Raw genomic sequence first — 56791 nt, forward strand, 5'->3', positions numbered from 1 at the left:
GGGCCCGTACTACATCGCCGGGCAGGACCTGCTGGTGAAGGCCGACAGCTCGATCAAGGGCCCGGACGACCTCAAGGGCAAGAAGGTCTGCTCGGTCACGGGCTCCACGCCGCTCCAGCGGATCAAGGAGGCCAAGTACGGGGTCGCCGAGGCCAAGGCGCAGCAGGGCTACCAGCTGTGCGTGCAGGACCTGGTCAACGGCACGGTGGACGCCGTCACCACGGACGACTCGATCCTCAAGGGCTACGCCGCCGAGAACAAGGGCGCGTTGAAGGTCGTCGGCAACACCTTCTCCGAGGAGCCGTACGGCGTGGGTCTGAAGAAGGACGACAAGGCGCTGCGGGAAGCGGTCAACAACGCCCTTGAGGCGCACATGAAGAACGGTGACTGGAAGAAGGCCTACGACGCCACCCTGGGCCTCTCGGGTGCCTCCGCTCCGACTCCGCCCGCGGTCGACCGGTACTGACGCCCGGACGGTTCCGCCCCTTCAGAACCTTGGGGATCCGAGTGCCCCGTGCCCGGCGGCCGATGATGCCCACCACGCGTTTCCCGGAGACTTGATGTGAACGTCCTGTCGGACAACTTCGCGATGTTCCGCGAAGGCTTCATCGGCACCGTCGAACTGACGGCGCTCAGTGCACTGCTCGCCCTGGTGCTGGGCACCCTCGTCGCGGGATTCCGCGTCTCTCCGGTGCCCGCGCTGCGCGTGTTCGGCACGGCGTGGGTGACGCTTCTGCGCAACACCCCGCTGGTGCTGCTCTTCCTCGCGGTCACCCTGGGGCTGCCGGCGCTAGGGCTCAAGGGGTGGGACTCCTTCTGGCTCGCCGTGCTGGCCCTGGGTTGCTACACCTCGGCATTCATCTGTGAGGCCGTCAGGTCCGGTATCAACGCCGTGCCGGTGGGCCAGGCGGAGGCCGCGCGTTCGCTCGGGATGACGTTCCGTCAGACACTGACGCAGATCGTGCTCCCCCAGGCTTCCCGGACCGCGATCCCGCCCGTCGGCAGCCTGCTGATCGCCCTCGCCAAGAACACCGCGATCGCCTCGGGCTTCAACGTCGTCGAGCTCGGTTCGGTGCAGAAGACCCTCAACGCCGCCGCGGGCTACGACATTTACGTGATCTTCCTGTGGATCGCGCTCTGCTACATCATCATCACATTCACCATCAGCGGCCTCTTCAGGCTGCTGGAGAACCGGCTGGCGGTGGCCCGATGAGCGGCAACGTCCTGTACGACGTCCCCGGGCCCAGGGCACGGACACGCAATCGCCTCTACGGCGTCATCGCCACTGCCGCGCTCCTCGGGCTCGTCGCCTTCACCGTCCACCGGCTGAACGCCACCGGGCAGTTCCAGGGCGGCCTTTGGAGCGTCTACGAGTACGCCGACACCCAGCAGCGGATCGTCGACGGACTGCTGACCACCCTCAAGACGTTCGCCATCGCCGCGGTCCTCTCGCTCGCGCTGGGAGCCGTACTGGCCACTGCCCGGCTGTCCGACCATGCGCCGGTGCGCTGGGCCGCCACCACTGTGGTGGAGTTCTTCCGGGCGATGCCGCTGCTCATCATGATCTTCCTGCTGTACGCGGCCGTCTTCACGTCCGCCCCGATGTGGGCGCTCGTCATCGGACTGACGCTCTACAACGGCTCGGTGCAGGCGGAGATCTTCCGGTCCGGTATCAACGCCGTCCCCAAGGGGCAGAGTGAGGCGGCCTACGCGCTCGGGCTGCGCAAGACCCAGGTGATGACGACCGTGCTCGTGCCGCAGGGCGTCCGTACGATGCTGCCGTCGATCATCAGTCAGCTCGTGGTGACCCTCAAGGACACCTCGCTCGGCTTCATCATCCTCTACGAGGAGCTGCTGTTCGTCGGCAAGGCCTTCGCCCAGCAGACCCCGCCCGTGAACGGCGTCTACGCCTTCATCCCGATGGTGATCGTCTTCGGCTCGATCTACGTCCTGTTGTGCATGGCCCTGTCCTCGGTCGCCACCTGGGTCCAGCGGCGCACGTAGGCCCTCGCTGCGGCGGGGGTCGACCGAAGTAGTACAGGCCGCCCGGCCGAAAGGCCGGGCGGCCTGTACTACTTCGGCTACCTCGGTACGGACAGCAGGGCATGAGGCCGGCTCCGACCGATCTCGGCGTCTCGCCGCACATATCGGCCGGGCTTGTAGGGTTCTGTATGCCTTTCTTCGCTCTTGCCCTGTCCCTTGGCACTGTCGGCGGCGCCATGACCTACGCAGCCACCCGGAACCATCACACCTCGCGGCGAGTGCTGCTGAGCCTGGTATGGCTGTGGGCCGGCGTCGTCGTCAGCCTCACCTTCGGCACACGGTCGGGTGGCGGCCAGGCGGTCAATTTCTCCCTGCTCGACGTCGGCAACCCCGCCGACGTCGTGGATTTCCTGTTGAACATGGCCCTGTTTCTCCCCGGCGGGATTCTCTTCGCCACGCTCGGCTGTCGTCCGTCCACGGCAGGGCTTTTCGGGCTGCTCGGGTCCTTGGCCATCGAGACGACGCAGTACCTCGTGCGTTCCGGGCGCACCTCGGACATCAACGACCTGTTGTCCAACACTCTCGGTTGCCTCGTCGGATTCGGCTGCGCGGCAGTTGTCATCAGTGCCCTCGGTCGGTCGATCCACGGTGGTCGGCATGCCCGCCACGGACATCCTCACGTTGACTGACCGGCATGGGATGCTCTCACGCTTGGCCATAAGGCTGTCACGTAGTGACGGCGCAGCAAGTCCCCTCAAGAAGGAGGAGCCGGGAAAGGCTCCTCCTTCTCGCGCGTTGCGGAGCAACGCATCAACGAACCGTCACGTAGTGACGGCGCGACGACTCTCCGGAGGCGAGCGCGCGCGTGGGGCCTGTTATTAAAAAGACATCGCGTGGCCATCGCGATACCCGGCACTCCTCGATAACAAGCGTGTCGCCTATCATCCCCGCAAGGAATTCGACAGCCAGGAGGCTCCGATTGCACGTCGATAACAGTGATCCATTCGAGAGCTGCCCCTCTCTGGCAGATCTCAGAAATCTGCCCATCCGGTCAGGAAGTTCACGGCAGCGCCAACTGGGGATGGTGTTCCAGGAAATTTCGGCCGCGCTGAAAGACGGCGTGTTGCCCACCGGAGCCCGCCGCAGTCTGAGGCGTCTGCTTGACGACGCGGTGCTGTGGGATTACGTCCGTGTCGCCGAGACCGGCGCACTGCGCAGCCGCCTGGTGAACGGGGAGAAGCCGCCGACCGCTCCGGCGACCAATAGCGCACGCCTGGACTGTCTGGACCTGATCCGGGAAGCAGCAGGGTTTCCACCGCTGCCCCGGGAAAGGCCGACGCCCGTCGAGCTGCGGCCGACTCCCGGAAAGAGGAGCCTGGTCGCGCTGCGGCATCGGCTTGACGACGATCTCCGGAGAATCCAGTCTCCCGGACACGCCCGGTTCGTCGCCATCCTGACCATGGTGCTCGACACCCGGGCACGCACCGGCGAACTGGTGGCCCAGCGGCTCACCGACCTCGCCGACGACCACAGCCGTATCCGCATCGTTCGCAGACCTCAGCACGGCACCGACTTCGAATCGGTCGACGAAACGGTCGCCTTGTCACCGTTGTGCAGGGAAGCCCTGGCCCATTGGTTGCCCGTACGGGCCGAACTGACCGAGCCTCTGCAAGGGAGCGCGACCGCGCTCTGGGTATCCCTGGCCCACAACCATGCGGGAACCGCCCATGACGACGGTCGGCATACGCTCAGAGTCCCGGGGCTGCCGCTGCAACAGAGCGGTCTCATCCGCAGTTACAACCGCGGACGTCACCAGTACGGCCTGGCTCATCTCCTGCCACCGAAACTTGAGCAACTCCGACGAGCCCTCGAAGAGACCCCCTGACACGACAACCGTCGCCAGCCACCCGGCAGAAGTGGAATGATCAACCACAACTTTACCAATCCTTGGTGGTTTTGACCGGACATTCGGACGAGTCTCGTCGCGACACACGGTGACGCTTCCGGAATCCCGGCTTCACCGTTCTCTCGTACTGCTCATGAGGAGGATCCGCCCATGACGGAACACGGAAGATCCCGGTACGGACGCCAGGCCCTGGCCCTGGCCGCGACGGCGATGGGCATAGTGGTGGCAGCATCGCTGCCCGCCTCGGCCGCCGACAGTCTCTCCCGCAAGGAAATCCTGGCCGACTGCGCGTCCGGCACAGGCAAGTGCACCTTCAACGATCCCGAGCTCGGCACCGCCTACCTCGGCACACCCCGGCGCGTCTCCGACGAACTGCACAACTGCAGCACCTCGGACGCGTCACAGTCGATGGCCTGGTCCGACACGGTGGGCTCCAGCGACACGGCCGGCGTGTCCATCACCGCCGGCGGCAAGCTCGCCGACCTCATCGATCTCAGCGTGACCGCGAACTACAGCCATACCTGGTCGAGTTCGCACACCGAATCCAGCACGCTGGCCATGACCGTCAAGCCGGGGGAGGTGGGCTGGATCGCCCGTTCCCAGGTGATGCGGACCGTCTCCGGCACCTGGCAGACCCACTACGACAGCCCCAAGGCGGGCCACTACTTCTGGTACGTCCCGGACACGGTCACCAGCCCCGCCCCCAACGGCACCGACGGCGTGCACAACGCGGTCGTCGTGAAGACCCGCCCCATGACGGCCTCGGAGAAGGCGTCCTGCTCCACCCGCTCGGTGAAGACGTTCCGGATCGCCCGCTGACCCGAGGCACACCCCGCCGGGCCGACAGACCCTCCCCACCGACCGGCCGTACGGCGCCCCCCTGAGCCGTACGGCCACCACGGCCCGGCCTGCCCCCGCCTCCTCGGGAGCGAGCCGGGCCACCCGCGGCCACCTCCGCATCACGCCCGACGTCATCGAGGGCTCGTTGTGGCGCGGACAGGGCCCAGGCGCTGCGGCGGTACAGCACCGCCGTGCATGTCGGCGACCACGCCGACGACATGCACGGCGCTCGCACGGCGGGAGCCCTGCCCGTCGGTGTCCTCACCGGCACCTGCCCCGCGGAGGCTCTGCGCCCGGCCGGAGCGCAGGTGAACTGTGTGATGGGCCACAGCCTTCCCGGGTTGCCGCGGATCAATGCGGAGCCATAGCTTCCACCTCAAGGGAAGGCAAAGTCCTACCGCCCCTGGGCTCAGTCGGCACTGCCCTCCGCCATCCCCCACCGCGCCCAGCCGACGGCCGTCGCCGTCGGCTCATCCCCTGGGAGTTCCTCCATGCGTCCGACCCCTCTCCTGAGAGCCGGCCTCGGCCTGACCACGGCCATAGCCATCCTGTCCGCGACAGCACTGCCGGCCTCTGCCGCGAGCGCACCGGCCTCCGCGCCTCAGACCGTGCAGACCGCACAGACGGTCCAGACCACGAAGGACTCCGCGAGCCTCGGCTGGCTGAGTGCCGCGGAACGCAAGGCCCTGGCCCCCTTCGTGAGTTACGGCGACGGAGGTTACCGGCTGGATGCCAAGGGTGCTGAGGCCGCGGGCGTGAGCCGGCGGGCGATCGACGCGGTCGGGACCGCCGTCGCCCGCATGGACACGCTCCTGGACAAGAAGCTCGTCGTCAGCAAGGACAGCGAGGGCGTGGTCGTCGGTCCCGCGGCAGCCGGCATCAGCCTGCGCAGCGCGTCGACCCAGCTCGCGGAGGGCATCACCGTCAAGGTCACCTGGTTCGGGCTGCTGATCCACCTGGACCCCTTCGTCACCGGCAAGGTCCAGGACGGGGCGGACATCACCAAAGACCTGATCCAGGTCGTGACGGGCGTCGTCACCATCGCTTCCCTGGGCAGCCTGCTTCCCGCCACCATGCTCGTGGCGGCGGTGACGGACCTGGGCTCCAAGGTGGTCTCCTTCTGCACCACGCGCAAGGGAGAGCTGTACGTCTACATCACGTGGGCCGGCATTCCGGTCTGCAACCCCTTCGCCTGAGCGAACCGGTCGGGGCGGTGACCGGTGCGAGGTCCGGTCACCGCCGGGGGCGATATCGCGACGTCCGCGGACGGCCGTCCCGCCGCCCCGGAGGCCCCTCCTCCGCACACCCCCGAAGCATCCGTTGCGGGGTGTGAAGGGCCCCCAACCACGCCCCTTATGCGCCTATTTGAGCATTGGTCGGATGCAATCGCCTCAGTTCGGATGTTGTCGGCATATGCATACGGGTCTTCCCGCACATACCATGATGCCGCCCGGTTCCATACCCAGACGATCGGGCAGAGCCAGACCGGCCGTGAGCCCGGCGGTGTCGTGATCTCCCCCGACGGCTTCCGCGTCCTGGCGACCGCCAAGGGGGCAGGCGGAGGCGAGGGAACTCTCGCCCTCCTCGACATCACGGCCGGATCCCTCCGGACGGTGGGAGCGGGTACGTGGCCGTACCGGGTGGCGGCCCTGCCCGACGGCTCCGCCGCCTATGTCACCAACCCGCTGGACGATGTCGCGCACGCGATCGACCTCGTCACCGGGGAGAAGCACCGCATCGACACCAGCTTCCGGCCCGACGGCGTCGTGGCCTCGCCGGAGGGCGACCACGTCTGCATCGGCCACGACGACGACCCCGCCGTGGCGGTCGTGGACACGGCGCAGCAGAAGGTCACCAGGGGGTTCGGCGGCTTCACGACCGCGACGTGCGTGGCGCTCACCCCCGACGGCACCACCCTGGCCTTCGGCGTCCCGCCCGTGAACATGGTGGCCGTCGCCGCCACCTCGGGCGGCGGTGAACCTCTCCTCGTCCCGGTCGGGCAGCCCCCGGAGCAGCTCGTGGCGTCAGAGGACGCGCCCGGCGACGACGCACCCACGCTCACGGTCTCGGCCGACGGTGCGGACCGCCTCGCCAGCGTCCAGGCACGGCACGCACCGCCGGACCCCGAGGACCCCCGGTTCCCGGGCTCCCGGCTGACGGCGGTCGTCCCTAGGGGTGCCAGGGTGACGATCAGCCGGTCGGGCACCGCTCCGAGCCGGCACCTCTTCTCCTGGCTGCCCTTCGGCACCGGCGAACTCAAACCTGTGGGCTCCTGACGGCCGGGGTGAACGGGATACGAACGGCCGGTGCGGGCGCCTCTTGTCCAGGGGCGTGCACCGGCCGTCGCGCGACGGGTCAGTCGTTCGCGGAGCCCTTGAGACGTCGTACGTCGAAGGACCGGATGCCGCGTCCGTGAGTGGCGGCGTACAGATTGCCGTCGGGGCCCAGCTTCAGCTGCAGGACGGCAGTGGTGGGCAGGTCATCGCCGAGTACCTGCCACTGGTGCGCGCCCGCGGGGCGGTAGAAGGTGGCCAGGTCGGTGCCGAGGGCCAGGCCGCCGTTCGGCAGGAGCCTGACCGTGTTGGCGGGGACGTCGGGCAGGTTCTCCGAGATGTCCGTCCAATGGGCCCCGCCGTCACGGGACTCGAAGAGGTGGCCGACGCCGGCGCCCGGCCCTTCGGTCCAGGCGCGGGAGAAGCCGTTGACGGCGACGTACACGTGCTGGGCGTCGGCCGGGTCGACCTCGAAGCCGGAGATGTACCGGTTCGGGATCGTGCCGTCGACGGGGAGGCCGAGCTGGTGCCAGCCGGTGCCGTCGGCGTTGCCGACCGCGATGCCGCGGCTGAAGCCCTGGTTGTTGCAGGGGCCGCACCAGCCGACGTAGACGGTGCCGCCCGAAGAGGCGACGGCGGTGGCCACATGGCCTGCGCCGAGGTCGTAGCTGTTCTTCCACTCCCCGCCGGAGCGGATCGCGAAGCCCTTGTTCTGCACCCAGACGTGACGGCCGCCGGCCACCCAGGTGTTGGTGTCCTTGGCGTCCGAGGTGATGGGTGCGATGAATCGTGCGCCCGCGCCTCCCAGATCCTTGTCCGGCGGCGCGACCTCGTACTCGGTGGCCTTGGACGGGTCCGTGGCCCAGGACCCCTTGTTCACACCGCAGTTCTGGGTGACCCACATGTCGAGGTAGACGTATTCCGCGGCGATGTTGCAGCCGTTGTCCGGGTCGGTGATGGTGTCGCCGCCGTCCCCGCCGAAGTTCGATCCCATGACCTTGTCGCGGCCGCGCAGGATCGACTGGCCGTTGTCCTGCAGTCCGCCGGTGACCGAGGTCCCGCCGTAGGTACGGTCCTTGCCGACACCCACCGAGTAGTACTGGAGCGTGTCGATGGTGCCGTCGTTCAGCGACTGCCAGTCCTTGGCGTGCCCGCCGGAGTCGACCGCGCCGTTCAGCGGGCGACGGTAGATGCCACCGTCGTTCCCCACATACGCCCAGGTCTTGCCTTTGTAGCTGCCGACGGCGACGGCGTGTTGGTCGGAGTGTGTGGTCGGCGAGCAGTCGCCGGTCTGCTTTGCGGGGTCGATGCTCCAGCAGGGGAAGGGGAAGTTCCAGTACGGGCCGGGGGTGATCCAGCTCGCACCGCCGTTCTTGGTCTCGAAGACCTCCTCCAGCCCCAGGTAGACATGGTCGGCATCGGCCGGGTCGACCTGGAGGAACTGGTTGTACCAGGACTGGATGCCCGGCATGTAGCCGGCGCTCTGGAGCGCCGAGCCCGAGGTCCGCAGCTTGGTGTAGTCGGCGATCTGCGTCCACGGCCCGAACGGCGACCCGCTCTTGGAGACGTATACACCCTTGAGTCCACTGTCCGGATTGGAAGCCGTCTGCGCCGGGGACTGGGCCACGGCATACAGCCGCGAACCGTCGGCGGCGGCCCCGAACGTCACGTTGCCGACGTCGTCGCTGCTGGTCGGCAGGTCACCGATCCCGGTCACGGGTTTCCAGCCGCCGCCCTGCTTGCCGTACAGGCCGTTGTAGCGGTCCCCGCCGCGCCAGCCGACGGCCAGCAGCACCTGGTTCGGGTCCTTCGGGTCCACCGCGATGTCGTTGGCGATGTTCTTGTACGGGGCGCTGGGATCGGACGCCTTCGAACCACCCGGCAGATAGTCGGGGTTGGGTGCGAACTCGAGCTTCCACGGCCCCGAGAGCGTGGTGACGGAGTGCGACCACACACCCCGGCTGGTGGCCGCCCACACCGTGGTGCCGGCGAAGCGCAGCGCGTGGATGACGGTGCTCTCCAGTTCGGCGCCGCCCACCCGCCCGCCGGGCTGGAACTGCCCGTGCCGCGGGTCGGCCAGAACGTAGACGCCCGTGCCGACAAAGGATGTCGCACCGGTGTTGGACTCGCCGGTGGCGTACCAGAGCCGACGGGAGCCGTCCAGCGCGAGGGTGCCCGTCGACAGCGAGGGCAGCTTGTCGGCGATGGGCTCCCAGTGCCCGCCGCCGGTGCGCGAGCGGAACACGCCGCCGTTGGCACCGCCCGCGTACACATAGCCCTGGTCGTCGGCGGCGATCCCGGTGATCCGGCCCGTCACGTTCCCGGAGCCGCCACTGGAGTTGGAGTTCACATCGCGGTAGCGCGGATCGTCGGAGTTGTAGGCCTTCCTGGTGACGTGGTACCAGTCTCCGTCCGTGTGCCGCATCGACTGCAACTGGGACCAGGCCGCCCCGTACGCACCGGGCGCGACCACGCCGGGGGCGGTACGGGCCTCGGTGTACTGGGCGGTGCCCTCGGCGGAGTTCTCCGCCTCGTCGGAACCGCTGTCGCCGCTTCCAGGTGCCGCGAGGGCGGACTTGCCGGACTTGAGGGTCTGGATGTGCTGGCGGCCGATGTCGGCCTGGTGGCGCGCGTTCCAGGGCCGGGGTCTGGTGTCACCGGACGCCGCGAACGACTGCGTGCCGGCCAGTCCGAACGCGGCGGCCACGACGGCGCAGGTCATGAACCGCCGCCGATGCCGTTGGGGCATCATGCGCTCTCCTCCCTACGATCGGGGTCGGGATCGAAATCGGGCGCGGGAAACGGCCCGACGCGGGGAGAGCTTGGCGTGCGCGTGACAGAACAGAAGATGAAGCCGGGAAAGATGGGATGGAGTTTGCCATTCCGGTCCGGTTCCGGCGCGGGCACGGCGGCCCGTGTGGTGTGAGCGCCACGGTGTGAGCGCCACAGCGTGAGGGCCACGGTGTGAGGGGCGGGCTGTGCCGACCGGACGTCGGCACAGTCACCGCTGCCGCCATCCGGCTACGAACGCGACAGCCCCGGACGGGCCTGGAGCATCAGCGTCGTGGCGGAGGCGACGGCCTTGGCCTTGCGAGGCTGCTCCGGGTTGCCATAGCGCACCTCGACCCGGGGGTGCGACCGGATGAAGTCGCTGTCGATCAGCCGGACCTGTTCCGGGTGATCGACGGTGCGCGCGGCTATGTCCGTGTCCAGGAAGAACCCGAAGTCGCCGGTCGCGGGCGCGTAGACGAAGAATTTCCCGCCCGTGTACTTCTTCGCGGCCACGTCCTCGGTGAGGACCAGGGACCAGTAGCCCACGCAGTGCCCCGCCGGACACATGAACCGGAACTCGGCCTTCAGCCCGTCCAGTTCCATCCACCGGAACGGGTTGTCGTCGTCCCGGACGCTCACCGGGGCTGCGTGCCGAGGCGGGGCGGCGGCGTACGCGCCCTGCGCGAGCGGCAGGCTCAGGGCCGCCACGGCGACAGTTGCGGCGAGGGCTCGGGACACGGTGCGGGATGCCACGTCTGGGTCTCCATTCGTCTGCGTGATCGACTCGACACGAGAGGTGATCATCCCGAGTGAACGGGCCCCCGGCAACGGCGGCGTGAGGGAACCGGCCAGCCTCGGGGCGGTGGGCCGGAGGCCGGATCTGATGCCTGCGAAGGGGTTGGGGAGAGTATCAGCGGGCCCACGCCGACCGTTCCGTAGGTGGCGATCCCGACGAGACCCGTGACATCGGCGCCGACGCCGGCCTGCGCCGGTGCCGCCGACCGGACCTACTCGTTCCGGCCATGCACACACGTCGCCCTGCACCACCACATGCCGGGGTCGCGCCCCCAAATGACCTGATCAGACCGAGCCGAGCCCGCCCAGGGCAGTCGTTATACGGCACCCTCGGCCCGCAATCGGTCGATGTCCGCCGTGGAGAGGCCTATTTCCTCCAGGATCTCGACGGTGTGCTCACCGAACCCGGGGGCGGGCCGTTCCCGGCTCGGCCCGTCGTGAACGAAATCGAAGGCAGCGACCGGCACTGCCGGGTCACCGTCCCGTGCCTGCTGCAGGAACTTCCTGTGCTTGAGCTGCTCTTCGTCCACCGCCTCCGCGAGGGTCCGGACCCTTTCGCCGGGAAGTCCGTGGCGATGGATCCACTCCTCCCACCAGGCCGCACTGCGCGTGAGGAAGATGTCGCGCAGCACTTCCCTCATCGCCGCACTGTTCAGCCGGAGCTCGTCCAAAGAGCTCAGTGCCTCGAAATGAGGATGTGGATGTCCCTCCGCGGCGAGCGCCGACCACAGGCGTCGGTTCTGGTCCGGCGTCGGTGTTCCCAGGACGAACACGCCGTCGGACGTCTCGTACGCGCCCAGACCGCTCTCCTGGACAGGCTGCTCCCGTTCCCCGGGATGGAGCTGTGCGGACACCGCCGGGGCCATCAGCATCAGGGCCGTGTCGAACATGGCGCAGTCGATCCGCTGCCCCCGGCCGTCGCGGGACCGGGCGTACAGGGCGGCGGCTATCGCGAACGCGGCGTTGTACCCGCTCCCGTAGTCGATGAAGGCCAGGTTGGGCTTGTGGCCATCGCATCGCGAGATAACGCCGGAAGCGGCCTGGACCACGTTGTCGTAGGCGTTCACCTCGGCCCGGGGGCCGCTCTGCCCATAGCCTGTCATCGAGCAGTAGACGAGCCCGGGATTCACCGCCGACAGCTCTTCGTACCTCACACCGAGCCGGGCCAGTGCGCCGGTACGGTAGTTCTCGATGACCACATCCGCCGTACCGGCCAGAGTCCTGAAGACCTCACGGCCCCCGGCGGTCCTGAGGTCGAGCGTCATCGCCCGCTTGTTCCCGCCCTGGACCTGGTAATTGACCCCGCGGAGCTGCCTGTTGAGCTCCGGGTCCGGCCCCCGGCCCCGTACGAAGTCGGGCCGGTCAGGCGGCTCGATCTTGATCACATCCGCACCGAGAACCGCCAGCTGGTAGGCGGCAAAAGGTCCGGCCAGGACATGCGTCAGGTCAAGGACCCGAACCCCCGAGAACGCACGCGCCACAAGAGACCTCCTTCAGGACGTCGGCGTCGGCGTCGGACCGCACAGGTGCCGAGCAGCGGTTCATGCCGCAGACCCCCACGTCGGATCGACGTCGACCGCCGACCTGCCCACATCGATGACCCCATCCCGCACAGGCTCCATGGCCCCTCGGTCCGGCGCAAGGGACACCTCCCGGCCGACGCCCCGACACGCCCCCGGAAAACTCACTCCGCCAACGAGCGCGAGTCGGTGAAGATGACCTCATGACCACCATCACCTTCGTGCAGGGCGACATCACCCGGCAGCACGTGGATGCCATCGTCAACGCGGCGAACTCCTCCCTCCTCGGCGGCGGGGGCGTCGACGGAGCCATCCACCGCGCGGGTGGACCCGAGATCCTCAGTGCGTGCCGTGACCTGCGCGCCTCCCATTACGGCAAGGGCCTCGCCACCGGCCGGGCCGTCGCCACGACCGCGGGCAACCTGCAGGCCCGATGGGTCATCCACACCGTGGGCCCGGTGTGGTCCGTTGCCCCACCCCGAGCCGACCTTCTGGCCTCCTGCTACCGCGAATCCCTGCGGGTGGCGGACGAACTGGGAGCCAGGACGGTCGCCTTCCCGGCGATCTCCACCGGCATCTACCGCTGGCCCCTGGAGGATGCGGCACGCATCGCCGTCGAGGCGGTCCGCACCGCGGACACGGCCGTGGAAGAGGTCCGCTTCGTCCTCTTCGACGAGCCCGCCTACGAGGCCTTCACCGCGCAGTCGCACTGATACCGAGCGGAAGGCCGGTGGAGGCATTCACCCATGGCTGTTGGCTACCGCTGTTCAGATGGGGACAACTGCATAGGAATGATGCCGATTTGACCCATAGGGGAATCCTTGGCTTGCTGGAGCGGTGCTGGACGGGCGAGCGGGTCACCCGCCGAGGCGGCCGCTTCCACACGGAGGACGTGGCGCTGCCGCCCCGGCCCGTGCAGCATCCGCGCCCGCCGGTGCGGGTCGCCGGTTTCCGGCAGAACCGCAGGTCCATGCGGCGTGCCGCCCATGAGGACGGCGCGGTGCCGCTCTTCGAGTCCGCGAAGCACGGCCGCACACCGCCGGTGGACGAGGTGCGCGACCTGGCGGCCTACGTCCGCCGGTGCCGTCCCGACGACCGCCGCGCCGAACTGGGCCCGCCCCGGCTCTGACCGGGGGCGCGTCACCACAGCCGCTTGCGCCGGTATCTCACACTCCCGGTCTCCCCCACCGCGTCGTAACCGTCGGCACGGCGCCAACGGGCGCTGTCGTAACCGATGGTGTCGGCCCAGGGTCCGGCGATTCCGCACAGTTGGTTCCACAGGCGGAACTTCGCGCGCAGCGCACTGCGTGAACCGTCGTCGCACTCGAATACGTCCCGGAGTTCCCGGCACAGGAGGAAGAGAGCGTGCTGGAAGGACACGACGGTGCAGTAGACACCATTGCCGAAGCCGTGGGCACGCCGCACGTCGTCGGTCTGCGACGTGAGGAACGCTTCCAGGGCGTCCACGTCGGCAAGTGTGAGGTCCGCGGCGTAGCGCAGTTCGCGGACCGCGGGCGAGGGCTGGGTGACAGCGCTCATGGGGCTCCCTTTCGGCGGAGTTGGGCTTGTCGGCTCCGCCACATCTAACGATGTCCTCTTATTTCGGACATGGGTTGCTTATTCGGAATCCGCGCTCGGAATCCGCGCGGCGACCGGCCGGTGGACATCTGGCCGAAATCACAGGCTGGCGGCGGCCACCTCGCGCTACGAAGACGCTCCCCTGCCGTATGGGGCCGGTCTGAGGGGTGGGAACCGGATGGCTTTGCGGCGAAGAAGGCTGCGGGGCGGACGGGTTGGGGCACTGCCGCATGGCGCGGTCGCGCCGGCGCTCGCCTGCGCCGGGGCCGTGGCCGCCCCCGCAGCGGCGAGCACGCCCGCACCGGCGACACCGTCCGGAGCGGTCTCCGGGACGGCGTGCTCCACGGACACCGGCGCCAAGGTCCTGGCCAGCAGTCCGGTTTCCGGCAGCCTGGTCTCCGTGGCCCGTACGGACGGCTGGATAGCCCGGTCCCAGCTCATCTACGACGCCAGGACGACCAGGGGCCTGCCCTTCGTCTGGCACCGTGAGCAGGACGCGCCGGGCGGCGTGTACGGGCCCTGGCAGCGGGTGGGCGTGACGACCGTGGGCCCGAAGAACCACTCGGTCGCCGCGATCGAGAATTCCGCGGGCGATCTGGAACTGCCGTTCCCCACCTTCGGCACGTTCTGCCACGTGGTGGAGGACGACAGTGAAGGAGGCTGGAGCACCCCCCGAGACGTTTGGACGTTCTCCCGCCAGCCGATCCCGTACCCGCGGAGTGAGCACCCCGCTTACTTCCGGCAGCTCGGTCTCCATGGCTTCGCGCGCAACGGGCTCGATCTGTTTCGACAGCTCAAACAGGGGCCGGTGGAGCGCGCCGAAGGCATAGAGATGATTCGGCTCATCGAGCACGGATACAGGGTGCGAATGCTTCCCGAGTCTCGGTTACAGCGTGAACACCGGCAAGGACTCCAGCCCTCGCATGAGTCGCGTATGCCGCCATCGAAGCTCTCCGGACAGCACCGAGAGGCGAAGTTCAGGGAACCGGGCCAGGAGCGCGCGGAGGGTGACCTCCGCCTCGGCGAAGGCCAGTGGCGCACCCAGGCAACGGTGGATGCCGTGGCCGAACGCCAGGTGGCCCCTGGCGTCGCGGTCTGCGTCAGGGTGGTCGGGGCCCGGGTACTGGGCGGGGTCTCGGTTGGCGGCTCCGGGCGAGATGAGTACCGGGGCTCCGGCGGGGATCTCGGTCTCGCCGAGGGTGAGTGCCTGGGTGCTGTACCGGAAGGTGGCGATGCCGACGGGCGAGTCGTAACGCAGCAGTTCGCCCAGCGTGCTGCCGATCTGGCCGGGGTTGGCGCGTAGGCGGTCGAGGAGCTCGGGGTGCTGGAGGAGCGCCAGGATGGCGTTGCCGATGAAGTTGGTGGTGGTTTCGTGACCGGCGATGAGCAGGAGGACGGCAAGGGAGACGAGTTCGTCTTCGCTGAGCTGCTCTCCTTTGTCGCGGACGGCGATGAGGTCGTGCAGGAGGCTGTCGTCCGGGGCGCGGCGCTTGGCCGCGATGAGGTCGGCCATGTAGTCGGCCACGGCGTGGGAGGCAGCGTCGATCCGTTGGGGCTGTCCGGCGGCGAAGAGGTCGTTCGACCAGGTGCGGACCTGCGCGCGGTCGGCCTCGGGCACTCCGAGCATCTGGCAGATCACCGTGACCGGCAGCGGTATGGCGAGGCCGGCGACGAGGTCGGCCTCGCTGGTCTTCGGGAGGTCGTCGAGGAGCTGGTCGACAGTGTGCTCGATGTACGGGCGCAGACGGTCGACGGCTCCGGTGGTGAACGCCTTGGTCACCAGGCGGCGCAGCCGGGTGTGCTGGGGTGGGTCGGTGGCGAGCATGGTGTGCGCGACCGCGGGGTGCAGGTTGCGGTTGGAAGGGCGGCCGGCGAAGAACCGGGCGGTGTCCTTGGACAGTCGCGGGTCCGTGAACGCCGCCTTGGCCTCGGCGTAGCCGGTCACCAGGTAACTGGGCCTGCCCGCGGAGCCGGTGGTCACCGGGGTGACGGTGGCTGTCGCCCGGAGTTCGTCGTAGATGGGGTAGGGGTTCTGGAGGAACTCGGGGCAGGACAGCGGGTCGCTCATGATGTGGGGACGGCTTCCTTTGCGTGTGGGGTCTCATGGGTGGTCGCGCGGACGACGTCGCTGTTGGCGTATGCCTGGGCGACGAGCAGCAGCCACTCGGTCTCGGCTTTAAGGTTGCCATCGCGTTCACCGGTGCCGGAGGCGGGCCGGGCGATGTCACCGTTGGGCTTCAGGCCGCGGTGCTTGGCTCTGACGGGAGCCCGCTGCTCCCGCAACAGCGCGGCGGCCCGCTCTGGAGTCCTTCGAGGTGCCGGCGGATCTGCGAGTGGCCCTCGCACGGACGTCGGAGTCGACGCCCAGCACCTGGAGAGCCGGGCTGTCCAGGGCGCCGGCCGCGATCCGCCGGACCACCGGAACGACATGACGGAGTCCCTCCGTCAGGCGAGCGCCGCACGGCCGGAGAAGGACGGAGCCGGTGAGGACGACGCGTCGGCTTCGGTGAGTCCGAGGAAATGACGAAAAGGTGGCCTCCCGGGTGGGCAGCCTCGGGGGCGAAGTCGCCGCTCCGAAGGAGGCGTTCGGCTCTCTTCGAGCCTCTTCGAGTCTCTTCGAGCCAATTGCAGGACAGTCCTTCTGCGGTCTCTTCCTTGTGCTGCGGCGCGTGAAATTGATTCGTCCTTGACGTCGGCCACGTCAACTGTCCGGCGGCGGGCGTCGGCCGCCCCTCGTGGAGGGCGGGCACCCGGTCGAGAGCGGGATCCGCCTCGCCCGGGTCCACGTCGGCGTCCAATGCGGCCGTCAGCGGCACTGCAGCCCGGGGGACGAACTCCGCACGGCCGGCTTCCCTCATCGGGAGGGATCCTGGTCGCCGGCGCTTTCCGCTCCGCGACCGTTTGAAACACATCAAAACCGCTGTCCCCCGCCGCTGGTCAGGAGCGCCGTTGGGAAGAGTGGGAGAGTGGTCAGGAAAGCTCGCGCGAGAAGACCAACGGGGAGGGCCGCATGGCCATCGACGGCATCATCGCATTTCCCGGAACCGTCACTTCCGAAAACCGGAAGGCCACCCGCCTCGACCACACCGAGGCCCTGCACCGCGCCGTCCACGCCGCACGCCGCGCCCTGCGCGAGGCCTCCGCGGACGTCTCCGAGATCGATGTCATCATCTACATCGCCTCGTTCCGCCAGTTCCCGCCGCGCTGGCAGTCGGCACGCGTCGCCCGTGCCTTGAACACCCGGGACGATGTCGTGGCCTTCGACGTCCCCGGGGCACGGGCGGCTCTCAGGATGGCCTCGGCGATGCAGGAGACCGGCGCGGCCATACGCCGTGTCCTCGTCATCGACGCCGAGGAGAAGGCCCGTCCCTCCGCGGTACTGCTACCGGCCTGATCCCACAGCTCCCACCAGGGTTTGGCCAGGGGCGGGGAAAGCCGCCCGGACCAGGTAACCGTCACCGGGGACGGGGCCCGCGGCCAGGTCGCCGCCCAGGAGCCGGGCCCGCTCGCGCAGGCCCGCCAGCCCATGGCCACCCGCTGGTTCGCCCGCGCCTGGCACACGTCCACTGCGTACCTCGACCACCAGACAGGTATCGTCGTCCACCGACTCGACCCGGACCTGCACAGGCCGGCCGGGATCACCGTGGCGTACGACGTTGGTCAGCGCCTCCTGAACGGTACGGTACGCGGCCAGTTCCACGGCGGCGGGCCAGCGGACGTCCGCCGCAGGCACGACGGCCGTCTGCGCTGTGAGTCCGCTGCGCTCCACCAGTGCCGCGATGTCGGCCAGCCGACGCCCCGAAGGGGCGTCTTCGCCACGCGGGCCCCTCAGTACTCCGACGGTATGCCGGACTTCGTCCAGGGCCCGCACGCTCAGCTCCCGGATGAGGTCGGCCTCCTCCTGCACAGCGGGGTCGGCGCTGCGCTGCGACAGTGCTGCCGCCCTTACCGCGATCAGACTCATTTCGTGTCCGACGACGTCGTGCATCTCGCGGGCCAGGGCTGCTCGTTCCGCCGACGCCACTGCCTCGCGCTCGGCCAGGCGCTCCCGGTCCCGGCTGCGCGACAGCTCCAGGACCTGCTCCGCGATCCGGCACCGGGAACGCAGCAACCGCCCCAGGACCACAGGGCCCGCCCCCACCAAGGCGCAGTACACCTCCACCCGCAGCCAATTGCCCGTGTCCGGGAACGGGCCGCCGGACACGGCCCAGTCCAGCAGGACGGCGATGGAGACACACAGGCCGCACAGTGCCGCCGTCACTTCCGAGGCCACCACGGCCACCCGGACCAGCGCGATCATGGAGGCGAGCCACATGCCATCGACTGTCAACGCCGGAAGGGTGAGAAGCAGGACGGGCAGGGGCCACCTGCGGCGCCAGGGCAAGGCGATCAGAGCCAGCGCCGAGAGACCGAAGGTGCCCGGGTGTTCGGCCCGAGAACCCAGCCTCATCGCCAGATCGCCGCCTGCCAGGGCCAGGAGAGCGCCTTCCACCGCCCAACCTGGCGGCCGGGAACGGGCCAGGGCCCGCTGCAGGATGCCGGTGGGTTCCGTCGCGCCGCTCACAGCGCGGGTCGTGCCAGGTCCGTCGTGGCGCCCGTGAGCCCCGACTGCCAGGCGATGACCGCGGCACGGACCCGGTTGTCGGTGCCGAGCTTGGCCAGCACCGTACTCACGTGTTCCTTGACCGTGCCGGGGCTGAGGTGCAGTTCCGCGGCGATCTCGCGGTTCGACAGTCCGGCGCCGAGAAGGGTCAGGACCTCGCGCTCCCGCGGGGTCAACTGCGCCACCCGGTCGTGCGGTTCCACTGCCGGTGACACCGGAGCGGTGTCGCCGCCAGCGCCGGTCAGCGAAGAGGCGTAGCCGTCGAAGACCGCGCGGGCGATCGACGGGGACAGGACACTGCCCCTGACAGCGGCCGCGCGTACCGCTCGTATCAGGTGGTCGGGGTCGCTGTCCTTGAGCAGGAATCCGTCCGCACCCGCCCGCAGGGCCCGGGCCACGTAGGCGTCGGTGTCGAAGGAGGTCAGCATCAGCACGGCGGGTGCGTCCTGACGGCTCTTCACGTCTTCGAGGACGGCCAGGCCGTCCCGGTCCGGCATCCGGATGTCGAGAAGGACGACATCCGGTGCGCTCTCGGCTACGGCCAGCGGCGCTTCGGTCGCTGTGCACTCCCCCACCACGACGATGTCGTCCCCGGTGTGCAGCACCATCCGCAGCCCTGCCCGGAACAATTCCTCGTCATCGATGATCAGCACGCGTATCAAAGCTGTTCCTCCCCCGTGATCTCCGTCCGAGGATATCCCTCGGGCGAGGGGGTCATTCGAGGACGCGGTCCGCCTTGAAGACGAGGGGAACGACTGTCAGCAGGACCGTCGCCAGGACCAGTGAGCCACCCGCGTACCAGGTGGTGACCACGGTGTACTTCCCCGGTGCCAGGCTGACCGCCAAGGTGGTGCCGAGGGCCGGGAGAAGCGCCGCTGCCCGGACGGGACCGCCGTTGAGACCGGCGGTGACGCGCAGGCCGGCCGGATAGAGAAAGCCGGTGAAGACCGTCACCGCTGCCGCCCAGAGCATGGAGCCGGCCGGGACCAGGACACCCAGCAGGACATAGCCGGTGGTGAGGTGGACGCGGCCGCCGCCGACGGTGAGCACGGCCCAGGCCGGGCCGGTGAAGGCCACGACGAGTGTGAGCCAGGCGAGCAGGGAAGCGGCCAAGGCGGTGGCGGTGTAGGCGAGGAAGACCCGACGGAGCCGTACGGGAGTGGCGAGCAGGGCTTCCATGACCCCGCTCGTGAGGTCTCCGGCGACGACGGCCCGGCTGATGGACAGAGTGATCAGGGCAGCGGCCACGCCGAGCAGGCTCGGGGCCGACAGCAGCGCGGTGCTGAGGGCCGCGCCGGTGGCGCTGTGCAGACCGGTCACCGCGGCGAGGTCGGTGGAGGCCGCGGTGGCGCTGCCGTGGATGCCCTCGGGACAGACCCGGGGAAGGGCCAGCAGCAGGAGCACCAGAGCCAGACCCGCGCCGAGCGGGATCAAGGTGATCTGTCGGCCCTGGTGCCGCCAGGTGCGGGACACCAGGGCTCGTGCGAGCGGTCCGACGGTCATGACGCACCGCCCAGCAGCCGGTGGATGGCCATCTCCGTTTCGGGCGCCACCGGACGGATGGCGGAGACCGAGACACCATCGCGGACAAGTTCGGCGACGAGGTCACCGATGGTCCCGCCGGGGGCGACGTCGACCGGAGTCCAGCCGTCCTCCCGGGTCGAGGCGGTGGCGGGGGTACGGCGTAGTTCGTATCCGTGCTGCTTGCCGGTGGTCGCGGCCAGGGAGGTGATGGTGCCGTCCTTGAGTACGAGGATGCTGGAGGCCAGGGTCAGCGCCTCGGGCACGCTGTGGGTGGAGTAGAGAACGATCCGGTCCGTGGCCCATCCCCGCACCAGGTCCCGGGTGGCGGCGGCGCTCACCGGGTCGAGGCCGGTGAGCGGCTCGTCGAGGAGCAGCACCTGAGGGTCGGACAGGAGCAGCCGTGCGAGGTCGGCCCGTTGGAGCTGGCCTCTGCTGAGCCGGGCGGTGCGGCGGTCGAGGAGCGCGGTGATGTCGAAGCGTTCGGCGGTGTCGGCGATACGCCGCGCGCGCCCGTCCGGGGGGAGGCCGAGGACGGTGGCCCAGAAGTCCAGGTTGTCCCGGACGGTGAGCTGGGGAGCGAGCGCGGCGCGGTGCGAGAGCAGGCCTGTGCGGCGTTTGGCTTCCGGGTCCTCGGCGATGTCCGTCCCGTCCACGCGGACGCGCCCGCTCAGGGGCGGCAGGATGCCGGCGAGTGTGCGCATCAGGGTGGTCTTGCCTGCCCCGTTGCGGCCCAGCAGGACATGGACGCCCCGCGCGAGGGTCAGGTCGAGGGGGGCGGTCACAGGCCGTCGCCGGTATCCGGCGACGGCCTGCTCCAGGCATATCTCGCTCATGCGGGGAAGAGCTCCCGGCGCTGCGCCGGAGTCAGCTGCGCTTCCTCGGTCCGGCGCAGGAGGGATACGTGCCGGCCGGCGGAGCACCAGCCCAGTCGGCGGGGGCCGAGCCTGACGGTCGTCAGAGAGGCGCCGTGGACCCAAGTGCCCCAGTGGACGTGGCCTTTGGCGCATTCGATGATCGTGTCTGCCACTTGCGGGGCTCCTTGCGTTGTGGGGGTGTACGCGGGGCAGCGGGAGGGGTCCGGTCGGGAGCGGCGGCGACCGCGGCGCATCCGATCATGATCAGGCTGAAGCTCCACAGCCCGATGGTCGCGATGATGCTCGCGTGCAGGACGACGTCGAGGACGAAGGCGGCCTTGCGCAGCCGCTCCGGCCCCAGCAGGAACGCGGCGATCACCAGCTCGATGACGATCCCTCCCCAGGTCAGCACACCGAGGGTAAGGCCGTGCCCGGACAGCCAGAGGGCCGGGCCCTTGAACGGCTCGGCGGCTCCGAAGGCGGGGTCGCGCAGAATGTAGTACTCGGCGGACCCGTTGAGCCAGTCCGGCACCCCGAACTTGCTGATGCCGCTCTGCGTGTAAAGGATCGCCAGCTGAATGCGCAGCGCCCAGAACGCCGCGAAGGCGGTGCCCCGTGCGGTCGGTCCGAGGGGTGTGCGGGGACGCTGCCAGTGCCAGCGCCGGTCGTCGGCCAGGCCGATGGGGATCAGCAGCAGGGCCGCGATGCGGGCGATGGCCTCGCCGCCGTCGGGCAGGGCGATACCGACGCCGATCGAGTAGGCCAGCCAGGCGTGGATCCACACCGTCCAGCGCGGGCGGTAGCCGCTCGCGACAAGAGCCAGCAGGGCGACCATGATCCAGCGGCGCCACTCCTGGCTCACCGCGTCACCCCCGACGCAGTACGCGGAGACCGCCAGGGCCTTCTGGCAGTGGGGGTACGGGGATTCGTCGAGGAGCGGGTGGAGCAGGGCGGCCGTGGGGGTGAGCGCCAGGGTGATCAGGTGGGCCGAGGCGATGAGGGTGCGGCCCCATCCGAACCAGGGGGTCCGGGGATCGAAGCGGCTCAGGGCCCTGTCCAGGGCCGAGGCGGGCCGGTCAGCCATGGCAGGTGATCCTCAGGTGCACGGTGCGGGTGATGTGCGCCGTATCGGTGGCGAGGTCGCGGTAGGCCCAGGGCACGGGGCGCTCGTTGGTCATGACGACGTCGCCGCACAGGCTGGGCAGCGGCGACGTGTTGGTCACGGCGAGGGCCGGGCGGGCCGCCGCGCCGTGCAGACACTCGTCGTCGGAGTCCTGGCAGGGCTCCCAGCCGTGTACTTGGGCGTTGAGGAGCGCCTCTTCGGGACCCTGGGCCCGCTGCCGGCGGGTGAGGCCGAAGAGGTTGGCCGCCCGTCCCTGCGGGGTCATCGAGAGGCTGTGGGGCTCGTCGTCGCCGTTCGGCCGGTAGGCGCCCATCTGTTCGCTCTCCGGCGACTTGGTGAAGAAGGCCCAGCCCTGCGGCACGAAGGCCGAGGAGTAGAACTTGGCCGTCGGCGCCCAGGACGGGGTCGTGACGTTGTTCGGCAGGGCGAAGTAGACGGAGGCCGCCATGACGGCCAGCAGGGCGGCGAAGGTCCTGATGAAGGCACCCCGCTGCCGGGCCGCGTCGTCCGCGGTCCGGCAGCCGGTGTCCTGTGAGGAGTCGTGCTGGAGCATGGTCAGAGAGCGCGTGCCACCGAGGCCGCCATGGCCTGCTTGGTGAACTGCGAGGTGTCGTCCGCGGCGCGGTAGGCGATCACCCAGACCACACCGACCTCCGCGACGGCCGCGACCGTGGTGGCGATGGTGCCGGTCTGGACGACGGCCTGCTGGGTCTTGAACCACCAGGAGCCGGCCATCATGGCGTCGGCGCGGTTGCCCTTGCCCTTGCTCACCGCCTGGACATCGGCGGTGAGGGTGGTGAGAGCCTTCTCGACCTTGTAGGGGTCACGGCTCTGTACGTTCTCCGTGACCGTCTTGTGGAAGGACGGGTCGGTCTTGCGCAGCGCGGAGGTCAGGCTCGCCACGTGCGCGGCGTCCACGTTCTGCTGGGGAATACCGAACTTCTTGAGCACCTCGGGGTGTTCGGCGGCGGCGCGCCCGGAGCCGAGTGCGAACAGGCCGACGATCTCCTCGTCGGTGTACTTGACCTTCTGCGCGGCGTGGGCCGTGCCCTTCTTCGCGGGCTCGGCGGCCTGGGCGGCCGGAGCGAGCGTGGCCAGCAGGGCGGCGGCGGTGGCGGCGCTGACGACAGCCGTCGTGGTGCGCCGGAGCGCCTTGCTCTTCATGTTGCGATCCATGACTTGATCTTGTCCGGCGGGAAATGCCCCCACAACTGCCATCCGGCAGGCTGCCGAGTGGGAGGTGCTACGGGCCGCGGCCCCTGCCGCACGGCGCCCGGATCGTGCTCCTGATGAGCGGGTTTTCGAGAACGACATAAATCCCGTTCCGACGAAATCCCGCACTCCGCTCCCATGAATCCGGTGCAGGAATTTCCACCGGAGACGGAACCCCCGCAAGGGCCGATTCTTTCCCCGTCGCCGGGCAATGCGTCCCTCTCGGCCCTGGACGGGACGAGCACATCACCCAAGGGCCAGGCGGCTTCGGAGCCGGCCCGTACGGAAGGGCCTGGCAGCACCGAGCCGACGACCCGGCCGGCGCGACCGCCGTCCCGGGCTCCCCCGCCGAGGGGAGTCGATGGCCACCCCCGAGACACCGGGCCGTCAAGCGCAGGATCGCCCGCCCTCCGCACCACCCGTGACCAGCGAAACCCACCCGCACCGCTCCGATAGCATGTTCGGGCCCATGGCGATCACCCTCATCGCCCGCCCCTCACCGGAAAGCCATGCCATCCGGCACGAAGAGTGACCTGTTCAGCCAACAACTAACAAATCGGCCAGATAATTGACACCTATAGCATCGCGAATATTTTCGCGAATGAACCGCAGAACACTGTGGGCCGCGGCGAGTGTGGTGGCCCTCGGATTCCTCATCGCGCTGGAGATCGCCGCGCGCCATTACGGCCTCCCGGGGCCGATCACCAACCAGGCGAAAGAGGTAATATTCGCCCCCAAATCGGGTCCGCTGTTGTACGCCAGCATGGCGTTGATGATGGTGGTGCTCACCTGGCGGCAACGGTTCGTCGCGGCCGGCGTCGCGATCGGCATCGATGTCGTCTTCTGGCTCGTGCGGTGGGCGCTCGACGCCAAGATGATGTTCGGCAACGGCGCGTTGTGGGTGCTCCTGGGCTGTGCGGTCATCGCGGTCACGCGCCGCACCGGCCGGGAACGTGTCCTGCTGCTGAAGGGCGTCGGGCTGGGCCTGCTGCTCGTGGCCGGCCGCAAGACCGGCGACACCTGGCTGCTCATCACGTCGAAGACCCGTCCCATGGTGCTCGACCAGTACGTGGCGACCGCCGATCACGCGCTGGGCAACCCGTCGTGGCTGGCAGGCCGGATCGTCGAGGCCACCGGCCCGATCGGCGACCACATTCTCGACTACGTCTACATTCAGCTCGCGGTGGCCGCGGTCGTCGTCGCGCTGTACCAGCTGCGCAACGTGGCGGCCGAGCGCCGCTTCCCGGGCCATCACCTGGTGCGCACCTTCCTGGTCATCGGCCTCCTCGGGCCGGGCATCTACATGATCTTCCCGGTGGTCGGGCCGATCTTCGCCTACGGCGCCGACGGCAGTCACTGGGCGGTGGCCGACCTGTGGCCGCACACGCCGCCGGCGGTCATGGCCCCGCACCACATGCCGTTCGACGAGACCACCCCGCGCAACTGCATGCCCAGCCTGCACACGGCGTGGGCCACCGCGATCTTCATTCATTCCCGCAAGGGCCCACGGATTCTGCGATTCGCGGGCGCGTTCTGGCTGATCGCCACGCTCGGCGCGACGCTGGGCTTCGGCTACCACTACGGCACGGACATCATTGCCGGCGTGGTGTTCACGCTCACGATCGAGGCGGCACTGCGCTCGCTCGACCGTGGCTGGGACCGGTCCGGAATCCAGCTGGTCGCCTACGGCGCGACGGTATTCGCCGCGCTCCTGGTGTCCTATCGCTATCTGCCGCTGGAGATGGCCGAACATCCGTGGGTGTTCGGACCCCTTCTCATCCTGGCGACGGGCTCCGTGGTCTACGGCTACGTACGGACCACCAAATCGTGGGAACCGAAGGCCGCACCGGTGCGGCAACCGGAACGGGAACCGCAACCCGAACTCGTCTGATTCATGCCGGAACGGTCCTCGGCCACCATGTGCCGAGGACCTTCCGAAGGAGCTGTCAGGCGACCACGAGGCCGCTCGGCGACGTCGCCAGCCCGAGGGGCGTGCTGCCGAGCAGGGTGAAGGACTTCGCGTCGACCGCGTCCACCGTGCTGGAGGCGTTCGTGGCCACCCAGACGGTGTCTCCGGCCACGGTGATGCCCGTCGGCACGTGGCCGACCCGTACCGTGCCGAGGACGCGGCGGCCGTCGGCGTCCACGGCGGTCACCGTGTCGTCGTTGGCGCCCGTGACGAAGACCCGGGTGCCGTCCGGGCTCGGCGTGACCTGCCAGGGGTTCCGGCCGACGCGCAGCTGCGCCCGGACCCGCCGGCTGCGGGCGTCGATCACCGTCAGGGTGTTCTCCCAGGTGTCGGCCACATAGACCCGGCTGCCGTCGGGGTGCACCGCGAGGCCGCCCGCGCGGGCCTGTCCGGGCAGTCGGCTCCTGACGGCGCCGTGGCCTGTGTCGACGACGAACAGGCCGTCGGCACAGGCCGCGTAGAGGGTCCGGCCGTCCGGGGAGACGGCGACGGCCCGCGGGTTGAGGCCCGTGCGCCAGGTCGCGGTCACCTTGTCCGTGCGGGTATCGATCACCGAGACGGTGTCCGAACCCCCGGGGCCGTCGGGGCCGGTGTCCGCCACGTACGCGTACGCACCGTCCGGTGAGACGGCGATGCCGTGCGGGTAGAGGCCGACGGTGACGGCGGTGGCGATCCGGCCCTTGGCGGTGTCCAGGACGGAGACATCGCTCGCCCCGGAGTTGGTGATGTAGAGCTTGCTCCCGTCGGGGGTCCGGGCGATGCCGTACGGGTTGGTCCCGGCGTCGACGGTGGCGACGAGCTTGCGGGTCGTCACGTCGACGACCGAGATGGTGTTGCTGACGATGCCGGCCGCGTACACATGGACGCCCTTGGCCGGCGCCTGTCCGGGCACGGACCGCTGGATGCCGGGGAAGACGGTGCCGGTGGTGCCGTGCGGGAAGTCTCCCCCGTGGTTGGTGTCGTTCTCGACGAGACGGCTCCTGGTGTACGGGTGGGAGCCCCGCAGCGCCCCCGCCTCGCCCGCGGTCGCCGGGGTGCGGGGGGCCGTGAGGCCCTCCTCCTGGTGCGGCGGCTCCTGGTCCCCGCCGGGGAAAGCCGTCGGCGGCAGCGTGGCGATGTCGTGCTCGGCGCGCCACAACGGGCCCCGGGTCTCCGGGAGCCGGGGGAAGGCACCGCCCGCCGAGTAGCCGAGGGCCGAGGTCAGGTCTCCGAAGGTGCGCCGCCGCCAGTCGCTGATGTTCGGCTCGCGCACTCCGGTGACGCGCTCCAGGAACCGCAGGACGGACGTGTGGTCGAAGGGCTCGCTCGCCACGTGACCGCCCTGGCTCCAGGGCGAGACGACGAAGCACGGCACCCGGATCCCCGCGCCGATCGGGAGCCCGCGGACGAACTCGTCCGGGGTGCCCGCGGGCGGCATCGGCGGGACGACGTGGTCGAACAGCCCGTCGTTCTCGTCGTAGTTGACGATGAAGACGGTCTTGTTCCAGACGTCGGGGTTGGCGGCGACCGCGTCCAGCTGCCGGGCCAGGAAGTCGGCGCCGACCGCCGGGAGGTAGTCGGGGTGCTCGCACAGCGGTGACGGCGGGATGATCCACGAGACGGCCGGCAGCCGGCCCGCGCGGGCGTCACGGGCGAATCCGTCCCCCGATGTGATGGTCAGCCCGTGCTCGTACAGCGGGTCGCCGGGCCGGGCGTCCTGGAACGACTGGAAGAACTCCAGCGGGTTGCAGCCGTAGTCGTCCTCCTCCTGGTAGACGTGCCAGGAGACACCGGCCGCGGTCAGCCGCTCGGCGTAGGTCGTCCAGCGGAACGGCTTGGGGATGTCGTTGCTGGTGACCGGGCCGCCGTAGTGGCCGCCCGGGTCGACCGTGCCGGTCCAGAGGTAGAGCCGGTTCGGCCAGGTCGGGCCGAGCACCGAGCAGTGGTAGGCGTCGCAGAGGGTGAAGGCCTCGGCGAGCGCGAAGTGGAACGGGATGTCGTCGCGCTCGTAGTAGCCCATCGTGTAGGGGCCGTACTTCTCGCCGTCGGCCTTGCGGTGGGCGGGGACCCAGTTGTCCATCCGGCCGCCGTTGACGGCCGCGTGCTGCACGGTCCAGGCGTGGCTGGTGGACGGGATGGCCTGCGAGCTGGTGGTCCGGGTGTCGAGATGGAAGGGCAGCAGATAGCCGTCGGGGTTGGCGGGGTCGGGCTGGTGGAAGACCGACCGTCCGTCCGGCAGGGTCAGGGCGTCCGGGTCGTCGAACCCGCGGACCCCGCGCATCGTGCCGAAGTAGTGGTCGAACGAGCGGTTCTCCTGCATCAGGACCACGACGTGCTCGATCTCGTCCAGGCTTCTCAGACGTCTCGACGGCTGGGCCGCCGCGCGTCCGAGATGGGGCGGGAACAGGGCGGACGCCGCGGCCAGACCGCCCGCGCCCAGCGCCGATCCGAGCAGCCGTCGTCGGGAGAGCTCGGTCATGTGCCACCTCTTCGCAGAGAGTCAGGAGTGCTCCGACGCACACCAAGTGGCTCCGTCGTACAAGACGGACCGCGCGCCCGTCAGCCGTTGGGGTGCAAAACGTCCGGAAGAGATACCGCGGGGCCCCGGGAGGTCTGCCGAGTTGACCCGAATTACCGTATATCAATGGTCAGTTGAGGGAATTCTCAGACTTTCCGCGTACGGTCCCTCTCATGTCGCCCGTGCCGCGCCCGCGCCGCGCCTGCCAGTTCGTGGCCATCGCCGCCCTCGCGGGGCTTCTCGCCGCCGGCATCGCCCTGCCCTTCGTGGGCGCCCTGGGGGCGTACGCCAAGACCGCGGTGGGGGATTTCGACGGCCTGCCCGCCGCCCTGCGCACTTCCGCCCTCGCCCAGTCCTCCCGCGTCTACGACGCCGACGGCGGCCTGATGGCCACCCTCTACGCCCGCGACCGTACCGTCGTGCCCGGCGACCGGATCGCCCCCGTCATGCGCAAGGCCGTGGTCGACATCGAGGACCACCGCTTCTACCGGCACGGCGCCCTCGACCCGAAGGCCGTGGTGCGGGCCCTCGGCACCGACGCGGGCAGCGGCCGTGTCGCCCAGGGCGCCTCCACCCTGACCCAGCAGTATGTGAAGAACGTCCTCGTCGAGGCGGCCGGGGACGACGCCGAGGCCGTGCGGCAGGCCCGGCGCCAGACCCTCGACCGCAAGATCCGGGAACTGCGGTACGCGATCGCGCTGGAGAAGAGGTTCTCCAAGGACGAGATCCTCACCGGTTACCTCAACATCGCCTTCTTCGGCGAGCAGGCGTACGGCGTGGAGGCGGCGGCAGAGCGGTACTTCGGCGTGCACGCCGCCGGCCTCTCCCTCCCCCAGGCAGCGCTCCTGGCCGGACTGGTCCAGTCGCCGACGGCCTACGACCCGATCACCGCCCCCCGCCTGGCCAAGGAGCGCCGCGACACGGTGCTGCGGACGATGGCCCGCTACGGCACCATCACCCGGGCCCGGTCCCTACAGGCGATCGGCACGCCGCTCGGGCTGCGCGTCAGCGCCCCGCGCCAGGGCTGCGCCGCGGCCTCCGACGGCGCCGGGTTCTTCTGCGACTACGTACGCCGGGTGGTCCTCGGCGACCCGGCGTTCGGCAGGACGGCCGCCCAGCGGCAGGCCCTGTGGCAGCAGGGCGGTCTGGAGATCCACACCACGCTGGTCCCCAAGGCGCAGCAGGCGCTCCGGCGTTCGGTCGCCTCGCACGTCCTCACCACCGACCGGGCGGCCGCCGCGATGGCCGTGGTCCAGCCGGGCACCGGGCGGATCGTGGCGATGGGGCAGAGCCGCGACTACGGCGTGGGCGCCCATCGGACGCAGATCGATCTGGGGGTCGGCACACGCATGGGCGGTGGGCTGGGGTTCCCGACCGGCTCGGTCTTCAAGCCCGTCGTGGCGGCCGCGGCGCTGGAGAACGGCATCCGGCCGTCCCGGAAGTACCCGTCGCCGTACTCCATGCCGTGGCCGGCGATGACCGACTGCGCGGGGAAGACGTACCCCGAGGCCGGGGAGGTGCACAACGACAGCCCGTCGCTGGTCGGCCCGTTCGCCATGCCGGAGGCCATGGCCAAGTCCGTCAACACCTACTTCGCCCGTCTGGAGGCCGACACCGGTCTGTGCGAGGTGGCGACGACGGCTGCCAGGCTCGGGATCACCGCCCAGGCGGACGGCAGCCCGCTCCAGGTGGTGCCCTCCCTCACCCTGGGCACCAACGACCTCACCCCGCTCGATGTGGCCGGCGTCTACGCGACGTTCGCCGCCCACGGCACCTACTGCTCCCCCGTGGCCGTCACCTCGGTGACGACCGCGGACGGGCACGAGCTGTCCGTGCCGCGGGCCGACTGCCACCGGGCGCTGTCCGCCGGTACCGCCGACGCGGTCACCGGGATGCTGAAGGGCGTCGTCGAGGACGGCACCGGGCGGCCGGCGGGGCTCGGCGGGCGGGACAGCGCGGGCAAGACGGGCACCACGGACTCCAGCAAACAGGTCTGGTTCGCCGGGTACACCCCCGAACTGTCCGGTGCCGTCGTCGTGGGCGACACCGAGCGCCCCCAGGACCTGGACGGCCAGAGCATCGGCGGCAGCGTCGTCGCCCGGGCCTTCGGCGGCACGCTGGCCGGGCCCGTCTGGCGCGACGCCATCGCGGGGGCGCTCGACGGGGAGCCTTCGGGCGGGCTCGCCTCCGGCGGGTAGGCGGTTCAGTGCCGCTCCGTGCCGAGAGCCGTGGCGCGCAGGACTTCGGCGACGCGTGCGGCGGGTTCGCCGAGCGGGCCGGGGAGGTGGGCGAGGAGCAGGCGGCGTTGTTCTCGGGGGCCGCCGCGTACCGGGAGGACGCGGACGCCGGGGGGCGCGGCGGGAGCGAGGGCGGCCGGTGCGGTGGTGATTCCGCAGCCGGCGGCGACGAGATGGAGTTTGGCGAGCCAGTCGCGTGCGGTGTGGGCGGTGTCGGGTTTCTCGTCGAGGCCGGGCCACACGCCCATGAGGCGGTCCTCCCCGGAGGCCGGGCCGGTGATCCAGCGTTGGCCGCGCAGCTCGGTGACGTCGATGAACTCGCCCCGGGCGAGGGGATGTCCGGCGGGAACGGCGATGTGCAGGCTGCGTTCGGTCAGGGTGTGCAGGGTCAGTGGAGGCGTCTCGGTGTCGGGCGGGCGGAACGGCGGGGCGGAGCCGAGGAGGGCGAGGTCGATACTGCCGGCGCGCAGGGCCCGGACCAGGGCGGGGGTGCTGCCCTCGCGGGTCGTCACGGTGATGGCGGGGTCGGTGACGCGCAGGGCGGCGACAGCCTGCGGGACGAGGGTGGCGCCCGCGCTGGGGAACCAGCCGAGCCGTACCGTGCCGGCCTGGGCGGGCAGGCCCGCGAGTTCGCGTGCGGTGGCGTCGATGCCGTCGAGGACGGTGGTGGCGCGGCGCAGGACGAGGTGTCCGGCGGGGGTCAGGCGTACGCCGTCGTGGCGCCGTTCGAGGAGCAGGGTGCCGGCGGCCCGTTCCAGGGAGGCGATCTGGCGGGAGACCGCGGACTGCGTGTAGCCGAGCCGCGTGGCGGCGGCGGTGAGGGTGCCCCGCTCGGCCACGGCCCGGAAGACCCGCAGGGCGGTGAGGGTGACGTCCGTGAAGTCCATGAGGTTTACGCATACCAGGTGTTCCGAACTTTCGTTGGCCTCATGCCCGGGACGTCCCTAGCGTGGAGGCATGACCACACCACGGATCGCGCTGGTGACCGGCGCCAACCAAGGTCTCGGCCGGGCGCTCGTCGAGGGGCTGGCCGCCCGGATGCGGCCGGAGGACCTGGTCCTGCTGACCGGCCGCGACGACCGCCGGGTCGCCGAGGCCGCCGCCCAGGTCGCACAGGCCCCGGCCACACGCGGCCGGGTGGAGGGCCGGGTCCTGGATGTCACCGTCGCCGATGCCGTCGACGCTCTGGCCGACGGGCTTCGCCGCCACTACGGCGGAGTCGACATCGTGATCTCCAACGCGGTCGCCCGGCTCCTGCCCGACCGGTCCCAGTCCGACCAGGCCGACGAGTTCATCGATGTCGCCAACGGCGGCACCCACGCGGTCCTGCGCTCCTTCGCGCCCACGTTGCGGCCGGGCGGCCGGCTGATCGTCGTCGCGAGCACCCTGGGCACCCTGGGGCATCTGGATCCGCGCCTGCACGCGCGGTTCGACGGCGCGACGCTCGACCAGGTCGAGTACGCCGTCGAGTCCTGGCGCAGCGCGGTCCACTCCGGGACGGCGGAGGAGGCGGGCTGGCCCCGCTGGCTGAACGTGCCGTCGAAGGTGGCGCAGGTCGCGGCCGTGCGGGCGGTGGCGGCCGAGCGCCGCGAGCGCGATCTCGCCGAGGGGACGCTGGTCGCCGCGGTCTGCCCCGGCATGGTCGACACCGCCACCTCCAGGCCCTGGTTCGGCGACTACGGCCAGGCCCGGAGCCCGGCCGAGGCCGCCCGCGCCGTGCTCGACCTCGTGTTCGGCACGCCGGTCGACCCGGCGCTGTACGGCGAGCTCGTCCGGTTCGGCGAGGTCCTGCCGTGGCACGGCGGGACGCCCCTCACCGAGCAGGACCGGCTGCTCACCCCGTGAACAGCCGCTCGCTCCGGTCCTGCCTCCTGTCGTACACAGCACACAGCACACAGCAAGGAGTTCACCATGAGTGCCATCACGACCCCGTTCGGCTTTTCCAGCACCGCCGCCGAGGTCGCGGCCGGTATCGATCTGACCGGTCGGCGGGCGGTCGTCACCGGTGGCTCGTCCGGTATCGGCGTGGCGACGGCGCGTGCCCTGGCCGGCACCGGCGCCGAGGTCACCCTGGCCGTACGCGACACCGAGGCAGGCGAGCGGGTCGCCAAGGACATCGCCGCGACCACCGGGAACCGGCACGTGCGCGTGGCCCGCCTCGACCTCACCGACCCGGCATCGGCCGCCGCGTTCGCGGCGGCCTGGCAGGGCCCGCTGCACGTGCTGGTGAACAACGCCGGGGTGATGGCCTGCCCCGAGCAGTACACCGAGCAGGGCTGGGAGATGCAGTTCGCCACCAACCACCTCGGCCACTTCGCCCTGGCCAACGGCCTGCACCAGGCGTTGGCCGCCGACGGTTCGGCCCGGATCGTGGTGGTCTCCTCCACCGGCCACCAGGCCTCGCCGGTCGTCTTCGACGACGTCCACTTCGCCTTCCGCCCGTACGACCCCTGGCTCGCCTACGGCCAGTCCAAGACCGCCGATGTGCTCTTCGCCGTCGAAGCCACCCGTCGGTGGGCCGACGACGGCATCACCGCCAACGCCCTGATGCCCGGCGCCATTTACACCAACCTCCAGCGCCACACCGGCGGCCGGGGCAGCGGCAGGGTCCCCGCCGAACTCGTCAAGACCGTCGAGCAGGGCGCGGCCACCTCCGTCCTCCTGGCCACTTCGCCCCTGCTGGAGGGCATCGGCGGACGCTACTTCGCCGACTGCAACGAGACCGCGACCGTCGACCGCCGCACCGGCACCCTGCACGGCGTCGCCCGCTACGCCCTCGACCCCGACAACGCCGAGCGCCTGTGGACCCTCTCCGAGAGCCTCCTGGCCGCTGCCCGGTGAACGTGGACCGCCCAGGTGCGGCGTGTCATGCCGTGGGGCGTTCCGCGGTGACCGTGAAGTAGTCGAGGGTGCCCTCGTGGAAGGCCCGCAGGAAGTTGCGGGGCCAGGTGCCGGGCTCCCACATGCCCGCCAGCCAGCGGTCCCAGCCGGGCCACACCGACGCCCCGATCGAGGTGACACGGACCTCGGTCAGGCCGGCCCGCTCGAGACTGCCGGTCAGCGAGGGGATGGTGTGCGCGACGTCCAGGCCGGTGGCGAAGGTGTCGAGCAGTTCGGCCGGCCGCCCGGTCCGGGCCCGGTCGGCGTCGGGTACGAAGAAGCTGGCGACAACGGCGCGGCCGCCGGGCCGCAGCACACGTGCGGTCTCCCGGGCGAACGCACCGAGGTCGCGGAAGTGCTGGGCGGCTTCGACGCTGTACAGACGGTCGAACTCGCCGTCACCGAACGGCATGGACTCGGCCGCGCCGCGCACGAAGCTCAGCTGTCCGGGGCGGCGGGCCAGCAGGCCGGAGTTGGCCTGCTGGCCCGCTCGAGCTGCTGTGGATGGATGTCCATGCCGGTGACATGCGCGAAGCCGTACTCCTCGAGCGCCACCGCGGCGCCGGCCCCCAGCCCGCACCCGACCTCCACGGCCCGTAGCCCCTCGACGGGCGCCAAACCATCGAGCACCTGGCGGTACATGGCCCGCTGGCTGCTGATCCGGTCGTGTTCGGTCAGCGGCCGGTCGAGGTCGATGCCCTGCCAGTAGCCGAAATTGATGAACCCCCCGCCGAACAAGGGCATCGACCCGAGATCGGCCGGGCCGTACGCCTCCTGGACCGCGGGCGGGATCGGGTGCTGCGTCGCCCCGGAACACTGCGTCATCTGTGCCACCTCCGTGCTGAAGAGCGCGCCGCCGCACGGCGACCGCACACCCGGGCCAGTACCCATCACGGCCCGGAACCAGCCTGGTCAGCGACGGTCGGCAGGCCCCTCGTCCGCCGGCACATCCGTATCGGCAGCCGAGCTCAGTCGGTGGCTTCCGCGAGCCGCCGCAGCAGCGGCCCCACTTCGACGAGCCGTCGGATCTCGTCGGGGCGCAGCGAGGCGAGGCGCCTGGCGAGCACCTCGGCCTCGCCGCGCGCGAGGCCGGCCAGTGCGGCGACGCCGCGTTCGGTGAGTGTGACCCGGATGGCGCGACCGTCCGTCGGGTCGGGCTCGCGGCGGATGAGGCCCGAGGCCTCCATCCCGAGGACGGCCGAGGTGGCGGTCGGCTGGGAGCAGGGCACCCAGGCGGCGATCTCGCCGATCCGGGACGGGCCCTTCTGGGCCAGCAGGGCCAGGACGGCGATGTGCGTCGGCTGGATGCTGCCGGTGGTCGAGGCCCTGCGCAGGCTGCGGGTGAGCCGGTGCAGGGAGATCACCAGTTGCAGTGCCTCGTCGTCACCGATCGTCATGGGTCAGCCCATCGCACCGTGCGGTCCAGGTCAGGGGAGCATGATAGTGGGTGAGTAGATGTCCAACCACAGGGCCAGGTCCAGCGTCCTTTCGAGGCCGTGCCGGGATGCCTGGGTGATCTGTGGCGAGTCGTGGTCCGCCGCCTGCCGCAGCCAGTCGCGGTCGATGATGTCGAAGACGGTGTGCGAGGGCCGTGACAGCAGGTCCTTGGCCTGGCGCTGGAGGGCGACGGCGTACTCCGGGTCCTGGGTCGACGGGTAGGGGCTCTTGACCCGGTCGTAGACGGACCGCGGCAGGACGTCCGCGGTCGCCTCCCGCAGCAGGCTCTTCTCGCGTCCGTCGAAGGACTTCAGCGACCAGGGCGTGTTGTAGACGTACTCGACGAGCCGGTGGTCGCAGAAGGGCACCCGCACCTCCAGCCCGACCGCCATGCTCGCGCGGTCCTTGCGGTCGAGCAGGATCCGCACGAAGCGTGTGAGGTGGAGGTAGCAGATCTTGCGCATGCGGTACTCGAAGTCGCTCTCCCCGTCGAGGCGTTCGACGTCCTTGACCGCGGCGTCGTAGCCGTCCTGGACGTAGGAGTCGAGGTCGAGGGCGTCGGCGACGTGGGTGGTCAGGATGTCGTTGTCGTTGCCGAAGTCCCGCGCGTGGCGGATGAGCCAGGGGAAGGTGTCCGCCTGGCGGGCCTCCTCGTCGAAGAACTGCTTGTAGCCGCCGAAGACCTCGTCGGCGGACTCGCCGGAGAGGGCGACCGTGGAGTGCCTGCGGATCTCCTTGAACAGGAGGTAGAGGGAGGAGTCCATGTCCCCGAAGCCCACCGGGATGTCCCGGGCCCGGATCACCTCGGCGCGCACCTCGGGGTCGGCCAGGGCGGTGGAGTCCAGCACGATGTCCTGGTGGACGGTGCCGGCGAGGCGGGCCACGTCGTGCACGTACGGCGTGTCGGGGGTGGCGCGCAGGTCGTCCGCCACGAAGTTCTCGGTCCGGCCGACGAAGTCGACGGCGAAGCTGCGTACGGTCTCGCCCACTTCGCCCAGCTGACGGGCCGCCAGCGCGGTCATGGCCGAGGAGTCGAGGCCGCCGGACAGCAGGGTGCAGCGCGGCACGTCGGCGACGAGCTGACGGCGGACGATGTCGTCGAGCAGGGTACGGACGTGCGCGATCGAGGTGTCCTTGTCGTGCGGGTGCGGGCGGGTCCGCAACGCCCAGTAGACGTGGGTGCGCAGGCCGTTGCGGTCGACGGTGACCACGGTGCCGGGCTCGACCTCGTGCATGCCTTCCCAGACGGCGTGGCCGGGTGTCTTGATGAACGAGAACAGCTCGCGGAGGCCCGAGAGGCCGACCTTCCGGTCGGCGAGCGGGTTGGCGAGGATCGCCTTCGGCTCGGAGCCGAACAGCACGCCGTCGGAGGTGGGGTAGTAGTAGAACGGCTTGATGCCCATGCGGTCACGGACCATGACGAGCCGTTGGGCCCGGTCGTCCCAGATCGCGAACGCGGCCATCCCGTTGAGGTGTTCGGCGACCGACTCGCCCCATTCGAGGTATCCGCGCAGGACGACCTCGGTGTCGGAGTCGGTGGTGAAGCGGTGGCCTCTGGAGGTCAACTCGGCTCGCAGCTCGGTGAAGTTGTACGCCTCGCCGGAGTAGACGAGGACGACCTCGCCGCCGTCCGCCCTGCGGGCGGTCATCGGCTGGCGGCCCCCGGCCAGGTCGATAATCGCGAGGCGGCGGTGACCGAGCGCCGCGGGCCCCTTCACCCATGTGCCGCGGTCGTCGGGCCCGCGGCAGGACATCGTCTCGGTCATCGCGTCCACGGTCTCCTGCTCGGAGCGCAGATCACGGTCGAAGGAAATCCAGCCGGTGATGCCACACATGCCATGCCCTCCTGCTCCGACGCGGGACGCCGAACACCGTGAGCGGGCGCGATGAGGCGCGGCGGCACGGCGACCCCCGCATGTCTGTTGTATCGAGCACCTATATAAATAGTCCGCCTCGGGTACGGCTCCGTCAACCTCGCCGAAACACGCCTGTAGCCGCGCGACACGCCGCCGCGCCCCGGACGGGCGTGGGCGAAGCCGACCCTGAACTGCGGCTTTGCGGTATGCATCGGTCCGCTTCGGCGGGCCGTGACCGATCCGCACCATGCGTGGACGTGGGAGAGGTTTTACCCGAGGCCCCGCCGGGGCCGTCAGTGGTGACGGCCGGGCCACCGCTCGCTCACACCCCCCATGCCAAGGCCCGCGCGGTAGAACACCTCCGCTGGAGGCCGGTCGGGACCTACCATCGAGCACATGGCGATCCAACGGATGGACCACGTGGGCATTGTCGTCGACGATCTCGCGGCCGCGACGGCGTTCTTCGTCGGACTCGGACTCGAACTGCGGGGCGGGGGGTCGGTCGAGGGCCACTGGGTGGACCGCGTCGTGGGGCTCGAAGGCGTCAGGACGGAGTTCGCGTTCGTGCAGACCCCGGACGGCCACGGACGACTCGAGCTGACGAAGTACCACACGCCGGCAGGCCAAGGCGGCAACCGGAACGCGGCAGCGAACACACCAGGCATCCGCCATGTCGCATTCGTCGTCGAGGACATCGACGCCGTCGTCGCCGGCCTGCGGGCCCGCGGCACGGAACTCGTCGGCGAGTTGGAACGCTACAAGGACAGTTACCGGCTCTGCTACGTCCGCGGCCCGGAGGGGATCATCGTCGAGCTGGCGGAGCAGATCGGCTGACGTCCGGCGTTAAGCGGGGGCCGGACGCACTCGCATCCGGCCGCTGCGCGGGGCGGTGCGGTGCGGCTGGGCTCGCCGGCCAGAGCTTCCGGCAGGAGGTCTCACCACCATCCGCGCACGGTCTCGTAACCTGTTCATGTGATCGACTACGACGACTCCGGCAGTCCCACGCTCCGGGTGGGAGACCCTGGACCGCGCCCCGTCCACCTGCTGTTCTCCGAACCGGCACGGCCGTTCGGGGACGACCCGACGCTCGACTTCCTCGTGAAGGCGCGCGGGCAACGGGTGAGCGTCGAGACGTCCGTGCGGACCTGGGACGGCGACGGCCTCGACAGTTTCCTCTCCTCGCTGGCCGAGGATTTCCGTGGCTGGGAAGGAACGCGTACCTGGCGCTCCCTGGAGCGCGATCTGACTCTCTCCGCGGAGCACCGCCCCGGCGGCTACGTCCACCTGACGTGGGGTGTCCACGACCGGCCCCCGTCCGAGGAATGGCACTTCGAGACCACCACCGTGCACGCGGCCGGGGAGGAGATGCGAAACCTCACCACCGAGATCCACACCTTCCTCACGACCCAGGCCGCCGCGGGGACGGCGCACGCCTTCTACGCGGGGCGCTTTCGCTCGGTGACGTAGCTGAACGGCTCGGAGACTCCGGCGCTGTGGTGGCCGGCTGCCGCGAGGGCCAGGGCCAGACGGTCACGTGGTTTGAGGCCCAGGTCCGCGGTGGCGTGCAGAGCGCCGAGCGCGAATTCGCCCCCGCACCCCACGGCCGCGTATCCGTCGGCGGGCTCGGCTATCTGGTAGTCCTCGTAGACGGCGAACAGGCGGCCGGAGACGCCTACGAGGAACGTCCCGGCCTTCTCCTGCTCGGAGTCCTTGCGCGCCCAGCCGCCGTCCTTGAGGCACTTGCGCACCTTGTCGACGAAGACGGTGGTCATGAACCGGTCCAAGTCGCCCTTGGGCCTGGGAGCCTTGAACGCATGGTGCAGCAACTGCCCCATACGGAAGCTGGTGGTGAAGCCCATGGCGTAGGGACCGTTACGGAAGATCTTCGTATCCCGGCGGACGGTGAGTCTCAGACCGGCGACACCGGCAGAGTCCCCGCCCAGGTGCACCCGCTCCTTGTGCACGAGCCCGACGATCACGGTCATGCTCTCCCCCTCCGCTGTACCGACTTCTCGATACTGCGCCCGGGGAAGCGGGCGGAAACCCGGCTCAGCGGGCCAGCCAGCGCACCTCGTACGGGGCGAGGGACAGCGCCTGCCCGTCCACCCGCGCCGCTACCGGCCGGCGCTCGGTGTTGACGACGAGCACGGCCGCGTCGTCGGCGAGGACCTGGATCCTGGCGCCGGCCCCCGCGGTGGCGGCGACCGGCCGGAAGGCGCTGCCCGGGGGGAACTCATGGGCGAACCGGCCCAACAGCCGTGCCATGGGCAGCTCGTGTCCCCCGTCGTGCAGCTGAGTGCTCCGCCACAGACAACCCGGGCAGTCGTCCCCGGTCCGCTGCGGGTTCCAGTAGAAGGCGGCCGACGCGCCGCTCTCCGCCAGCCGCATCATCGCGACGGCGTGGACGGCGGTGCGGTGCTGCTCGCTCCAGCCGTCCCGGCCGCCCGGCCGGTCGTCCTCGGCGGGCGGCTCGACGTACCACTCGGCCCACCACACCGGAAGCCCGGTGACGTGCCCCAGCCAGCGGGTGACGTCGGCGAACTTCTCGGTGGCGGCGAACTCGTCGGGGATCGTCCGGTGGCCCTCACGGGTGTAGCTGGCCCCGTCCACCACGATGAAGTCCGCGCCCGCCTTGTGCTCGTTCCAGTACCGGACGACGTCGGCCGAACGCTGATCGAAGTCTCCCCATTCACCGCTGAGTTCGGGCGTTTCCTCCCCGTCGCCGGGCGGATCGTGATCGGCGACGACGTAGGGACCCCCGACCAGGCTGTCGGGGTTCTGCCGCTTCAGCTCCGCGTACACGAGGTTGTACAGCTCGGTGTACCCCTCGTAGTTCCAGCGGCGCCGGTCCTCGTCGTAGAACCCCTTCAGCTCGTTCCACACGAGGAAGTGCCGGATGTCCGGGTAGCGGCGGGCGATCCTGCCCGCGAGGCGGGCGAAGTCCTTGTAGTGCCGGCGGTCGGGAGCGGCCTCCAGCCGGGACCAGTCGGTGCGCCCCTTCCGCCCGCCCTTCATCCAGTCGGGGGCTCCGCACAGGGTGAGGACGGGGGTGGCGCCGGTGGCCCGCATCAGGGCGACGCGCTCGTCGAGGGCCTGGAAGTCGTACCGCCCGGGGGCCGGCTCGGGGTTCTCCGCACCCCAGCCCATGATGTGCTGGTTCTGGGGAAGGGACCGCGCGGAGAGCAGACCGACGGCCCTGCGCGTGGCCTCCGGCGCGCCGTGGTCCGCGCTGTACCGGGTGTGGGTGAAGCCCCAGCCCGGCCGGGCACCCTCCTGGCGGCGGACCCCCTTCGGCGACGCGCCACCGCCCGGCCGGCCGGAGGCCATCGCCAGCGGCAGGGCGGTCAGGGCCACCGCTCCGCACGCGCCGAGCAGGGTGGCGAGCCGCCATCGCCCCGTGCCGGGCACCGTCGACCGTGCCGCGTCATGTCGTCCCACGACATCCAAGAATATGCGCCGTCATCCGGATTTCATCCACACGCGCGCCCGAATACCGGAGAACCCCCGTACGGGTCCGGTGACTTGAGTGCTGTCCGGTGTCCGGTCAGGTGCCGTGACCCTGGAGTGCCGCGCGGCCCTGGTCGGCCTTTGTATCCGGCGCGTATCAGGGAGCGCTTGGTTGTGCATCGGATCAGTGCGCCGAGCCACGGCGAAGGGGGGCCCGCAGGGCGTCGGGGTGCCATGGGCCGGCGACTGTCCGGGGCGGTGCCACCCGATCCGACCTGGTGATTCGCGGATGGAGGGGGCTATGGAGAGGGCCGCGGGGAGTGGGCCGCGTGTCCGCTGTGCGACGTGGTTGTCGCGATCGGTGTCTGCCGTATCGTTCCTTTCGGGTCGCCTGACCGCGCGTGAGTCGTGAGTGCGGCCGGGACCGCCGTCCCACCCGAACCACCCGAACAGGAGTCGTCCGCCCGTGTCCTCGCCCGCCCCGGCTCCGGCCTCACCGCGCCCTGTCCGTGTGCTGCTGGTGGAGGACGACGACCTGATGCGCCGGTCCTTCACCGTCGCCCTCGAACGCTACGGCTACCGGGTGAAGGCCGCGGCCGACGGGCTGACGGGGCTGGAGCTCTTCCGCGACGAAAGCTTCGACCTGCTGGTCCTGGACGTGATGCTGCCCGGTCTGGACGGGATCGGCCTGTGCCGCAAAGTCCGGGAGACCAGCTTGGTGCCCGTCCTGATGATGTCCGCCCGCGGCGACGGGCTCGACGTCGTCGCCGGTCTGGAGGCAGGCGCGGACGACTACGTGGTCAAACCCGTGGACACCTACGTGCTCGTGGCACGCATCCGCTCGCTCCTGCGACGGGCGACCTACCCGCCCGCCCCAGGACCCGAGCAGACCGCCGGCGGGGGGCCGTCACCGTCCGAAGGGGAGGTGCTGGCCCTCGGGGGCCTGACCATCGACACCGGCGGCATGGAGGTGTTCGTCTCCGGAAGCCCGGTGGCGCTGACCCCGACCGAGCTGAAGCTGCTGCTGGAGTTCGCGGCCCACCCGGGCATCGTGCTGGAGCGGCACACCCTGCTGCGCAACGTCTGGGAGTACGGCTGGGACGGCGACAGCCGGGTCGTGGACCTGTGTGTGCAACGGCTGCGCAGGAAGCTGGGCCGGGACCGGATCGAGACGGTCCGCGGCTTCGGCTACAAGCTCAGGCGCTGAGACCGGTGCGTCTCCTCCACCGGCTGTGGCCGGCCCGCGCCTCGCTGCGCTGGAAGATCGCCGTGCTGGCCGCCGCCACGGCTTGTCTGGTCGCGGGGGCGGTGGGTGTGCTGGTGCACATGTGGACCGCGCAGGACATCCGCGACCGGGCCGAAGCGCAGGCGTTCAACGGCGTGTACTCGGCCATGGACGTCTACCGGCGCACCGGAACGCTGACGGACGGCGCCGAGCTCGATCCGGCCGCGCTGCCCGCCGTACTGCGGCACCCGGCCGACGGCGACCGGCACACGGCCTACGACGGGCGTGTCGACGGCAATGTGGGGCCGAGTGTCTGGGCCGCCCAGCGGGTCGGCGGTCCGGGCAGCCGGGTGCTGGCCGTCCAGGTCAACATGAGTGCGGAGCTCTACGGGCTGCAACGGCTCGATGCGAGCATGGCCATGTCCTCGCTGGTCGCGCTCGCGGCGGCCGTGCCCCTGGCGGCCTACGGGGCCGGACTGCTCGGCCGTCGGCTGCGGCAGGTCTCCGAGACCGCGGGCCGGATCTCCGCCGGGGACCTGGACGCCCGGACGGGACCCACCAAGGGCCGCGACGAGGTGGCCGACATCGCCGCCACCGTCGACCTCATGGCCGACAGCCTCGGCCGACGGCTGCGCACCGAGCGCCAGTTCACCGCGGACGTGGCCCACGAGCTGCGCACCCCCGTCGGCGGTCTGCTGGCCACCGCCGACCTGCTGCCGCCCGGTGAGACGGAGGATCTGCTCCGGGCCCGGGTGCGCGATCTGCGCGGCCTGGTCGAGGACTTGCTGGAGATCTCCCGGCTGGACGCGGGCGCCGAACAGCCGGTCCACGCCCGTGTCCCGCTCGGCGCGGTCGTGTCCGAGGCCGTGGCGCGCACCGGCCTCGACACCGAGGTCACCGTCGCCGAAGCGCGGCGCGCAAGGGTCGCCACGACCGTGGAGACCGATCCGCGCCGCCTCGAACGGATCGTCGGCAACCTCGTCGTCAACGCCCACCGGCACGGAGAGGCCCCGGTGCGGGTCACCGTCGAGGGCCGCACGGTCGTGGTACGCGACCACGGCCCCGGCTTCCCTCCGGACCTGCTGCGCGACGGCCCGTGCCGCTTCCACACGGGCGCGAAGGAGCGCGGCACGGGCCATGGCCTGGGCCTGACCATCGCCCTGGGCCAGGCCCGGCTCCTCGGCGCCGAACTGCGCCTGGACAACGCCCCGGACGGCGGCGCCGTCGCCACCCTGCGCCTGCCGGACTGACCGTCGGCCCGTTCAGCCCGTACAGAACCGCCACCCCGTACAGAACTGCTACGAAGCGGCGCGGACGCCGATACACGGCGGCCCAGGTCCCGATACATTCCCCGGACACCCTTCGGAGTGCACCCTTGCGCACCCGAAGAGGAGTCCCTGTGACCGCCGATCCCCTTGCCACGCACGCGCTGCACCCGACGACCGGGATCGCGGCCGCGACCACCGGCCTGTCGAAGGTCTACGGCAGCGGCGACACCCGTGTCGTCGCCCTGGACCGTGTCAGCATCGCCTTCCGGGAGGGCGAGTTCACCGCGATCATGGGCCCCTCGGGCTGCGGCAAGTCCACCCTGATGCACTGTGCCGCCGGGCTCGACTCCGCCGGCTCCGGCTCCGTGCGCATCGGCACCACCGAACTGGGCACGCTCGACGACCGGCGGCTCACCCGGCTGCGCCGCGACCGGATCGGCTTCATCTTCCAGGCGTTCAACCTGCTGCCGACGCTGACCGCGCTGGAGAACATCACGCTGCCGCTGACCATCGCCGGACGCCGGCCCGACCGGCAGTGGCTGGACCGGGTGGTCTCCATGGTCGGCCTCTCCCAGCGCCTCGACCATCGGCCCGCGCAACTGTCCGGTGGGCAGCAGCAGCGCGTCGCGGTGGCCCGTGCCCTGGTCTCCCGCCCCGCGATCGTCTTCGGCGACGAGCCCACCGGCAACCTCGACTCCCGCGCCGGGGCCGAGGTCCTCGGCTTCCTGCGCGACTCGGTACGCGAGCTGGGCCAGACCGTGGTCATGGTCACCCATGACCCCGTCGCCGCCGGCTACGCCGACCGCGTGGTCTTCCTCTCCGACGGCCGCCTGGTCGACGAGATGGCACATCCCACCCCGGACCGGGTTCTGGACCGGATGGTACGCCTTTCCGGGAGGGACCCCCGGACGCCCGCTTCCGACGCCCGCCCACGCACCAGCTGACCCGCCCGCACACCCGCGCCGACCGGCCATCCGCCGCGCGCACCCATCCCTCCCGCACCTCCAGACTCCCGAAAGTCCCCCATGCTACGAACAGCTCTGCGCAACGTCCTGGCGCACAAGGCCCGTCTGGTCATGACCGCCCTCGCGGTCTGTCTGGGTGTCGCGTTCGTCTGCGGCACCCTCGTCTTCGCGGACTCCTCCGCCGCGGCCCACCGTGCCGCCGCGTCGAAGAACTTCGCGGGCATCGCGGTCAGCGTGACCCCCAAGGACCCGCCGCCGGGGACCGCCGCGGACCGGCGGACCGGCGTGCTCGACGACGCGCTCGCGCGGAAGCTGGCCGACGTGCCCGGTGTCGCCGCCGTACGGCCGTCCGTCGACGGCTCGGCCACCTTGAACGCCGCCGACGGCAGCCCGCTGCGGGCCGGCAAGGCATGGGCGAACCTGGCCGCCGCCTACGTACCGGGCGAGGACGGCAAGGACAGCCGCTATCCGCTGGTCAAGGGCCGCGCTCCCGGGAACGGCGAGGAACTCGCCGTGGACAGCGGCACCGCCGCCGCCGGCCGCTTCCGCATCGGCGACACGGTCACGTTGGCCACCGACGGCCCGGTCATGACCAAGCGGCTCGTCGGCATCGTCACCACCAAGGACACCCGGGTGACCGCCGGCGGCACCCTCGCCCTGTTCGACAAGGCGACCGCGCAGCGGCTGTTCGCCACCCCGGGCCACTACACCGGGATCGATCTGTCCGCCGCACCCGGCACCAGCCAGTTCGCGCTCTCCGACCGGGTCACCGCCGTGCTCCCGGCCGACTGGGCCGAGGCCACCACCGGCAGCGCCCAGGCCACCCAGCAGGGCATCCTCGTCGGCACCCTGATCCGGGGCTACGAGAAGCTGCCGCTGCTCTTCGCCGGGGTCTCGCTGTTCATCGGCTCGTTCCTCATCGTCAACACCTTCACCATGCTCGTCACCCGGCGCACCCGTGAGATCGCGCTGCTGCGGGCGATCGGCGCCTCGCGTCGCCAAGTGGTCCGCTCCGTCCTCCTGGAGGCCTTCCTGGTCGGTCTCGCCGCGTCGGCGGCCGGTTTCCCGCTCGGCCTCGGCATCGCCTCCGTACTGCCCGACGTGCTGAGCACCGGCACGGACACGTTGCCCCAGGGCCCCCTGGTGATCGGCCCGCTCCCCGTCGTGGCGGCACTCGGTGTGGGCGTGGGAGTCACCGTGCTCGCCGCGTGGCTGCCGTCCCGCGGGGCGGCGAAGGTCGCGCCCGTCGAGGCGATGCGCTCGGCCGGACAGCCGCCCTCCGCCGCCCGGTCCCGCGTCCGCGGCGTGGCGGGGCTGGCCCTCCTCGTCCTCGGCGGCGGCCTGCTGATCTCGCTCACAGGGGCGAAGGACGCCTCGGAGGAGAATCTGCAGAGCGCGCTGCTCGGCTGCGCCGTCCTCATCGCCGCCATGATCGTGCTGGCGCCGCTGCTCGCCGCCCCCGTGATCCGGCTGACCGGACGGCTGACCGGCCGCTTCGGGATCACCGGCCACCTCGCACAGCAGAACGCGCTGCGCGACCCGCGGCGTACCGCGGCCACCGCCTCCGCCCTGATGATCAGCACGGCGCTGGTCGCCGGGCTCGCCGTCATCGGCGAATCCACCGGGCAGGCCCTCGACCGCCAGGCCGCGGCCGGGCTCGGCGCCGACTACGTGATCAGCACCCGCAGCACCATGACCGGTATCGACCCGGCCGCCGTACAGCGGGTGGCCGGCACTCCCGGGGTACGGACCGCGACCGCCGTCACGGACTCCGCCCTGTTCATCGGCGGCGGTGTCCGGGACATCTCCGGCGTCGACCCCGACACCGTGGGCACCGTCATGAAGCTCGACTTCGTCAGCGGCTCCGTCAAGGATCTCGGACCGGGCCGGATCGCGGTCTCCAGCGCCCTCGCCCGGGAACACGGAGTGAGCGCGGGTGGCAGGATCAACGCCCGCATCGGCCGGAACCCGGACTTCGGGAAGTACACCGTCGTGGCCGTCTACAAGGACAACCCCGTCGCCCACGACGCGCTGGGCGCCCGTACCGAGGTGCAGCGGAACAGCTTCATGCCCCACTCCGTCCAGCGGATGCTCGTCCGCACGGACAGCGGCGCGATCTCCAGGACCACCGAGGACCGGCTGCGCGCCGCCGTGGGCAACAACCCGCTGCTGAAGGTGCAGGACCGGCAGGAGCTCGTCCGTGAGGCCGCCGGCACCATGGGCAACCTGCTGACCCTGATGTACGGGTTCCTCGCCATCGGCGTCGTGATCGCCTCGCTCGGCATCGTGAACACCCTGGCCATGTCGGTCGCCGAACGCACCCGTGAGATCGGTGTGCTGCGCGCCATCGGCATGGACCGCGCCGGTATCCGGCGAATGATCCGTCTGGAGTCGGTGGCCGTCGCCGCGTTCGGCACCCTGCTGGGCCTGGCGGGCGGGCTCTTCAGTGCCTGGGCGGTCGGAGCGCTGGCCAACGGCGCGATGGCGCAGTACTCCCTGGTGCTGCCCTGGGGGACGCTGCTCCTCGTGTGCCTGGTGTCCCTCGCGATCGGCGCGGTCGCGGCCGCCGTCCCGGCCCGCCGGGCCGCCGCCCTGAGCCCGCTGGAGGCCGTCGCGGAGGCGTGACGCACGGCCTCCGGCCCGTCGGGGCGCTGTCGGTCACGGATGGCCGACAGCGCCCCGACGCAGTCTCAAGTCCACGTGCCGCAGGCGTGGTTCAGCGGCACAGAGCCGTGTCCACGAGACTCTCCACACGCTTCATGACCGCCCCGTCGGCCGGCTGGGTGGTCACCGCGATGTCGACGGCGCGGCCCTTGCCGGTGACGCCGCCCCGGGTCTCGTATCCCGTGGTGCTGCCGCCGTGGCCCCAGTAGACGCCGCCGCACGACAGCGGCGTGCTCACGAGCCCCAGTCCGTAGCGGGCGCCGGAGGCGAAGGGGGCGCCGGCGGGGACGGTGGTGCGCATCTGGGCGAGCTGGGCCGCCGGGAGGAGGCGGCCGGCCAGGAGCGCGGTGAAGAACCGGTTGAGGTCGGAGTCGGTGGAGATCATCTGGCCTGCCGCCCACCCCCAGGAGGGATCAAGTTCCGTGACGTCGCGCAGGGGCGCGCCTGCTGATTCCCTGTCGTAGCCCTTGGGGTGGGGTTCCCGGATGGTCACGTCGCCGGGGGCGGGGAAGTAGGTGTGGCGCAGCCCGATGGGTTCGATGATGCGCCGGTCCATCTCCTCGGTGAGGGGGCGGCCGGTGACCTTCTCGATGATCAGGCCGGCCAGCACGTAGTTCGTGTTGCTGTACTCCCATTTCTTCCCGGGGTCGAAGTCGGCCTTGTGCTGGAGGGCGAGGTCGAGGAGTTCGCGAGGGTCGTAGTGCCGGACGTCGTCGCCGAGGTACTTGACGTAGTCGGGGAGTCCGCTGGTGTGCTGCAGGAGCTGACGGACGGTGATGCGGCGTCCGTCGATCCCCTCCCCGCGTACGAGGCCCGGCAGATAGGTGTCGACCTTGGCATCGAGGCCGATTCTCCCTTCACCGACCAGTTGCAGCACGACCACCGCGGTGAACGCCTTGGTGTTGCTGCCGATCCGCACCTGCCCGTCGACCGGCACCTTCGAGCCGGTGGCCAGGTCACCGACCCCCGCGGTGTAGGAACGGGTGCGGCCCTCACGGTCCTTGACGCTCGCCAGCGCGGCGGGCAGGCCGTCGGTACGCACCAGTGAGTCCAGGCCCTGCTGGACGGTGTCGGGCCTGGTGGCAGCGGACGGCGCGGACGGCGCCAGGGCACCCATCGCCATGATGCCCACGGCCGCGGCGGCCGCGGCGGCCGCGGCCGGCACGGCTCTGTGCCGGCCTCCCCTCCGTCCGGAAGAGCGGAACCTCTGCCATGTCTGCTCACGCACGAGCCAACTCCTACGGAATGGTCGGGGAACCAGCGGTATGTGCCAGGCCCAGCTTGTCCGGATGCGGCCGCCCGGGACGATCCTGCTACCCGCCCGGCTCCGGGTAGGGCCAACCCCCGGGGCAGGTACGAAGGGGCAGGGATGAACATCCCTGGCTGAACCGCCATCGCGACACGGAGGGCGGATTCCCGCCGATACCGACACCCGCAATGCATGCTATGTCCGTATTTGCGAAAATATGGAGGAGGCCCCGGTGTTTGTGACCACCCGGCAGTTCGACCCGCAGGGGTGAGCGGGCCCGGCCAGGGTGCGGCGCCGGCCCTGGAGCTGGACGACATCCAGGGCACCGTGCTGCGCCGTCGCCCGGACGACTATCACGGTGTCTACCTGCTGTACCGGATCGAGGACGCGGCCGCGACGAAGCGGTCGCTGCGCGAGGTCCTGCCGGAGGTCACCAGTGCGGTGGACTGGGAGCGGCCCCGCCCGTTCACTCTCAACATCGCCTTCAGCTACCGGGGGCTGGCCCGGCTGGGTGTGCCGCAGGACTCGCTCGCCTCCTTCTCCGAGGAGTTCCGGGTCGGCATGGCCGCCCGCAAGGAGGTGCTCGGCGACCTCGGTGCCAATGACCCCGGCAGCTGGGTCCCCCCGCTGGGCAGACCCGACGTGCACATCGGCGTGATGATCATCGCGGGGACCGTCGAGGGGCTGCGCGAGCCGGTGGACGCGGCCGGGCGGCTGGCCGGGGTGAGTCTTGTCTACCGGCTCGACGTCGGTGTCCCGGTCACCGGGCGCGAGCACTTCGGGTTCCGGGACGGCATCTCCAGCCCGTACCTGGTCGGCAGCGCCGATCGGCCGCTGCCCGGTCAGGACGCCGTCCAGCCCGGCGAGTTCGTCTTCGGCTACCCGGACGAGTCCGGGACGCCGCCGAAGGGGCCGGTCCCGGACGTGCTCGGCCGCAACGGCTGCTATCTGGCCTTCCGGCAGTTGCACTCCGACGTCGCCGGGTTCCGCCGGTACCTGCGCGACAACGCCCGCTCGCCCGAGGACGAGGAACTGCTCGCGGCCAAGGTCGTCGGTCGCTGGCGCAGCGGTGCGCCGCTCGCGCTGGCGCCGGACCACGACGATCCGGAGCTGGGTGCCGACCCGATGCGCAACAACGACTTCCGCTACCACGACGACCCACGGGGCCTGCGTGTGCCGCGTGGCGCCCACATCCGGCGCGCCAACCCGAGGGACGGCCTCACGGACACCGTGGTCGCGACCGGTATCCACCGTGTGCTGCGACGCGGTGCCGCGTACGGCCCGCTGCTGCCCGACGGCGTGCTCGAGGACGACGGCGCGGAGCGCGGGATCATCTTCGTCTTCATGGGCGCCAGCCTGTCCCGGCAGTTCGAGTTCGTGCAGCAGGTGTGGCTCAACGGCGGTGACTTCGCCGGTCTCGGTACCGAGCGGGACCCGCTGGTCGGCAACAACGACGGCACCGGCGTGCACACCATCCCGGCCAAGCCGGTCCGCCGCCGGCTCAACGGGCTGCCCCGGTTCGTGACCATGCGCGGTGGCGAGTACTTCTTCCTGCCCGGCCTCCCCGCGCTCAAGTGGCTCACCACGCTGCCCGACCCGGACGGGGACCCGTCCGCCACACGACCCTCATCGAGACCGGAGGACGACAGGTGACGCCATCCGAGATGAACTTCACCCCTGTGCGGTACTCACCCGATGCCGTGCCACCGGAACCGGACTTCGACCGTCATCTGCGACAGGTCATCGACGTCGTCGAGGGCTTCGAGAAGGGCTCGGTGGAGGGCGAGGGCGAGAACCGCGCGGTCCGCTTCGCCCATGCGAAGGCGTACGGACTGGTGCGCGGCACGTTCGAGATCCTCGACGGCGTCCCGCCCGAGTACGCCCAGGGCGTCTACGGCAGGCCCGGGACGCACGACGCGCTGGTCCGCTACTCCAACGGGCTGTCCCACCTGGGCGCCGACCGGTTGCTCGGCAACGTCGTGGGCATGGCCACCAAGGTTTTCGGGGTGGACTCCATCACCACCCTGCCGGACGAGTCCGTGAGCCGCACCATGGACTTCAACATGATCAACGGGCCCATTTTCTTCTGCAATACCGCGGCCCACTACACCTTCCTGTCGAAGCTCTTCGTCGACCTGCCGAAGTACCGGCTCGACGGCCGCCGGGGCAATCACCGGATGTACTACGACTGGGTGACCGGGTACGGCACGCTGCCGCCGGAGGAGTGGGCCTGGGACGAGCTCGGCGCGCTGCTGCGGCTGGGCGCGCGGGCCCGCTGGCAGAACCTCCTCCTCAGCTCGTTCTTCTCCATGGGCGCGGTGCGCCATGGCGACCACATCGCCAAACTGCGCATCCGCCCGACGGACAGGTCGGCGGCCGGCGTACAGGCCCGTGACCTCGACCCGACGAGCCGGGACGAGGTCTTCCGGCCCGCCCTGATCGGCGAACTCGCCCGGTCGGACTGCGAGTTCGACTTCCAGGTGCAGCTGTGCGCGTCCCTGGAGACCATGCCCGTCGACGACCTCACCGTCGAATGGGAGGAACACGAGTCCCCGTTCGTGACGGTCGCCAGGCTTCGCTTCCCCCGTCAGGACATCGGCGGCGAGGACAACCTCGCCGCCGCCGACGCGCTCTCGTTCACGCCGTGGCGCTGCCCGCCGGAGCACGTGCCGATCGGCCCGATCCAGGCCGTCCGCAAGGAGGTGTACCGGCGCTCGTCCGTGCTGCGTCACGAGCTGAACGGCCAGCACCGGGCCGAACCGGCCGCGGCGGCCGACGTGCTTCCCGACCGGCCCTGACGTCTCCTGACGTCTCCTGTCGAAACCTGTCGAAAGGGAACCCGGATGTACGACTTCGACCCGTCGACCTACCGGCCGATCTCCCCGGATGTACCGGTCGAGGAGATCGCCAAGCACTTCCAGAGCCCCCGCACACAGACCGACGGTGTGGGCCTGCGCGCGGTGAACCGGTCCGAGTTCACCCTGCTCGCACCGGTCGTCCAGCCCACCGGGCCCGCCGTCTTCCTGGAGCGCGCCGAGAAGGCCTGCATCGAGGCGCCCTACTGGGAGAGCCGTCTCGGGACGGTCCACGACCTGCGTGTCGCGCTCGTCGACGACGGCCGGCAGATCCTGTTCTGCGCGACGTACAGCGACGAGTTCAAGCCCTACGTCGTCGACGTCATCCGCTTCGCCACCCCCTGGATCGACTACATGTTCACCGACGTCGCGGTCGGCTACCCGGGCCTGGCCTCCGACGACGCGATCCCCTACATCGCGAAGTACCAGGTGCAGGCCAACGTCTGGTACGGCGGCCCGAACCCGGAGGCCAGCCCCAAGGACATCGCCAAGAGCCTCGCGGTGGCCGCCGCGTTCGACAACCTGCTGGACGCCGCCCAGGACTGACCGCCCCGCCCCGCGTTCCTCGGAGGGTACGGCTCCGGCGATCCTTAGGGCCTGTCTGATGGGTCGGTGACGAACCGAGACGAGAACTCGTTGGCTACCGTCAACATGCATCGTAGACACATGCGTTGACCTCGCTTCTGTAGTCGGGTTGAAGCGCGAACCACCTTGGCAGGGGTTCGGCCGCATGCAGCAGGGGACGTTCGGCCGCGGACACCGGTCCCCGAGACCGGGCTCGGGGTAGAGACGCGGAGGGCCCCGCACGGAACCGGGAGGCCGGGGGTTCACGTGCGGGGCCGCGCTCACGAGGTGGGGGCTGTCAGACTCCGGTCAGGGTGTATGTACCCGTTCCGTCCTGCCGGCCGCTGGAGTACTGGCGGATGAGTTCCCCGTCCGCGTACCGGTCGTGGCCCATCATGGAGCCGGTGTACTTGTTCTGAAGACCGATCTTCGTGCTGCCGGGTACGTCGCGGTAGATGTAGAACCGCTGGAGGTCGTCCTCCCCGCAGGTGGCCGTCGTCAGGTAGCCCTGCTCCTGGTTGGCGATGTTCGCCGGGATGGTCGCGCATCCGCCGTTGCCCCAGTTCCACAGGGACGCCTCGATGACGCCGTTGTGCTCCGTCACGTTGCACAGGCGCCAGTTGTCCAGGTGGGCGCTGGTCCAGTTGGATTCGCGCAGGCGGATGCCGTCGTTGGCCAGGAGCGGTGCGCTCCAGTTCAGGGGCTTGCCGGGGACGTCGATCTTGTAGGCGCCGGGCTGGCAGTCCAGGGCGGCGCGCAGGGCGGGCTTGGCGGCCTGGGTGGCCTTCATGCTCTGGGCGGCCTTGGCGGCCGCTGCGGCGTTGTCGGCGTCGTGCTTGGCCTGGTCGGCCTTGGCCGAGGGGACGGGACCTGCCGGGTGCTTCGCGGTGGCGGCGGGGGAGCCGCAGTCCAACAGGCCCTGCGCCTTGCGCATGATGCTGTTGGCAGGGACCTTGTCCTCGCAGCGCACCGCGCCCTCTTCGAGGGTGGTGTACGTGGTGTAGGACCCGGTGTCGGGGCCCTCAACCCACTTCAGTCCGCCCGCATCCGACCGGTTGCAGTTGAGGCTCCCGTACGTACCCGTGACCTTCTTCGTGCCCTCGTACAGGCCGTAGTAGCCGGGCTTGCGGAAGTCCCACGAGATCGACTTGTTCGTGGTCGAGGTGTGGGTGTAGTTGACCTGCACGTTCAGGCCGAGCATGCCGCCGACCATGCCGAGGGCCTCGACCTGGAAGTTGCCCTGGATGTTGCCGTTGACGCCGACGGACACCGAGATGGTGTCCTGGACACTGGTGTCCACGCTCTGCGAACCGGTCGAGCCGTCGGTGACATACCAGCCCTTGAAGTGCGTGATGGTGGGGGCGACTTCGGTGCTCTTGATGATCGGGTGGCGGGTCCCGAGATCGGCTGCGGTACACGTCTGGCCGGGCTGGACCATCTGCCCGGCGGCGAGCGCGGCCGGGGTGGCGGCGGCCGGGGTGGCGGCCAGGCCCACGGCCGCCGTCGCGGTGGCTATGAGCGCTCCGAGCCCTCTGCCCAGGCGGGTTCCTGTGCGGCGCATCGTCGTTTCCCCCTGCTTGTGTGTGGCCTGTGAGGTGAGTGTGAGTGAAACTAGCGCCGCCGGGGGCGGCAGATATAGACCACAACTGGCCAAATAGGATCAAGAACTGTCGTGTTCTCGGTTGGCATGAACGGGAGTTGCCCGGTTCCATACCTTCGGTGCGCCCGCCAACGGGCCACCGACGGAAGGGACCACCTTTTGAAACACGTCAGACGCTGCGTGGTGGCACTCGCCTCGCTCGCTCTCACCCTGACCACCCTCACCACAACGGCGCAGGCCGCCACGCCCCCGCCACCGCGCCCGGCCCCCGCCACCGCCACCGCCACCGCGCCCCCGGCCGCACCCGGCAAGACCTGCGGCCTGGTCGAGCCCGGGACCAAGGCCTACAAGGAAGGCGCGGTGAAGTCCTGCATCGAGGTCCGTCCCGGACCGGCCCGGACCGCCCCCAAGCTCCGTATTCCGGTGACGGCTTGCACCGGGGACAAGGGGTACGCCTCGACCCGGCACAGCTACTGCCTGGAAGCCACTGTCGACTACACCCTCTACAGCAAGGACGCCAACACCGGCGCGGAGGTGGAGATCGGCAAGTCCACCATGCACATAGCCCAGCACGCTTCCCTCGATTCGCGGGGGGCGTCCTGGAAGGAGCAGGTGGAAGCTGCGGTCGTCCAGGGGACGCCCACCATCGGCGAAATGATCTTCGAGTTCGAGGCCTCGTGCTCGGGCCAGTGCACGCTGGCCAACCGCAGGATGCGCTCGAACATCGGCATTGGCGAAACCAAGACGGCCGCCTTCACCTTTCAGACCACGGTCGGCAACAACGCACAGACCGAGATCGTGCCGTCCTACCATCTCAGCGCGTACTCCACCAAAGAGAACGACCCCAGCGGGCACCACGAACTCGACAACCGGTGGAACAACCCCAACACGCTGCGCTGTGACCAGGCAGTCAGCAAGGACGCGAACACCGGCTGCATCGTCATGGGGAACATGGCCGATGTGAAGATCTCCATTGCCAAGTACGGTGCTGCGGCCATCACCTACCAGTGGGCGCAGAACACGCTGATCGGCGGCAACTTCGGAACGCCGGGCCACACGCTGATCCGGTTCCGGGACGACGACGGCAAGATCAGGGACCGTAACCGCTACCAGTCCTGCGAGGCCGCCCCGAACCCCTTCAAACCCTTCCTCGTCACGGCGGAGAAAGACTCGTGTGACGAGTTCCCGTTCGCCGCGACCGCGCAGGGCGGCACCAACGGAAACCTGTGCTCGGAGATCCAGCCGTGGTTCAACTCCGCCACCGGCCAGTGGGAAGTCAAGCTGCTCAGGTATCCGGGGCCGATGGTGAACTGCGTCCGCAGCCATGTGCCGATCAGCCAGAATACCGGCGCGGGCAGCGAGTACGGCAACGCCGTCCTGTCCGAACGCATCCTAGACGGCGAGAACTTCACCGTCACCATCACCGACTAGGTTCCGTCTGACGGGTCATGCACGAAGCCACAGGCGTATGGCCGCAACGGTCACAGTGCCGTAGAAGACATAGGCCCGCTTCTCGAACCTCGTGGCAACTGCCCGGTTGATCTTCAACTTCCCGGTCAGCCGCTCCACTTCGCTCCTGCGAACGTAGCGGGCCTTCTCAAAGCTGGTGGGCCGGCCGCCTCGGCTCCCACGGCGCAAGCGATTGGCCTGCTGATTCCTCGGCTCAGGGATGGTGTGCTTGATCGGTCGGCGCCGCAGGCAGCGGCGGTTGTGCCGAGAACTGTAGGCACGATCGCCGCTGAGGTGGTCCGGGCGGGTGCGCGGGTGCCCGCCCTTCGACCGCGGGACGCGGATACGATCCAGGACCGGAATCATCTGAGGCGCGTCGCCCCATTGTCCGGGTGTGACCAGCAGGGCCAGGGGCCGCAGGCCGCCCTCACCAACCAAGTGGATCTTTGTGGTCAGGCCGCCGCGGGAGCGGCCAAGACCTTCATCGTTCCGGCGGTGGGCTGGCCGGGCTCGTCTGCCCGGTACCGTCGGGGGCCGGTGACGGGCACCCGCAGCGTGTTGGTGGGCCCTGCAGATCGTCGAGTCCGCGCTCGCCATTGACCAGTCGATTCGCCCCTGCGCATCGGCATCGGCTTGCACGGCTCGCGGAGCATTTCCCATGTGCGGTCCGCCGTCCAGCGGCGATGCCGGTCGTATATCGTCTGCCACTTACCGAACCGGGATGGCAGATCGCGCCACGGGATCCCGGTCCGCAACCGGAACAGAATCCCGTTGATCACCCTGCGGTGACACTTCCAACGGCCGCCCCGCCCCACGTCTCTTGGCAAGTACGGCTTCAGCCTGGCCCACTCCGCGTCCCTGAGATCTTCGTCACCGACCCATCAGACGGGCCCTAGTCGCGGAAGGCGGGGTTGGTCCACTTGGTCGGGGAGGCCTGGATGTCGTTCCACATCTCGGTCCACCACTGGCGGCCGTTCTTGCCCGTGATCGCGGTCAGCACACGGTCGCCGTCGGCACCGAAGCCCTGCCGGCGCACCTCGTTGTTGATCTTCTGGATGACGGTTTCGCCCAGGGGGTGCTTGTGGGCGATGTAGTTGAGCATGAAGGCGGTGGAGTCGTAGCCGTTGTTGTAGTCGGTGTTGCGGATCCGCTCCAGGCTCGGCTTCTCCTTCACGTTGTAGACGTACTTGCGGTAGTAGTCCGCCTGGCCCTCGTTCAGCCACCCGCCGTTGGCGGCGTCCTGCACCTGGTGGGTGAGTTCGTGGATGAGCGATCCGATGTCGCCCGGGTTGCTCACCACATAACCGGGACGGAGGATGATCGACTTCTCGTTGTTGTACTGGGGCTTGGCGTTCGGCTCGAACACGGCCGCGACGCCCGGGTTCTTGAAGCTGTCGTGCCCGGCGTCGAAGACGACGTTGATGCCGGGCTTCACCTGGTACGCGCCGCCGGTCATGAACTGCTGGATCTTCGCGTACTGGCCCTGGAGCACACCCTTGTTCCTGTCGAACCAGGAGCGCAGGGTGTTCTGGTCGTAGCCGCCGGAGTTGACCATCTGCAGCGTGACGGGGACATCGGGGGTGGGGGTCGTGGCGGTGGCCTTGTCGAGGTTCCACTGCTGGGCCGGGTCGGCGGCGTTGCAGGGGCGGGCCGCGGTGCCCAGGTCGGGGAGGCGGGTCAGGCAGGTGTCGCCGCCGGAGCGGTCGGTGTTGTGGAGCAGCCAGGCACGGCTGTCGGAGAGGTTCTGCAGCCACCACCGCTGGTTGGCTCTGCCTATGTAGTTCCAGGCGGCGACGGAGTTGTTGCCCATGTCGCGGTCGACGGCGTAGTTGGTATTGGGGATCTTGACGGACCAGTTCCCGGTGCCGTCGTCGGTGACGGTCCAGGTCTGTTCGGTCAGGTTCTCGTTCCAGTCCTTGACGCGCACGCCCGCGCCGTTGTCGGGGCTGTCCCACTGCAGGGCTCCGCCCGCGTGGCTGGAGATCCGGTAGGTGCCGCCGGATTCGGGGAGGGCTTCGGCGGCGTGGGCCGCCGTGGCGGTGAGGCCACCGGTGAGGACGGTGGCGGACGCCAGCACGGTCACCGTGATCGCTGGGATGCGGATGCGCATGAACAGGCCTTTCGGCGGGGGCACTTCATCGCGGATGAAGGCCTTTGACGGACGCTCCCTGAAGCGGGCAGGGGCGAAGGGCGGCTCGCGCGGTGTGCGTGAGCCGCCGCGGGACGGGGTCGTGCCGGTCTGCTACTGGAGCTTCCACTGCATGGAGTCGAGGCCGTCCGTGGTGCCGCAGGAGGCGACCGTCAGCTGGCCCTCACCTCCGGGGGCGCTCAGGCACAGGTCGCCCTGCTTGCTGCGGATCGTGTACCAGCCGGGGTGGCTGGGGGTGGCACGGAACTTCCAGAGCTGGTTGTCCGATCCGGCGCCGTTCACCTGGTGCGACCAGGCGGTGCCGTTGGAGTAGTTGTAGTCCAGGACCCGGGCGTTGGTTCCCGAGAGGCCCTGTGCCTCGGTGTAGCGGTTCTCGATGAGGAAGTAGCCGTTGCCCTTGTCCCACAGGTGCCACTGCTGGTTCTGGCCTCCGGTGGCGTGGTAGCTGTAGACGGACGTCCCGTTGTCCGTCCGGTACGCGTAGAGGTCGGCCAGGTTGTTGTTCCAGTTGGTCAGGGTCGTGACCTTGTCGTGGGCCGGCCGGCCGCTGCCGGAGCCGTCCAGGGAGCGGAACACGGTGAGGGCCGCGTCGCGCCAGACCGCCGCGGCGGGGTCCTCCCCGAGGCTTCCGGAGAAGTTGCCGATCTGGGTCTGGTTGCTGTCGAAGGTGTCGCCGTTGAGGAGGGGGCCGCCGCTCGCGCCGCCGGACAGGTCGCTGTCACCGGTGCAGGGGCCGCCCCTGCCCAGGATCTGCGGCGGGTTGTCCGGGCCCCAGTAGGGCTGCTTCACGCAGGTGTGGAACTGGTTGGAATTTCCGGGTATGCCCGCGAACACCACCTGGTTCGGCAGGGAGGTGGTGCCGAACTGGTAGCCGGAGGCGCCGACGGCGTCCTGGACGTGGGTGCCGTTCTGGGTGTTGAGCGCCAGGAACGCGGTGTCGCTGTTCTGCGGGGCGTTGGTGAAGTCACCGACGACGCCGAGGGACCGGAACGTCCACTTCCCGTACGGGGCGTGCTCGGTGCCGTCCGCGTCCTTGGAGTAGCCCGGGGTGAACTCGTACTCCGCCTTGGGGTTGATCCGGCCCTGGTCGTCGTGGATGATGCAGTGCCGCGCGGTGGCGATCATGTCCTTGCTGTCGCTGGTGATCACATTGCCGGTGCACGCGTTGGTCCACCATATTCCGGGCTTGTTCTCGTCGGGCCAGGCCATCCGGATGCGGCCGGTGGTGGTACGCAGCCGGGTGTCGCCCGGGGAACCGGCCGCGAGCCGGCTCTTCCCCTTCTGCTGCGGTGCGGTGGCGGGCGCCTTCGCGGTCTTCCCGGCACCCAGCGCCTTCTCCTTCGGCTGCTCGGCCTTCGGCTTCCAGTCCCGCAGCTTCTCCTTGGACTGGCGGAAGGTCCCGTCCTTGTCGTGCCGGGTCCAGAAGTCGCGCTGCTGGGTGTCGGTGGCCGCGGCTCGGGCGTAGGCGCCGCCGTCCGCCGTGTGCGATGCGGACGA

The 56791-nt window shown here is 70.2% G+C and carries 52 protein-coding genes and 1 pseudogene (1 of these 53 cut by a window edge); 26 read left to right on the forward strand and 27 right to left on the reverse strand.

What is annotated here, in order from left to right; translation table 11 throughout:
* The 9 genes from ACWD4A_RS04320 to ACWD4A_RS04360 all read left to right on the forward strand — a co-directional run.
* Positions 1-466, forward strand: a 466-nt coding sequence (locus ACWD4A_RS04320) for a PhnD/SsuA/transferrin family substrate-binding protein (protein ID WP_451189358.1), incomplete at its 5' end; no start/stop codon positions are given.
* Positions 467-562: 96 nt separating this feature from the next.
* A complete protein-coding gene (locus tag ACWD4A_RS04325) occupies positions 563-1213 on the forward strand; it encodes an amino acid ABC transporter permease (RefSeq protein WP_451189361.1) in 651 nt (216 codons plus the stop codon).
* Entirely contained in the window at positions 1210-2004 is a 795-nt protein-coding gene (locus tag ACWD4A_RS04330; RefSeq protein ID WP_451189365.1) for an amino acid ABC transporter permease, read from the forward strand. Before ACWD4A_RS04325 ends, ACWD4A_RS04330 begins: the two co-directional genes overlap by 4 nt.
* Before the next feature lie 215 nt (positions 2005-2219).
* On the forward strand, positions 2220-2672 hold the full coding sequence (locus ACWD4A_RS04335) for a VanZ family protein (RefSeq protein WP_451189368.1): 453 nt from the start codon (positions 2220-2222) through the stop codon (positions 2670-2672).
* A gap of 392 nt (positions 2673-3064) precedes the next feature.
* A complete protein-coding gene (locus ACWD4A_RS04340; RefSeq protein WP_451189371.1) occupies positions 3065-3868 on the forward strand; it encodes a hypothetical protein in 804 nt (267 codons plus the stop codon).
* A gap of 171 nt (positions 3869-4039) precedes the next feature.
* A complete protein-coding gene (locus ACWD4A_RS04345) occupies positions 4040-4708 on the forward strand; it encodes a hypothetical protein (RefSeq protein WP_451189373.1) in 669 nt (222 codons plus the stop codon).
* A gap of 212 nt (positions 4709-4920) precedes the next feature.
* Positions 4921-5097 carry an HAD family hydrolase gene (locus ACWD4A_RS04350; RefSeq protein ID WP_451189376.1) on the forward strand — a complete coding sequence of 59 codons (177 nt, stop codon included), beginning with the start codon at positions 4921-4923 and terminating at the stop codon, positions 5095-5097.
* A 123-nt stretch (positions 5098-5220) separates the two neighbouring features.
* The gene (locus tag ACWD4A_RS04355) at positions 5221-5925 is read left to right on the forward strand and encodes a hypothetical protein (RefSeq protein WP_451189379.1); all 705 of its coding nucleotides are present in this window, start codon (positions 5221-5223) and stop codon (positions 5923-5925) included.
* 312 nt (positions 5926-6237) lie between these two features.
* Positions 6238-7005, forward strand: a complete 768-nt coding sequence (locus ACWD4A_RS04360) for a YncE family protein (RefSeq protein WP_451189382.1) — start codon at positions 6238-6240, stop codon at positions 7003-7005.
* A gap of 79 nt (positions 7006-7084) precedes the next feature.
* Here the strand turns inward: ACWD4A_RS04360 and ACWD4A_RS04365 are convergent, their stop codons facing one another.
* From ACWD4A_RS04365 to ACWD4A_RS04375, 3 genes are all read right to left on the reverse strand, one after another.
* Positions 7085-9754, reverse strand: coding sequence for a WD40/YVTN/BNR-like repeat-containing protein (locus ACWD4A_RS04365; protein ID WP_451189385.1), 2670 nt, complete (start codon positions 9752-9754; stop codon positions 7085-7087).
* Between the two features lie 269 nt (positions 9755-10023).
* Positions 10024-10527, reverse strand: coding sequence for a hypothetical protein (locus ACWD4A_RS04370; RefSeq protein WP_451189388.1), 504 nt, complete (start codon positions 10525-10527; stop codon positions 10024-10026).
* Between the two features lie 359 nt (positions 10528-10886).
* A complete protein-coding gene (locus ACWD4A_RS04375) occupies positions 10887-12050 on the reverse strand; it encodes a CaiB/BaiF CoA transferase family protein (RefSeq protein ID WP_451189391.1) in 1164 nt (387 codons plus the stop codon).
* Between the two features lie 242 nt (positions 12051-12292).
* Here ACWD4A_RS04375 and ACWD4A_RS04380 point away from each other — a divergent pair, with 242 nt between their 5' ends.
* Both ACWD4A_RS04380 and ACWD4A_RS04385 read left to right on the forward strand, forming a co-directional pair.
* Positions 12293-12802: an O-acetyl-ADP-ribose deacetylase gene (locus ACWD4A_RS04380; protein WP_451189394.1), complete on the forward strand. Its 510-nt coding sequence runs from the start codon at positions 12293-12295 to the stop codon at positions 12800-12802.
* Positions 12803-12915: 113 nt separating this feature from the next.
* A complete protein-coding gene (locus ACWD4A_RS04385; RefSeq protein ID WP_451189397.1) occupies positions 12916-13218 on the forward strand; it encodes a hypothetical protein in 303 nt (100 codons plus the stop codon).
* An 11-nt stretch (positions 13219-13229) separates the two neighbouring features.
* Here the strand turns inward: ACWD4A_RS04385 and ACWD4A_RS04390 are convergent, their stop codons facing one another.
* The 3 genes from ACWD4A_RS04390 to ACWD4A_RS04400 form a co-directional block, all read right to left on the reverse strand.
* Positions 13230-13628: a hypothetical protein gene (locus ACWD4A_RS04390; RefSeq protein ID WP_451189399.1), complete on the reverse strand. Its 399-nt coding sequence runs from the start codon at positions 13626-13628 to the stop codon at positions 13230-13232.
* A gap of 925 nt (positions 13629-14553) precedes the next feature.
* Complete coding sequence (locus ACWD4A_RS04395) at positions 14554-15735, reverse strand: cytochrome P450 family protein (RefSeq protein ID WP_451189401.1); 1182 nt, start codon at positions 15733-15735, stop codon at positions 14554-14556.
* Positions 15732-15950, reverse strand: a complete 219-nt coding sequence (locus ACWD4A_RS04400) for a hypothetical protein (RefSeq protein ID WP_451189404.1) — start codon at positions 15948-15950, stop codon at positions 15732-15734. The genes ACWD4A_RS04395 and ACWD4A_RS04400 overlap by 4 nt, the downstream gene beginning before the upstream one ends.
* Before the next feature lie 727 nt (positions 15951-16677).
* On the opposite strand from ACWD4A_RS04400, the gene ACWD4A_RS04405 reads away from it, so the two are divergent.
* Complete coding sequence (locus tag ACWD4A_RS04405; protein WP_451189406.1) at positions 16678-17061, forward strand: hypothetical protein; 384 nt, start codon at positions 16678-16680, stop codon at positions 17059-17061.
* On the opposite strand, the gene ACWD4A_RS04410 is transcribed toward ACWD4A_RS04405, so the two are convergent.
* The 7 genes from ACWD4A_RS04410 to ACWD4A_RS04440 form a co-directional block, all read right to left on the reverse strand.
* Positions 17050-17997 carry a sensor histidine kinase gene (locus ACWD4A_RS04410; RefSeq protein WP_451189408.1) on the reverse strand — a complete coding sequence of 316 codons (948 nt, stop codon included), beginning with the start codon at positions 17995-17997 and terminating at the stop codon, positions 17050-17052. The genes ACWD4A_RS04405 and ACWD4A_RS04410 overlap by 12 nt on opposite strands.
* A gap of 230 nt (positions 17998-18227) precedes the next feature.
* Positions 18228-18923: a response regulator gene (locus ACWD4A_RS04415; RefSeq protein ID WP_451189410.1), complete on the reverse strand. Its 696-nt coding sequence runs from the start codon at positions 18921-18923 to the stop codon at positions 18228-18230.
* Between the two features lie 61 nt (positions 18924-18984).
* On the reverse strand, positions 18985-19773 hold the full coding sequence (locus tag ACWD4A_RS04420; RefSeq protein ID WP_451189411.1) for a hypothetical protein: 789 nt from the start codon (positions 19771-19773) through the stop codon (positions 18985-18987).
* Positions 19770-20627, reverse strand: coding sequence for an ABC transporter ATP-binding protein (locus ACWD4A_RS04425; RefSeq protein ID WP_451189413.1), 858 nt, complete (start codon positions 20625-20627; stop codon positions 19770-19772). Before ACWD4A_RS04425 ends, ACWD4A_RS04420 begins: the two co-directional genes overlap by 4 nt.
* Positions 20628-20748: 121 nt before the next feature.
* The gene (locus ACWD4A_RS04430; RefSeq protein ID WP_451189414.1) at positions 20749-21732 is read right to left on the reverse strand and encodes a sporulation-delaying protein SdpB family protein; all 984 of its coding nucleotides are present in this window, start codon (positions 21730-21732) and stop codon (positions 20749-20751) included.
* On the reverse strand, positions 21725-22324 hold the full coding sequence (locus ACWD4A_RS04435) for an SdpA family antimicrobial peptide system protein (RefSeq protein ID WP_451189417.1): 600 nt from the start codon (positions 22322-22324) through the stop codon (positions 21725-21727). The genes ACWD4A_RS04430 and ACWD4A_RS04435 overlap by 8 nt, the downstream gene beginning before the upstream one ends.
* Positions 22325-22326: 2 nt before the next feature.
* Positions 22327-22947 carry a hypothetical protein gene (locus ACWD4A_RS04440; RefSeq protein ID WP_451189419.1) on the reverse strand — a complete coding sequence of 207 codons (621 nt, stop codon included), beginning with the start codon at positions 22945-22947 and terminating at the stop codon, positions 22327-22329.
* A 637-nt stretch (positions 22948-23584) separates the two neighbouring features.
* Between ACWD4A_RS04440 and ACWD4A_RS04445 the strand changes: the two genes are divergently transcribed.
* Entirely contained in the window at positions 23585-24874 is a 1290-nt protein-coding gene (locus ACWD4A_RS04445; protein WP_451189422.1) for a phosphatase PAP2 family protein, read from the forward strand.
* A gap of 55 nt (positions 24875-24929) precedes the next feature.
* On the opposite strand, the gene ACWD4A_RS04450 is transcribed toward ACWD4A_RS04445, so the two are convergent.
* Both ACWD4A_RS04450 and ACWD4A_RS04455 read right to left on the reverse strand, forming a co-directional pair.
* The gene (locus ACWD4A_RS04450; protein ID WP_451189629.1) at positions 24930-25844 is read right to left on the reverse strand and encodes a beta-propeller fold lactonase family protein; all 915 of its coding nucleotides are present in this window, start codon (positions 25842-25844) and stop codon (positions 24930-24932) included.
* Between the two features lie 159 nt (positions 25845-26003).
* Positions 26004-27410, reverse strand: a pseudogene (locus ACWD4A_RS04455) (alkaline phosphatase family protein); the annotation flags it as partial.
* A 212-nt stretch (positions 27411-27622) separates the two neighbouring features.
* Here ACWD4A_RS04455 and ACWD4A_RS04460 point away from each other — a divergent pair.
* Positions 27623-29647: a transglycosylase domain-containing protein gene (locus ACWD4A_RS04460; protein ID WP_451189424.1), complete on the forward strand. Its 2025-nt coding sequence runs from the start codon at positions 27623-27625 to the stop codon at positions 29645-29647.
* 5 nt (positions 29648-29652) lie between these two features.
* Here ACWD4A_RS04460 and ACWD4A_RS04465 read toward each other — a convergent pair whose 3' ends face one another.
* On the reverse strand, positions 29653-30573 hold the full coding sequence (locus ACWD4A_RS04465; RefSeq protein ID WP_451189426.1) for a LysR family transcriptional regulator: 921 nt from the start codon (positions 30571-30573) through the stop codon (positions 29653-29655).
* Positions 30574-30643: 70 nt separating this feature from the next.
* Here ACWD4A_RS04465 and ACWD4A_RS04470 point away from each other — a divergent pair, with 70 nt between their 5' ends.
* Together ACWD4A_RS04470 and ACWD4A_RS04475 are read left to right on the forward strand one after the other, a co-directional pair.
* A complete protein-coding gene (locus ACWD4A_RS04470; RefSeq protein ID WP_451189427.1) occupies positions 30644-31531 on the forward strand; it encodes an SDR family NAD(P)-dependent oxidoreductase in 888 nt (295 codons plus the stop codon).
* Positions 31532-31597: 66 nt separating this feature from the next.
* On the forward strand, positions 31598-32527 hold the full coding sequence (locus ACWD4A_RS04475) for an SDR family NAD(P)-dependent oxidoreductase (protein ID WP_451189430.1): 930 nt from the start codon (positions 31598-31600) through the stop codon (positions 32525-32527).
* Between the two features lie 25 nt (positions 32528-32552).
* Here ACWD4A_RS04475 and ACWD4A_RS04480 read toward each other — a convergent pair whose 3' ends face one another.
* The 4 genes from ACWD4A_RS04480 to asnB form a co-directional block, all read right to left on the reverse strand.
* Positions 32553-32999 carry a methyltransferase domain-containing protein gene (locus ACWD4A_RS04480; protein WP_451189431.1) on the reverse strand — a complete coding sequence of 149 codons (447 nt, stop codon included), beginning with the start codon at positions 32997-32999 and terminating at the stop codon, positions 32553-32555.
* 5 nt (positions 33000-33004) lie between these two features.
* On the reverse strand, positions 33005-33391 hold the full coding sequence (locus ACWD4A_RS04485) for an SAM-dependent methyltransferase (RefSeq protein ID WP_451189433.1): 387 nt from the start codon (positions 33389-33391) through the stop codon (positions 33005-33007).
* Positions 33392-33534: 143 nt separating this feature from the next.
* Positions 33535-33963: a MarR family winged helix-turn-helix transcriptional regulator gene (locus ACWD4A_RS04490; RefSeq protein WP_451189435.1), complete on the reverse strand. Its 429-nt coding sequence runs from the start codon at positions 33961-33963 to the stop codon at positions 33535-33537.
* A 30-nt stretch (positions 33964-33993) separates the two neighbouring features.
* On the reverse strand, positions 33994-35838 hold the full coding sequence (gene asnB / locus ACWD4A_RS04495; protein WP_451189437.1) for an asparagine synthase (glutamine-hydrolyzing): 1845 nt from the start codon (positions 35836-35838) through the stop codon (positions 33994-33996).
* A 417-nt stretch (positions 35839-36255) separates the two neighbouring features.
* On the opposite strand from asnB, the gene ACWD4A_RS04500 reads away from it, so the two are divergent.
* Both ACWD4A_RS04500 and ACWD4A_RS04505 read left to right on the forward strand, forming a co-directional pair.
* Entirely contained in the window at positions 36256-36693 is a 438-nt protein-coding gene (locus tag ACWD4A_RS04500) for a VOC family protein (protein WP_451189439.1), read from the forward strand.
* Between the two features lie 138 nt (positions 36694-36831).
* Positions 36832-37326, forward strand: a complete 495-nt coding sequence (locus ACWD4A_RS04505) for a DUF6228 family protein (protein WP_451189440.1) — start codon at positions 36832-36834, stop codon at positions 37324-37326.
* On the opposite strand, the gene ACWD4A_RS04510 is transcribed toward ACWD4A_RS04505, so the two are convergent.
* Both ACWD4A_RS04510 and ACWD4A_RS04515 read right to left on the reverse strand, forming a co-directional pair.
* On the reverse strand, positions 37296-37844 hold the full coding sequence (locus tag ACWD4A_RS04510) for a hypothetical protein (protein ID WP_451189442.1): 549 nt from the start codon (positions 37842-37844) through the stop codon (positions 37296-37298). The two genes, ACWD4A_RS04505 and ACWD4A_RS04510, sit on opposite strands and share 31 nt — an antisense overlap.
* A gap of 64 nt (positions 37845-37908) precedes the next feature.
* Positions 37909-39297 carry a xylan 1,4-beta-xylosidase gene (locus ACWD4A_RS04515; protein ID WP_451189443.1) on the reverse strand — a complete coding sequence of 463 codons (1389 nt, stop codon included), beginning with the start codon at positions 39295-39297 and terminating at the stop codon, positions 37909-37911.
* A 475-nt stretch (positions 39298-39772) separates the two neighbouring features.
* Between ACWD4A_RS04515 and cseB the strand changes: the two genes are divergently transcribed.
* The 4 genes from cseB to ACWD4A_RS04535 all read left to right on the forward strand — a co-directional run bounded on the left by cseB (position 39773) and on the right by ACWD4A_RS04535 (position 45389).
* A complete protein-coding gene (gene cseB, locus ACWD4A_RS04520) occupies positions 39773-40513 on the forward strand; it encodes a two-component system response regulator CseB (protein WP_451189447.1) in 741 nt (246 codons plus the stop codon).
* On the forward strand, positions 40510-41781 hold the full coding sequence (locus ACWD4A_RS04525) for a sensor histidine kinase (protein WP_451189631.1): 1272 nt from the start codon (positions 40510-40512) through the stop codon (positions 41779-41781). The genes cseB and ACWD4A_RS04525 overlap by 4 nt, the downstream gene beginning before the upstream one ends.
* Before the next feature lie 149 nt (positions 41782-41930).
* Positions 41931-42743, forward strand: a complete 813-nt coding sequence (locus ACWD4A_RS04530) for an ABC transporter ATP-binding protein (RefSeq protein WP_451189450.1) — start codon at positions 41931-41933, stop codon at positions 42741-42743.
* Between the two features lie 81 nt (positions 42744-42824).
* The gene (locus tag ACWD4A_RS04535; RefSeq protein ID WP_451189453.1) at positions 42825-45389 is read left to right on the forward strand and encodes an ABC transporter permease; all 2565 of its coding nucleotides are present in this window, start codon (positions 42825-42827) and stop codon (positions 45387-45389) included.
* 91 nt (positions 45390-45480) lie between these two features.
* Here ACWD4A_RS04535 and ACWD4A_RS04540 read toward each other — a convergent pair whose 3' ends face one another.
* Positions 45481-46551 carry a serine hydrolase domain-containing protein gene (locus ACWD4A_RS04540; RefSeq protein WP_451189632.1) on the reverse strand — a complete coding sequence of 357 codons (1071 nt, stop codon included), beginning with the start codon at positions 46549-46551 and terminating at the stop codon, positions 45481-45483.
* A gap of 393 nt (positions 46552-46944) precedes the next feature.
* Between ACWD4A_RS04540 and ACWD4A_RS04545 the strand changes: the two genes are divergently transcribed.
* Genes ACWD4A_RS04545 through ACWD4A_RS04555 form a run of 3 tightly spaced genes read left to right on the forward strand, consistent with a single transcriptional unit; the run spans position 46945 to position 50078 of the window.
* Entirely contained in the window at positions 46945-48330 is a 1386-nt protein-coding gene (locus ACWD4A_RS04545) for a Dyp-type peroxidase (protein ID WP_451189455.1), read from the forward strand.
* 11 nt (positions 48331-48341) lie between these two features.
* Positions 48342-49475 (forward strand): catalase family protein, encoded by a 1134-nt coding sequence (locus ACWD4A_RS04550; protein ID WP_451189456.1) that lies wholly within the window; start codon positions 48342-48344, stop codon positions 49473-49475.
* A 45-nt stretch (positions 49476-49520) separates the two neighbouring features.
* The gene (locus ACWD4A_RS04555) at positions 49521-50078 is read left to right on the forward strand and encodes a hypothetical protein (protein ID WP_451189458.1); all 558 of its coding nucleotides are present in this window, start codon (positions 49521-49523) and stop codon (positions 50076-50078) included.
* Between the two features lie 316 nt (positions 50079-50394).
* Here ACWD4A_RS04555 and ACWD4A_RS04560 read toward each other — a convergent pair whose 3' ends face one another.
* A complete protein-coding gene (locus ACWD4A_RS04560; protein WP_451189461.1) occupies positions 50395-51657 on the reverse strand; it encodes a hypothetical protein in 1263 nt (420 codons plus the stop codon).
* Between the two features lie 198 nt (positions 51658-51855).
* On the opposite strand from ACWD4A_RS04560, the gene ACWD4A_RS04565 reads away from it, so the two are divergent.
* Positions 51856-53127 carry a NucA/NucB deoxyribonuclease domain-containing protein gene (locus ACWD4A_RS04565; protein ID WP_451189463.1) on the forward strand — a complete coding sequence of 424 codons (1272 nt, stop codon included), beginning with the start codon at positions 51856-51858 and terminating at the stop codon, positions 53125-53127.
* 15 nt (positions 53128-53142) lie between these two features.
* On the opposite strand, the gene ACWD4A_RS04570 is transcribed toward ACWD4A_RS04565, so the two are convergent.
* The 3 genes from ACWD4A_RS04570 to ACWD4A_RS04580 all read right to left on the reverse strand — a co-directional run.
* A protein-coding gene (locus ACWD4A_RS04570; protein ID WP_451189634.1) for an IS5 family transposase occupies positions 53143-53984 on the reverse strand; the annotation gives its coding sequence in 2 pieces (ribosomal slippage) (positions 53143-53792 and positions 53792-53984; 843 coding nt in all).
* A gap of 53 nt (positions 53985-54037) precedes the next feature.
* Positions 54038-55255: a basic secretory protein-like protein gene (locus tag ACWD4A_RS04575; RefSeq protein WP_451189464.1), complete on the reverse strand. Its 1218-nt coding sequence runs from the start codon at positions 55253-55255 to the stop codon at positions 54038-54040.
* Positions 55256-55387: 132 nt separating this feature from the next.
* Positions 55388-56791 carry the 3' portion of an RICIN domain-containing protein gene (locus tag ACWD4A_RS04580; protein WP_451189467.1) on the reverse strand. Its footprint extends 99 nt past the window's final position, so only the last 1404 of its 1503 coding nucleotides appear in the window; the start codon falls outside the window, past its right edge; its stop codon occupies positions 55388-55390.

It is taken from the genome of Streptomyces sp. NPDC002537, assembly GCF_053594975.1.

What these genes read in the sequence shown, in the direction of transcription:
- ACWD4A_RS04575 (WP_451189464.1), bottom strand. Translation starts at nt 55,255, where the DNA reads ATGCGCATCCGCATCCCAGCGATCACGGTGACCGTGCTGGCGTCCGCC.
- ACWD4A_RS04555 (WP_451189458.1), top strand. Translation starts at nt 49,521, where the DNA reads ATGTACGACTTCGACCCGTCGACCTACCGGCCGATCTCCCCGGATGTA.
- ACWD4A_RS04355 (WP_451189379.1), top strand. Translation starts at nt 5,221, where the DNA reads ATGCGTCCGACCCCTCTCCTGAGAGCCGGCCTCGGCCTGACCACGGCC.
- ACWD4A_RS04365 (WP_451189385.1), bottom strand. Translation starts at nt 9,754, where the DNA reads ATGATGCCCCAACGGCATCGGCGGCGGTTCATGACCTGCGCCGTCGTG.
- ACWD4A_RS04470 (WP_451189427.1), top strand. Translation starts at nt 30,644, where the DNA reads ATGACCACACCACGGATCGCGCTGGTGACCGGCGCCAACCAAGGTCTC.
- ACWD4A_RS04390 (WP_451189399.1), bottom strand. Translation starts at nt 13,628, where the DNA reads ATGAGCGCTGTCACCCAGCCCTCGCCCGCGGTCCGCGAACTGCGCTAC.
- ACWD4A_RS04540 (WP_451189632.1), bottom strand. Translation starts at nt 46,551, where the DNA reads ATGGCGATGGGTGCCCTGGCGCCGTCCGCGCCGTCCGCTGCCACCAGG.
- asnB (WP_451189437.1), bottom strand. Translation starts at nt 35,838, where the DNA reads ATGTGTGGCATCACCGGCTGGATTTCCTTCGACCGTGATCTGCGCTCC.
- ACWD4A_RS04435 (WP_451189417.1), bottom strand. Translation starts at nt 22,324, where the DNA reads ATGCTCCAGCACGACTCCTCACAGGACACCGGCTGCCGGACCGCGGAC.
- ACWD4A_RS04460 (WP_451189424.1), top strand. Translation starts at nt 27,623, where the DNA reads ATGTCGCCCGTGCCGCGCCCGCGCCGCGCCTGCCAGTTCGTGGCCATC.
- ACWD4A_RS04535 (WP_451189453.1), top strand. Translation starts at nt 42,825, where the DNA reads ATGCTACGAACAGCTCTGCGCAACGTCCTGGCGCACAAGGCCCGTCTG.
- ACWD4A_RS04335 (WP_451189368.1), top strand. Translation starts at nt 2,220, where the DNA reads ATGACCTACGCAGCCACCCGGAACCATCACACCTCGCGGCGAGTGCTG.
- ACWD4A_RS04560 (WP_451189461.1), bottom strand. Translation starts at nt 51,657, where the DNA reads ATGCGCCGCACAGGAACCCGCCTGGGCAGAGGGCTCGGAGCGCTCATA.
- ACWD4A_RS04430 (WP_451189414.1), bottom strand. Translation starts at nt 21,732, where the DNA reads ATGGCTGACCGGCCCGCCTCGGCCCTGGACAGGGCCCTGAGCCGCTTC.
- ACWD4A_RS04550 (WP_451189456.1), top strand. Translation starts at nt 48,342, where the DNA reads ATGAACTTCACCCCTGTGCGGTACTCACCCGATGCCGTGCCACCGGAA.
- ACWD4A_RS04500 (WP_451189439.1), top strand. Translation starts at nt 36,256, where the DNA reads ATGGCGATCCAACGGATGGACCACGTGGGCATTGTCGTCGACGATCTC.
- ACWD4A_RS04445 (WP_451189422.1), top strand. Translation starts at nt 23,585, where the DNA reads ATGAACCGCAGAACACTGTGGGCCGCGGCGAGTGTGGTGGCCCTCGGA.
- ACWD4A_RS04475 (WP_451189430.1), top strand. Translation starts at nt 31,598, where the DNA reads ATGAGTGCCATCACGACCCCGTTCGGCTTTTCCAGCACCGCCGCCGAG.
- ACWD4A_RS04405 (WP_451189406.1), top strand. Translation starts at nt 16,678, where the DNA reads ATGGCCATCGACGGCATCATCGCATTTCCCGGAACCGTCACTTCCGAA.
- ACWD4A_RS04340 (WP_451189371.1), top strand. Translation starts at nt 3,065, where the DNA reads ATGGTGTTCCAGGAAATTTCGGCCGCGCTGAAAGACGGCGTGTTGCCC.
- ACWD4A_RS04465 (WP_451189426.1), bottom strand. Translation starts at nt 30,573, where the DNA reads ATGGACTTCACGGACGTCACCCTCACCGCCCTGCGGGTCTTCCGGGCC.
- ACWD4A_RS04330 (WP_451189365.1), top strand. Translation starts at nt 1,210, where the DNA reads ATGAGCGGCAACGTCCTGTACGACGTCCCCGGGCCCAGGGCACGGACA.
- ACWD4A_RS04440 (WP_451189419.1), bottom strand. Translation starts at nt 22,947, where the DNA reads ATGGATCGCAACATGAAGAGCAAGGCGCTCCGGCGCACCACGACGGCT.
- ACWD4A_RS04395 (WP_451189401.1), bottom strand. Translation starts at nt 15,735, where the DNA reads ATGAGCGACCCGCTGTCCTGCCCCGAGTTCCTCCAGAACCCCTACCCC.
- ACWD4A_RS04425 (WP_451189413.1), bottom strand. Translation starts at nt 20,627, where the DNA reads ATGAGCGAGATATGCCTGGAGCAGGCCGTCGCCGGATACCGGCGACGG.
- ACWD4A_RS04345 (WP_451189373.1), top strand. Translation starts at nt 4,040, where the DNA reads ATGACGGAACACGGAAGATCCCGGTACGGACGCCAGGCCCTGGCCCTG.
- ACWD4A_RS04380 (WP_451189394.1), top strand. Translation starts at nt 12,293, where the DNA reads ATGACCACCATCACCTTCGTGCAGGGCGACATCACCCGGCAGCACGTG.
- ACWD4A_RS04490 (WP_451189435.1), bottom strand. Translation starts at nt 33,963, where the DNA reads ATGACGATCGGTGACGACGAGGCACTGCAACTGGTGATCTCCCTGCAC.
- ACWD4A_RS04420 (WP_451189411.1), bottom strand. Translation starts at nt 19,773, where the DNA reads ATGACCGTCGGACCGCTCGCACGAGCCCTGGTGTCCCGCACCTGGCGG.
- ACWD4A_RS04510 (WP_451189442.1), bottom strand. Translation starts at nt 37,844, where the DNA reads ATGACCGTGATCGTCGGGCTCGTGCACAAGGAGCGGGTGCACCTGGGC.
- ACWD4A_RS04485 (WP_451189433.1), bottom strand. Translation starts at nt 33,391, where the DNA reads ATGACGCAGTGTTCCGGGGCGACGCAGCACCCGATCCCGCCCGCGGTC.